This is a genomic window from Methylosinus sp. sav-2, assembly GCF_004366495.1.
GTDB lineage: Bacteria > Pseudomonadota > Alphaproteobacteria > Rhizobiales > Beijerinckiaceae > Methylosinus.
Map to the genome: position 1 here is coordinate 1 of NZ_SOEJ01000014.1, position 55918 is coordinate 55918.

The following is a 55918-nucleotide window of genomic DNA, read 5'->3' on the forward strand; positions in this document are numbered from 1 at the left end:
GTTCGTCGCCGGCGACATGCCCTGATCGAACTCTCTGAAGGCTGAAAATATCGCCGGCCGGGCCTCGCGCCCGGCCGGTTTCTTTTTGCGCATTGACGTTTTCTTCTTCGCGCAGCGTCTTGCAGCGCGTGCGATAGCGGATTAATTTCAATCTGAAGCTCTGCGCTCATCGGGGGAAAGCGCATGTCGCGTCGTCGTATCGCGCAATTGCTCTTGCCGGCCGCTCTCGTTGCGATGAGCGCCGCTCATTCGGCGCTGGCGCGCGGCGATCTCCTTCCCGACAAAGACAGCTGCGTGCTGAAGATCGGTCCCGAGCTCATCTATTTTGCGGGCTACCAGCCCGGCGCGGCGCAGCAGAAAAAATTCTGCGAGGATGCTCCCCAATCGGGAGAGACGATCTTCGTCTTCGACTATGCGGCCCCCGAGCTTCGCGAGATGAAGGCCGGCTTTCGCATTTTGCTGCAGAGCGACGACAGCGAGGATGCGTCGAGCATGGAGGCGGCGACCGTCGCCTCGCTGCCTCCGCAGATCTATCCAAAAGGGACATTTTCTTTCGCCCATGTCTTCACCCAGCCGGGCGATTTCATCGGCGTCGTCACCATCGACGGCGCGGCCGGCGAGCATTGGACAGCGCGCTTTCCCTTTTCCGTGGGCAAGCGGCGCTTCGACATCAGCCCCTATTATCTGATCGCCGCCGCCGGCTTGCTCGCCGCGTTTCTGTTCGTCTCCAGCCGGTCGAAGCCTGCGGGCTCCCGGCGCTGATCGACTCGGCGCGACGCGCTCATCTCCTGCTGAAAAAGTATGAATTCGGCGTTCTGCGCGTCGGAGACACGGTTTACAGCCTCATTAAAATATATTAGTCCATTACATGAGTGAATTTATAGACCATAGAAGGAGACCGGTATGAGGAGCGTTTCAATCTCGCGGCGCCGCTTTGGCGCGGTCGTCGCGCTCGCCGCGAGCCTGTCGACTTTCGTCGATGCGACGGCGCAGGCGGCGAGTTCGCTGCTCAATGTCTCCTATGATCCGACACGTGAGCTCTATAAGGCGATCAATCCCGCCTTCGCCGCCGATTGGAAGGCGAAGACCGGCGAGACGATCGAGCTTCAGGCCTCTCATGCCGGTTCGGGCGCGCAGGCGCGCGCGGTGATCGACGGCCTCGCGGCCGATGTCGTGACTCTCGCGCTCGCCGCCGACATAGACGCGATCGTGAACAAGAGCGGCAAAATCGCGCCGGATTGGCAGAAGAAGCTGCCGAACAACGCCTCGCCCTACACGTCGACGATCGTCTTTCTGGTGCGCAAGGGCAATCCGAAGAAGATCAAGAATTGGGACGATCTGGCCAAGCCCGGCGTCGCCGTCGTCACCCCCAATCCGAAGACCTCCGGCGGCGCGCGCTGGAACTATCTCGGCGCCTGGGGCTATGCGCTCAAAAAATTCGGCGGCGACGAGGCGAAGACCAAGGAATTCGTCAAGGCGATTTATAAGAACGCCCCGGTGCTCGACACGGGCGCGCGCGGCTCGACGATCACTTTCGCTCAGCGTGGTCTCGGCGATGTGCTGATCGCCTGGGAGAACGAGGCCTTCCTCGCCTTCGAGGAGTTCGGCAAGGATAAATTCGAGATCATCGTTCCCACCACATCGATCCTCGCCGAGCCCCCGGTCGCGGTCGTCGATGGCAATGTCGACGCGAAGGGCACGCGCAAGGCCGCCGAGGCCTATGTGAACTTCCTCTACACGCCGGCCGCGCAGGCGATCATCGCCAAGAATTACTATCGTCCCGCGCATCCCGAATTCGCGGCCAAGGATGATCTGAAGCGCCTTCCCAAGCTCGAGCTCTTCACCGTCGATCAAGTCTTCGGCGGTTGGACGAAAGCGCAGAAGACGCATTTCGCCGATGGCGGAGTCTTCGACGATATTCAGAAGCAGTAAAGGCCCGAGGAATTCTCATGAGCGCCGCTGCGCCCGTTGCGAACAAGAAGGCTCGGAGCTTCACGGCTCCGAGCGTCATCCCGGGATTCCGGGCGACCTTCGGCTTCACCATCTTCTATCTGAGCCTAGTCGTCCTGTTTCCTCTGTCGCTGCTGATTTTCCGCGCCTCCTCGCTCGGTCTTTCCGGCCTCTATGGAATAGCGGTGGAGCCGCGCGTCGCCGCGGCGCTGCGCACCAGCTTTTTCATCTCCTTCGCAGCGGCCGCGATCGATGTCGTTTTTGGCCTCATCACCGCCTGGGTGCTGACGCGCTATGAGTTTCCGGGCCGGCGTTTTCTCGACGCCATCGTCGATCTGCCCTTCGCTCTGCCCACAGCCGTCGCCGGCATCGCGCTCGCGGCGCTCTACGCGCCCAATGGCTGGCTCGGCGAGCCGCTCGCCGATTACGACATAAAGATCGCTTACACGCGTTGGGGCATTCTGGTCGCTCTGGTGTTCGTCGGCCTGCCCTTCGTCGTGCGCACGGTGCAGCCGCTGCTCGCCGAAATCGACGCGGAGCTCGAGGAGGCGTCGGCGACGCTCGGCGCGAGCCGCGCGCAGACGGTATGGCGCGTGCTGCTGCCGCCGATCCTGCCGGCGCTGCTCACAGGTTTCGCTCTGGCTTTTGCGCGGAGCGTCGGCGAATATGGCTCGGTGATCTTCATCGCCGGCAATCTCGCCTATATCTCGGAAATCGCGCCCTTGCTGATCATCGTCAAGCTCGAGCAGTTCGACTATGCCGGCGCGACGGGCATTGCGACCATCATGCTCGCCATCTCCTTTTCCGTGCTGCTGGCGATCAATCTGATCCAGGCCTGGAGCCAGAAGAGGTTCGGTCATGTCTGAGGCGATCCCATCTGCGGCGCTCGCGCCGGTCATTGCGGTCGCGGCGCCGCGCAGCGTGACGGAGGAGACGCCGCTCACGCGCAATGTGCTGATCGGCGTCGCCGTGGCCTTTCTCGGCCTCTTCCTTCTGCTTCCGCTCGCGGTCGTCTTCACCGAGGCTATGGCCAAGGGCGCCGGGGCGTTCTTCGCCACTTTCGAGGAGCCGGATGCGCGCGCAGCGATCCGCCTCACGCTCATCGTCGCGGCGATCGTCGTGCCGCTCAATGCGCTCTTCGGCGTTTGCGCGGCCTGGGCGATCTCCAAATTCTCCTTTCCGGGCAAGAGCGTGCTCATCACGCTCATCGATCTGCCCTTCTCCGTCTCCCCGGTGGTGTCCGGCCTCGTCTATGTGCTGGTCTTCGGCTCGCAGGGGCTGCTCGGCCCCACATTCGCGGCCTATGGAATTCAGGTCGTCTTCGCCATCCCCGGCATTGTTCTCGCGACGATCTTCGTCACCTTCCCCTTCGTCGCGCGGGAGCTGATCCCGCTGATGCAGGAGCAGGGAACGGTGGAGGAGGAGGCGGCGCTGACGCTCGGGGCGAGCGGCTTCCGCACTTTTCTCACGGTGACATTGCCCAACATCAAATGGGGCCTGCTCTATGGCGTGCTCCTCGCCAACGCCCGCGCCATGGGCGAGTTCGGCGCGGTCTCGGTCGTCTCCGGCCATATTCGTGGCCTGACCAACACGATACCTCTCCAGGTGGAGATCCTCTACAATGAGTATAACATCGTCTCGGCGTTCGCCCTCGCCTCCCTCCTGGCTGGGCTGGCTCTCGTCACTCTTGGATTCAAGACGCTCCTCGAATGGCGCTACGCCGGCCAAATCGCCGGTCGGCGCCGTCACTGAGGAGACGCCGCGCCCGCATGGCGTGGAGATCCGGATCGAGCGCGTCGAGAAGGATTTCGGCGACTATCCCGCTTTGCGCGACGTCAATCTGACGATCGCGCCGGGCGAGCTCGTCGCGCTGCTGGGACCCTCGGGCTCCGGCAAGACGACGCTGCTGCGCGCCATCGCCGGCCTCTCCAATCCCGATCGCGGCCGCATTCTCTTCGATTCCGAGGACGCCACCACTTTGTCGGTGCAGGAGCGGCGCGTCGGCTTCGTGTTCCAGAATTACGCGCTGTTCAAGCATCTGACCGTCGCCGATAATATCGCCTATGGGCTGAAGGTTCGCCCGCGCCGCTCGCGTCCCTCCCGCGCCGAGATCGCCGCGCGCGCAGCCGAGCTGCTCGAATTCGTGCAGCTCGACGGGCTCGGCGCGCGCTATCCGGCGCAGCTCTCCGGCGGCCAGCGGCAGCGTGTGGCGCTCGCGCGCGCCCTCGCCATCGAGCCGCGCGTTCTGCTGCTCGACGAGCCTTTCGGCGCTCTGGACGCGCGCGTGCGCAAGGATCTGCGCCGCTGGCTGCGCGAGGTGCATCGGCAGACCGGCCTCACCACGGTCTTTGTGACGCATGACCAGGACGAGGCGATGGAGCTCGCCGATCGCGTGGTCGTGCTGGACAAGGGCCGCATAGAGCAGATCGGCACGCCGGACGAACTCTATGATCGGCCGGCCTCGCCCTTCGTGCTCTCCTTCGTCGGCGAGGCGCTGGCGCTGCCGGTGCAGGTCGCCGACGGCAAGGTGATCTTCCAGGGCAAGGAGCTGCACGTCTCCTCGGAAAATCTGCGCAATGGACCGGCGCGCGTCTATTTCCGTCCCGCCGACATCGCTCTGCATGGCGGCCAGATCGGCGCGCTCGAGGGCCGGGTCGAGGCGGTGCGCCGCACGGCTGCGGGCTTGCGCGCGTCGATCTCCATCCCCGGCTATGACCAGACGGTCGAGGTCGACACGGTTGATCGGGCCGGAACGACTCTCGGCAGCAGCGTGCCGCTGTCGTTGAACAATGTGCGGATTTTCTCGACTGCGGCCGAGGAGACGCTCGGCGACGGCGCGGGGATATAGGGACGACCAAGCCGCGCGAATCCTTCTCCCGCGCGTGGGAGAAGGGGCGCGGCGGCGATGTTCGCCTTTTGGCGCATGGATTGCTTGTCTTTCTTGTCTGATCCGGTAGGCGACACGCGCCTTCATGCCCAGGCGAAGGAACTTCGACCTGGGAGACGGCGATGCGATCGCTCGGACGCAGCCGCAGCATGTGCGCTTGGGATGACTTCGCAGGCGACGCCAAAGCGCTCGACGATCTTCTCGCCGCCGACGGGTCTGGCGCGCTGCCGCCTTTTCTCTTTCTCTCGCAGCCGGGCGTCGACGCGGCAGATCAGCGGCGCTGCTCTGAGCTGTGGACGCGCGATCGGCGCGCCGCCGCGGTCGCGGCGCGGCTCGCGCTCGACTTCCGCTTCAGCGCCGCCGAGGGGCGGAAGATCAGGCTCGGCTATCTCTCCAATGATTTCCACGATCACGCGACCGCGCTGCTGCTGATCGAGACGTTGGAGGCGCATGATCGCGAGCGCTTTTGCGTGAACGCCTATTCCTATGGGGCCGATGACGGCAAGACCATGCGCCGACGGCTCATGGGCGCTTTCGACTCCTTCGTCGACATAGAGGCGCTCTCCGACGGCGACGCCGCCCGGGCGATCCATCACGACGAGGTGGACATTCTCATCGATCTCAAAGGCTTCACCGCCAATGCGCGCAGCGGCATTCTGATGCTGCGCCCGGCGCCCGTGCAGGTGAATTATCTCGGCTATCCGGGCACGCTCGGCGAGGATATCTGCGACTACATCGTCACCGACGATTATGTGACGCCGCTCGCCTCCGCCGGCGATTATTCCGAATCCTTCGCCTATATGCCGAATAGCTATCAGCCGCGCGGCCGCGCCGGGCCGATCGGGACAATACCGACGCGCGAGGCCGTGGGGCTGCCCGAGCAGGGCGTCGTCTTTTGCTGCTTCAACCAGGCCTATAAATTCACGCCGGAGATTTTCGACGTCTGGTGCCGTCTGCTCGACGCTGTGCCCGGCAGCGTCCTTTGGTTGCTCGCCGCGCCTATGGCGGAAGGCAATCTGCGCAATGAGGCGTGGAACCGCGGCGTGAACGGGGCGCGTCTCGTCTTCGCGCCGGATATGGCCCAAGGCGAGCATCTCGCGCGGATTCAGCTCGCCGATCTCGTGCTCGACACAGCGCCCTACAACGCCCACACCACGGCGAGCGATGCGCTCTGGGCCGGCGTGCCGATCGTCACTTGCAGCGGCTCCACCTTTCCTTCGCGCGTCGCCGGCAGCCTGCTGCGCGCGGTCGGGCTGACGGAGCTGATCGCTGCGGATCTCGACGATTATTTCGATCTCGCCTATCGGCTGGCCACCGATCCCGCCGGCCTCGCGAAGATCAAGGCGACGCTCTCGGATAATCGGGCGAGCGCCGCGCTCTTCGATGTTCCCGCCTATACGCGCGATCTCGAAGGCCTCTATCAATCCATGTGGAATCGTCGATCCGCAGGCCTGCCGCCGGCGCTCATACCGGCGGCTTGAAGGCGAGAGTGTTTTCGAGCGAATTGGGAACCGGTTCGCATGAAGAAAACACAAAAGCGCTCTGGTTCGATCTGAACCGGAACGACTCTAGTTGGAGATATTGCCGGGGCCTTCTGGCCGCGTGGGATCGGCGCCGAGGCCGAGCCGTCCGACCGTGCCCGAGAAGTTATATTTCTGGCGTTCGCGGTCCGGTCCCGAGCTGGTCTCGGTGGTCTGCGAGTCGCGGGGCCGTGGCGAATCTTCCGAGCGTTTCGTTTGGGCCTGCGCGATCGAGCACATCATCGCCATCGCCAGGACGAAGGCCGACTTCGACGTGAGCATTGCTGTCTCCCTTGTCTTTTTGGAGAGGCTGGACCCAGACGGCGCTGTCTCGAAGGACGTTCCTTCGACGCCGGCATGGGCTGCAGCATAGCAATGCGATTTGTATCAGAGACCAAAGCGCCGATTGCGTCGGCTCGGGGCGCTCACCAATGAAAATGCGCGCGCCTGTCGCGATTTTGCGACAGGCGCGCTGAAAAGCTTTCGGATTCGACGGGGAACGCCGATTACTTACCGAACCAGAATATTCTTGAACTGCCAGGGGTCGTTCTCGTCGATATCCTCCGGGAAGAGACCCGGGCGGCCGTCGAGCGGCGTCCAATCCGTGTAGACCCCCTCGACGGGGCCGAGATAGGGCGTCTGAACCTCGAGGCAGCGGCGGAAATCCACCTCATCCGCCTCGACAATGCCGGCGGTGGGGTTTTCCAGCGCCCACACCATGCCGGCGAGCGCGGCCGAGCTCACCTGCAGGCCGGTGGCGTTCTGATAGGGCGCGAGCTCGCGCGTCTCCTCGATGGAGAGGCGGGAGCCGTACCAATAGGCGTTCTTGGCGTGGCCGTAGAGCAGCACGCCGAGCTCGTCTATGCCGTCGACGATCTCGTTCTCGTCGAGAATCTTCCAGCTCGCCTGCATCTTGCCGGCGCGGCCGAACATCTCGTGCAGCGACAGAACGGCGTCGTCGGCGGGATGATAGGCGTAATGGCAGGTCGGCCGGTAAGCCACCTTGCCGGAATCGTCGCGCACGGTGAGAAAATCCGCGATCGAGATCGACTCGTTATGGGTGACGAGGAAGCCGAATTGCGGCCCGGGCGTCGGCGTCCAGCTGCGCACGCGCGTGTTGGCGCCCGGCGACTTCAGATAGATCGCCGCGCCACAGCCGGAGGAATGCGTCCCGGCGATGTCCGGCAGCGATTTCTCATGCGTGCCCCAGCCGAGCTCGGCCGGCTGCTGACCCTCGGAGACGAAGCCCTCCACCGACCATGTGTTGACGAAGACGTCGCGCGGCTTGGGGGTCGTGGCGCGCTGCGTGTCGCGCTCGGCGATGTGAATGCCCTTGACGCCGAGCTTCTGCGCCAGCGCGCCCCAATCGGCGCGGGTCTTGGGCTCCTCGATCTTCAGGCCCGTGTCGGCGGCGATGTTGAGAAGCGCCTGCTTCACGAACCAGGACACCATGCCCGGATTGGCGCCGCAGCAGGAGACGGCGGTAGGCCCGCCCGGATTGCGGCGACGCTCCTCCAGCACGGTCTCGCGCAGCGCGTAATTGGTGCGCGATTCATTGCCGAGGGTGGTGTCGAAATAAAAGCCGGTCCAAGGCTCGACGACGGTGTCGACATAGAGGCAGCCCAGCTCGCGGGCGAGCTTCATAATGTCGAGCGAGGAGGTGTCGACCGAGAGATTGACGACGAAGCCCTGTCCCTCGCCCTTGGTGAGCAGGGGGGTGAGCACCTCGCGATAATTATCCTTGGTCAGCGCCTTCTTCTGGAACGCGATGCCGCGAATATCCAGCATTTCGCGATGTGTATCGACAGGGTCGATGACGGTGAAACGGCTCTTGTCATAGTCGAAATGGCGTTCGATGAGCGGCAAGATGCCACGTCCGATGGAGCCGAAGCCGATCAGAACGATCGGGCCGGTAATCTTCGCATGGACGGGCCAGTCTGCCATTTCGCTCACCTCTTGGAGTTCGAGAATTTATTGTGCGGCGCGTTACAGCAAGAGCTGCCGACATAATCAAGGAAAAACGGGGGCGGGGCTGCAATCGGGCGGCGGGGCGCATTGCTTTTCCCGCTCTGCGGCAGAAGGTGGCGCGGCGTAGCCGGGTCGGATGTGGGCGCTATCCGCTCCGCAATCTCGAACTTTTTTCCGCCCAGAGCCGTTGCGGCCCTTATCCGTCGCGCATTCGCGCGACGACGGCGTCGACTCATTCGGAGGAAAAGCCCATTCGCGTCAGCGCCGCGGCTAGCGCCGGCTCGGGGCGCGCCCCGCTGGTGAAGATCGCGCGGGGCGCCGGCGCCGTGGCTTCGCGGTCGGGGCCGAAGCGCTCGACGAGCAGCCGATCGGCCTGGCGCGCGATGGCGGGGGCGGGGTCGATCCATTCGACCGGCCAGGGCGCGAGGCGCCGGAAAAAATCCAGCAGCAGCGGGTAATGCGTGCAGGCGAGCACGACGACATCCGTTCGCGCCTCCTCGCGCGTGACGAAGCAGGGCGCGATCTCGCGGGCGATTTCCGCGTCTGAAACAGCGGCGCCGCGCATAAAATCCTCGGCGAGCGGGGCGAGGCGCGTCGAGCCGATCAGCGTCACCGCGCAATCTTCCGCGAAGCTGGCGATGAGCGCGCGCGTGTAATCGCGCGCCACAGTGCCGGGCGTCGCCAGCACGGAGACGAGGCGCGAGCGCGAGCGCTCGGCGGCGGGCTTTATCGCCGGCACTGTGCCGACAAAGGGAAGCTGCGGCCAGCGCGCCCGCAAAGGGGGAAGCGCTCGCGTGGAGGCCGTGTTGCAGGCGATGACGACGAGATCGGGCGCCAGCTCGGCGATCAATCTTTCCATCACCTCCATGACGCGCGCGACCAGCGCCGTCTCGGAGAGCGGGCCATAGGGGAAGCCGGCGTCATCGGCGCAATAGAGCAGCGTCGCATGCGGGCGCAGCTTGGCGACCTCGGTGAAGACGGTGAGGCCGCCGAGTCCGGAGTCGAAGACGAGGATTTTGGGGACGGGGGGCATGAGGGGCGGTCGGCTCGCAGTGTCCTGACGTCCCCGAATCTGCCCCTCTCCCGCGAAGCGGGGGAGGGGTGGGGAGGGGGCTTCGCCACGAATAGAAACCCGTTCCCCCGCGAAGATCAACCTCGCGTCAGAACGGCAGGTTGAACACGCGCGAGGGCTCCAGCGCGCCTTCCACGACCTCTCCGAAGGCGACGGGAACGCCGCCGCAGGCCGCATAGACGATGCCGCCCGCAGGGGCGTCGCGGCCGCGCAGGATCAGCGAACCGCCCCGCCGCAGCCGCGCCGCAGCGTCGCGATCGACGACGACGCAGGGCAGCTCGGTGAGGCCCGCCTCGACCGAGAGAAGCGCATTGGCCGCTTCGCCGCCCTCGATCTCGTCCAGCGTGAAGCTGTCTTCCTCGAGGAAAGGCCCGACGCGCGTGCGGCGCAGCGCGGTCACATGGCCGAAGCAGCCGAGCAGCCGCCCGAGATCGCGCGCGATGGAGCGCACATAGGCGCCCTTGCCGCATTCCATGACGAGCTTGGTCTCCTCCTCCGTCGCATCGACGATGGAGAGGCGATGGATGGTGACGGGGCGCGGCTTCAGCTCTACCGTCTCGCCTTCGCGCGCGAGATCATAGGCGCGCTCGCCGGCGATCTTGATGGCGGAATATTGCGGCGGCACCTGCATGATGTCGCCGAGAAAGCGCGGCAGCAGCGCCTCGATCTCAGCGATCGTCGGCCGCTCCTCGCTCTCGCGCACGGATTTGCCGTCGGCGTCGTCCGTGTCGGTCTCGACGCCCCAGCGCACGGTGAAGCTATAGGCCTTCTCGCCATCCTGCACGAAAGGCACTGTCTTGGTCGCCTCGCCGAAAGCAACCGGCAATATGCCGGAGGCGAGCGGGTCCAGCGTGCCGGCGTGTCCGGCCTTCTTGCCATTATAGATGCGCTTCAAGCGCGAGACGGCGTGCGTCGAGGTCATGCCGACAGGCTTGTCGAGCACCACCCAGCCGTCGACGACGGCGCGGGTCGATTTTCTTCCGTTCATTGCTGGGCGCCGTTCTCTTCGTCGGTTTGAGGCTGATCGAGATCGCGGCGCACGCGCTCGGAGTTCAGCAGCGCGTCGATGCGCGCGACATTGTCGAAACTATCGTCGATGCGGAAACGCACCTCCGGGGCGAATTTGAGATTGACGCCCTTGGCGATCTCGCTGCGCAGATATTTTTTATGGCGGTCGAAAGCGCGCAACACCTCCGGCTCGTCCTTGCCGCCGAGCGGCATGACATAGACGGTGGCGAGCTTCAAATCCGGGCTCATCGTCACACGCGAGACGGTGACGACATGCTGCTCGAGCACGGGATCTGCGATATCCCCGCGCGAAAGCATCGAAGCGATCTGATGGCGGACGAGCTCGGCGACGCGCAACATGCGCTGCGACGGCTCCGCCCCATGGGCGTGATGGGCTCTGGACATGGATATTCGCGCTGTTCGCGCGCTCCCAACGTTGCGCGGCCGTCACTCGCTTTGCAGTCGAGGACGGCGGCGCGCCGAAGGCTTGGTTGAAAGTTCGGTGGAGATCAGCGAGACGCGATCACAGCGTCCGCTTGATCTCCTCGACGCGATAGCACTCGATGACGTCGCCGGCGCGCATGTCCTGATAGTTCTCGAAAGCCATGCCGCATTCCTGTCCGGACTGCACTTCCTTGACCTCGTCCTTGAAGCGCTTGAGCGTCGACAGCTTGCCCTCGTGGACGACGACATTGTCGCGGATGAGACGCACATTGGCGCCGCGCTCCACCGAGCCGTCGGTCACGCGGCAACCCGCCACCTTGCCGACCTTGGAAATGTCGAACACCTCGAGAATCTGCGCGTTGCCCAGCATCGTCTCGCGCAGAGTGGGCGCAAGCAGGCCGGACATCGCCGCCTTCACATCGTCCACGAGATTGTAGATGATGTTGTAATAGCGGATTTCAATGCCGCCGCGCTCCGACGCCTCGCGCGCTTCCTTATGGGCGCGCACGTTGAAGCCGATGACGACGGCGTTGGACGCTTCGCCGAGCGCAATGTCGGATTCGGAGATGCCGCCGACGCCCGCATGCACGATGCGCGCGCCGACCTCGTCTGTGCCGAGCTTGTCGAGCGCCGCGACGATCGCTTCCACCGAGCCCTGCACATCGCCCTTGATGACGAGCGGGAACTCCTTGCGGCCGGCGGTCTTCAGCTGGCTCATCATATCGGTGAGCGAGGTGCGGGCGCTGCCGCCGCGCGCGGCCAGCTTGTCGCGACGCTGACGCTCGCGATATTCGGTGATCTCTCTCGCGCGGGCTTCCGTCTCCACCACGGCGACGCGGTCGCCGGCTTCCGGCGTGCCGGAGAAGCCGAGGATCTCGACCGGGAAGGACGGGCCGGCGGTTTGCACCACGACGCCCTTGTCGTCGAGCAGCGCGCGCACGCGGCCCCATTGCGAGCCGGCGACGATGATGTCGCCGACCTCTAGCGTGCCGCGCTGCACCAGCACGGTGGCGACCGGGCCGCGGCCCTTGTCGAGCCGCGCCTCGATCACCGTGCCTTCGGCGGAGCGCTCGGGATTGGCCTTGAGGTCGAGCACTTCCGACTGAAGGGTGATGGCGTCGAGCAGCTTGTCGAGATTGAGCCTCTCCTTGGCGGAGACCTCCACCTCGAGCGTGTCGCCGCCGAAGGTCTCCGTCTGCACCTCGTGCTGCAGCAGCTCGGTGCGCACGCGCTCGGGCTTGGCGTCGGGCTTGTCGATCTTGTTGATCGCGACGATGATCGGAACCTCCGCCGCCTTGGCGTGGTGGATCGCCTCGATCGTCTGCGGCATCACGCCGTCATCCGCCGCGACGACCAGGATCACAATGTCCGTGACCTTGGCGCCGCGGGCGCGCATGGCGGTGAAGGCCGCGTGGCCGGGGGTGTCGATGAAGGTGATCGGCGCGCCATTGGGCGCCTTCACCTGATAGGCGCCGATATGCTGCGTGATGCCGCCCGCCTCTCCGGCCACGACATTGGCGTGGCGGATCGCGTCGAGCAGCGAGGTCTTGCCGTGGTCGACATGGCCCATGATGGTGACGACCGGCGGCCGCGACTCGAGCTCACCCTCGGCGTCGGGCTCGTCGAACAGGCCCTCCTCGACATCGGACTCGGCGACGCGCTTGACCGCATGGCCGAGCTCTTCGGCGACGAGCTGCGCCGTATCGGCGTCGATGACGTCGGTGATCTTGTGCAGCGCGCCCTGCTTCATCAGCAGGCGAATCACGTCGACGCCGCGCTCCGACATGCGGTTGGCGAGCTCCTGGATGGTGATCGTCTCCGGGAGGATGACCTCGCGGGTGATCTTCTCCTTCTGCTCGGCCTGGCCGAAGGATTTGAGGCGCTGCGTGCGGCGGCGGAAGGCGGCGACGGAGCGCGTGCGCTCTTCCTGCTCGGACGTCGCGGTGGAGACGGTGAGGCGGCCGCGGTCCTTCTGCGCGCCGCCGCGCGAGGGCGTCGGACGGGGCGGCGGCGGCGGGGCCTTGACGGCGATAACGCCGGCGGGACGACGCACGACGCGCTTTTCGGCGTCTTCCGTCGTGGCGGCGGCGGGGCGCGGCGCTTCTCCGCCGGCGGTCGGAGCCGGACGCGGCTGGGCCGGGCGTGCGGTGGCGGGCGTTAGAGCATGCGGCTCGGGAGCGCCGCCTCCGGCGAGGCGACGGCGCGCCTCTTCCTCGGAACGGCGCTTCGACTCGGCGTCGCGGGCGAGGCGCTCTTCTTCCTCGCGCTTGCGGGCTTCTGCGGCGGCGCGCTCCTCGCGCTCGCGCTCCTCGCGCTCGGCGCGCGCCTTGGCTTCCGCCACCGCGCGGCGACGGTCTTCCTCTTCGCGGGTGCGGGCGTCGACCAGGGCGCGGGCGCGGGCCTCGCGCTCATCGTCGGTCAGCGCGCGCAGCACCATGCCGGAGCCGCGCTTGGGCGCAGGCTGCGGGCGCGGGGTCTCGGCTCTCGGCGGAGGCGGCGGCGGCGCGGCGGCGACAGGAGCTGTCGGCGGCGGAGGCGGCGGCGGGGTCACGGGGGCCGCCGGCGCGGCGGGCGCTGCCGTCGCCGGAGCCGCCGGCTTGGTCTCGACATGTCCGGGCGCGCGACGCTTCACCTTCTCGACCACGACCACCTTGGAGCGGCCGTGGGAGAAGCTCTGGCGCACCATTCCGCCATGCTCGGTCGGACGCTGCTTCAAATGCAACGTCTTCGACGGCGTGACGGTCAGCGTCTTGTCGCCGCTGTTCTCGGTCTCGGTCTCACTCATCCAGTTTCCGATCCTCGGGCTGCGCCTGTTCGGTTACGTCTTTCAGCGGGCCGAGCTCGTCGGTCCGCTCGCTGTTCAGAGTCTGCGCGTCGCCAGATGCGCTCTCGCCTCTATAGGCGGCGAGGCGGCGGCAGCGCGCCAAAAAGGCTTGCGTCGGTCCGCCCGGCGCGAGGGCTGCATGTATCACATTTGTGCGGCCCAAAGCCAAATCCAATTGAAGAGAATCGAACAGAGAGATCGTCTCTGTGACCCTCTCGCCGCATCCGCGCGCCGTGGCCGCGCGCCGCGCCGCCTGGGCGAGCTTGCGCCGTCCATCCGCCGAGCCGTCGCGCGCCTCCAGCACAGCGGCGACGGCGCCTTTCTCCAGCGCCTCGCACACCTTGCCGAAGCCGGCGACCACCGCGCCCGCCTTATTGGCCATCGCCAGCGATTGCAGGCAATCGGCCTCCAGCAGCCGATCGACATCCGCAGGAAGCGACGGCGACGCCGAGACCTCGGCCTTCAATTGGCGCGCGAAGGCGCGCCTCTTCAACGCTTCGGCCACGACATCGGCGCGCGCCGTCACCCAGGCCCCGCGGCCGGGCAGGCGTGACCTTATGTCCGGCGTGAGAACGCCGTCCGGAGCGCGCACGAAACGGATCATCCCCTCCGGCGCGTCGCGCCGGCGGGTGACGATGCAGGTCCGTTCGCTCGCCTCGGCCTCTCTCATTCGCTCGCCGTCTCGTTTCGTCACTGCGCCTCGGTCTGCTGCGCCTCTGCCTGCTGCGATTCCGTCGGCTCAGCGGATTCGGTCTCCTCGGCTTCCGCCTCGGGCTCCGGCGCCTCGATCCAGCCGGCGCGCACGCGCGCATCCATGATCAGCGCCTCCGCCTCCTCGCGGGAAAGGTCGATCCCGTCGAGGAAGCCGGTCTGCTTGACCGTCTCGCCATCCTTCTTCTCGGTCCAGCCGACGAGATCGTCCGGCACGCAGCCAGCGAGATCCTCGATCGACTTCACGTCATTCTCGCCGAGCTTGACCAGCATCGCCGTGGTGACGCCGTCGAGCTCCTTCAGCTCGTCGAGCACGCCGAGCTCGAGGCGACGCGCCTCGTTCTCCGCCTCGACTCGCTCGAGATAATTGCGGGCGCGGTTTTGAATCTCCGCGGCGGTGTCCTCGTCGAAGCCTTCGATCGTCGCCAGCTCGCCGAGATCGACGAAGGCCAGCTCCTCGACCGATTGAAAGCCTTCCGAAGCGAGCAGGCGACCGACCACCTCATCGACGTCGATGGCGTTCATGAACACCTTGGTGCGCTCGACGAACTCGCGCTGACGGCGCTCCGATTCCTCGGCCTCGGTCAGAATGTCGATATCCCAGCCGGTGAGCTGCGAGGCGAGGCGCACATTCTGGCCGCGGCGGCCGATGGCCAGCGACAGCTGATCGTCCGGCACCACCACCTCGATGCGCGCGGAATCCTCGTCGAGAACGACCTTCACCACCTCGGCCGGCTGCAGCGCATTGACGATGAAGGTCGCCGCATCCGCCGACCAGGGGATGATGTCGATGCGCTCGCCCTGCAATTCGCCGACGACGGCCTGCACGCGCGAGCCGCGCATGCCGACGCAGGCGCCGACGGGATCGATGGAGGAATCGCGCGAGATGACGGCGATCTTGGCGCGCGAGCCCGGATCGCGGGCGACCGACTTCACCTCGATCACGCCGTCATAGATCTCCGGCACTTCCTGGCGGAACAGCTTGGCCATGAATTGCGGATGCGTGCGCGACAGGAAAATCTGCGGACCGCGCTGCTCGCGGCGCACGTCATAGACATAGGCGCGCACGCGATCGCCGGGTCGGAAGGTCTCGCGCGGGATCATCTCGTCGCGGCGGATGATCGCCTCGCCACGGCCGAGATCGATGATCACATTGCCATATTCGACGCGCTTGACGACGCCGTTGACGATCTCGCCGATGCGGTCCTTGAACTCTTCATATTGGCGGTCGCGCTCGGCTTCGCGCACCTTCTGCACGATGATCTGCTTGGCCGATTGCGCGGCGATGCGGCCGAAATCGAAGGGCGGCAGCGTCTCGGAAATCCAGTCGCCGACCTGCGCCGCCGGATTGCGCTTGCGCGCGTCCTCGATGGAAATCTGCGTCGCGTCATTGTCGATGAGATCGACGACCAGCAGCAGTCGCGAAAAGCGGACTTCGCCGCTCTTTGGATTGATCTCGGCGCGGACCTCGGTCTCCTGCCCATAGCGCGAGCGCGCGGCCTTTTGCAGCGCGTCCTCCATGGAGGCGATGACGATCGAGCGGTCGATCGATTTCTCGCGCGCGACCGCATCGGCGATCTGCAGGATTTCCAACCTGTTGGCGCTGACGGCCATATCTTGCTCCCAAAAACGTCGGCCCTACGCGTCGCCGCGACGGCCGGGTCCGCTGCCTTTTTTCTTGAATCCGGTCTGCACGCCGGCCGGAACCAGCGGCTTGGCCTTATTGCCGCGCGCCATGGCGAAACGGCCCGGCCCACGGCGGGGCCGCGAGTCCTCTTGCGGCGCGGCCTCTTCCTCGCTCGGGCCGTCGTCCTCGAGCTGCGCCTTGCCGGCGCGCAGCGCCTCGCGGATCAGCGCGTCGGTCAGCATCAGCTTGGCCTCGTCGAGATCGCGCAGCGGCATTTGCACGATCTTGTCTTCGTCCGGCGGGGCGTCGTCGCGCTCGAGCGTCACCACGGCGTCGCGGCCGTCTCCCTCGACGGAGACAATATTGCCCCGAAAACGCTTGCGGCCAGAGGCGAGCGGCTGCGTCAGCTCGATCTTCGCCTCATGGCCGATCGCGCGACGAAAATCCGAGACTCGCACCAGCGGGCGATCTATGCCGGGGGAGGACAGCTCCAGCCGATAGGCGTCCGAGATGACGTCCTCCACGTCCAGCTCCGGCGAGAGCGCCTGGCTCGCGGCCTCGCAATCGTCGATGGTCATGGTTCCGTCGGGCCGCTCGGCCATGATCTGCAGAACCATGCCGTTCTGCGAGAGAATGCGCGCACGCACGAGACGAAAGCCGAGCTGCGTCAGCACGGGCTCGGCGGTATGGGCGATGCGCGCCGCAACGCCCGTCTCGCCGCAAAGGCGCGGCTCATCGAGCAGGGAGGGCGCCTCCACGGCGCCGGCGGCGGGCGTTTCTGCCAAGCGGCTCATCCTGTCTTGCGAGAATTTCCGGCCGGTGCAAACAAAAAAGAGCGGGTCCCGGCCGGGCCCCACTCTCAAGCAGCGATCATCCGAGAATGACCGTTATGAGATAGAACGAGGCGCTTATACACCCGGATCGCGCGCCGGCGCAAGAAAAATGCTCGGCGGCGGCGCCTCGGCCCTTCGGCGGGAGCGCCGCCGCGCATCACGCCTCGCCGCCGGCTCGAGAAATTGTTTCGAGACCGCGGAAGAGGCGATAGGCTTTTCACGCCTTGGAGAGAGACGAAATAATGCAAATCCCTTTTTTCCGCGCGCTCGAGGACTCGCAGCGCATTCTCATCGCCGGCTGCGGCGGAGGCTTCGACATCGTCAGCGGCCTGCCGCTCCATGTCTTTCTGCGCAATGCGGGCAAGAATGTCTTTCTCGCCAATCTGTCTTTCGCGCGCGTCGATCTCGCCTCCCGCAAGAAGATCGGTCCCGCGGGGCGGCTCGTCGATCTCGACAGCCGCATGCAGGGCTATTTTCCCGAGCGCCATCTCGTCGACTGGCTCGCGGCGCGTGGCTGCGAGCCCAAGGTCTTCGCCTTCGAGAAGACCGGCGTGAGACCGCTGCGGCAATCCTATGAAGCGCTCGTCACGCTGTTGAAGGTCGACACGATCATCCTCGTCGACGGCGGGACAGACAGTCTGATGAAGGGCGACGAGGCGGCGCTCGGCACGATAGAGGAGGACGCTCTCTCGATCGCCGCTGTCCATCAGCTCGAGGGCGTCCGCAAATTTCTCGTCTGCCTCGGCTTCGGCGTCGATCATTATCACGGCGTCTGCCATCATTCTTTTCTCGAGAACACGGCCGAGCTGATCCGTTCCGGCGGATTCCTGGGCTGCGTCTCGGTGTCGCCGGGGACGCCCGAGGGCGACGCGCTGCTCGACGCCGTCGATTATCTCAACGAGCGCCAGCCCAATTCCAAGAGCATCGTGGCCAATTCGATCGCCTCGGCGATCCGCGGCGGCTTCGGGAATCGGCACGACACGGAGCGCACCAGGGGGACGGAGCTGTTCATCAATGCGCTGATGGCGCTCTATTGGTGCTATGACCTCGCCGCTGTCGCCCGCGGCATGGGCTTTTACGAGGCGATCGCCGGCAGCGAGAAATTTCACGAGGTGGAGAATGCGATCCGCATTCATCACGCCTACGCCGACAAGCGAGACTGGAAGAATTTGCCGCTCTGAGGCGTCGGCGAAGCCCGCTCACCCGAGCAACGCCGCCAGCGGGGCGATCAGCGGCGCATCGGCGGGCGGCATTTGCGCCGCATCGAGTTCGCTCGGCCGCATCCAGGCGAGCGTCTGGCCCTCGCGGGCGTGCGGCGCGCCGCGCCAGCGCCGGCAGAGGTAGAGCGGCATCAACAGATGAAAGGCCTCATAGGCGTGGCTGGCGAAGGTCAGCGGCGCGAGATCGGCTGTCTCCACCTCTATGCCCAGCTCCTCGGCCAGCTCGCGCACGAGCGCCTGCTCCGGCCGCTCGCCGGGGTCGAGCTTGCCGCCGGGGAACTCCCACAGGCCTGCGAGCTGCTTGCCCTGCGGACGCTGGGCGATCAGCACGCGGCCTTGCGGATCGACGAGCGCTGCGGCGACCACGAGAAGCAGAGACAAAGCGTTTCCCTCAATTGCCGGAGAGCACGACCTCGATCGGATCGGTCTCCTTGCCGGTGACGGTGATCTCGTCGTACATCGCGCCGCCCTCGCTCAGCAAGCCGCCCTTCGGAACCCAGGTGAGCTGCGTCGTCACGAAATAGCGGCCCGGCGCGACCTTGTCGAAGGTGAAGCGGCCGGTCGCGCCCGCCTTGGTCGTGCGCGTATAGGCGACGTATTCGGCCTCCTGCGTCGGCGTCGGCATGAAGAGGGCGGCGATGAACTTGCGCTTGCCGTAGAATTGCGAGATGCGCGCCTGCGCATAGGCGGTCGCCGGGATGAGCCGCACCACCTCGCCGGCGGCGTAGCGCACATTCATCTTGCCCTGCTGGTCGCGCAGAAAGGCCTGACCCTCGATCGTCGCCTTGCCCTCCTGCTTTATGAAGGCGGCCTCGGCGGCATCGAAGCGCATTTCGGGCGCGGCGCTGTTGCAGGCGGAAAGAGCGAGCGGCGCGAGGGCGACGCAGAGTACGGCGGAACGCATGCGGAATGGCCTCGTTGGGCGAAAGCGCGGCCAATGTCGCCGCTTCGTCCGGCCGAGGCAAGGCTCTAGAGTGTTTTCGAGCGAAGTGGGAACCGGTTCGCGTGAAGAAAACACGACAGAACAAGGCTCGAGAGTGTTTTAAGGTTTCTTCTCCGGCGGCGAGAGAAAGGCGGCGGCGCAGCTCATTTCCTTGCGCCAATCGACGACATTGCTCCGCTTGTCGTAGCAGTTGCGCTTGGTGACCGCTTCCTCGCAATCGGCTCCGCCCATGAACTGATAGGTGACGCAGGCACCGACGGCGGGCGGAGCCTTCGCGTCCTTCTCGACCGCCGCTTTCTCAGCGGGCTTCTTCTTGCCGGCGGTCTTTTTTCCGGTCTTTTTCGCTTTGGCTTTCTTAGTGGGAGCGTCCACGCTCTTCTCCACGACGACGCCGGAGGCGGCGGCGTAGTCGCGCGCCTCCTCATAGGCGCCGGCGCAGGCGGCGAGCGATAATGACAAGCCAAAAGGAGCGATGACCAAAAGCGGATGGCGCGGGGGCATGATCTTCGTCTCTTCGCGAGCGTGTCGCGTCGGCATGAAGTCTAAAAACCGAAACGAAGCGCGTCATCGCGCAATGGCGCCTAGGGGCCGCTGCGTGTCCGCATGCGCGCGCAGCATTTCGAGCACGTCGCGTAGGCTGGCGACGACGGCGAGGCAGAGGGCGCGCTCCTCGGCGGAGGGCTGCAGAACATCGGGCGCCATGATCGTCATTGCGCCGGAGGCGGCGGCCGAGCGCAGCCCGGTCGGCGAATCCTCGAGCGCGAGGCAGCGCCGCGGCTCCTTGCCGAGCGCGCGCGCGGCGCGCAGATAGGATTCGGGATGCGGCTTGCCGCGCAGAACATCGTCGCGCGTCACCAGAGCGGAGAAATGCGAGAGCAGTCCGCAACGGCTCAGGTGATGCTCGGCGGTCGGGCGCCGCGAGGAGGTGGCGATGGCGAGCGGAATATTCATCGCCGTGAGATAGTCGACCAGCTCGCGCGCGCCTTCCTTCAGCGGCACGCCGGAGCGCGAGGCGCGGGCGACGAAGGCGCCGCAGGCTTCGATGCAGGCGTCGAGCGGGAAATCGGCGCCGAAGCGCTCGATCATCATCGTCTCGCAATCCTGCATGGGCTTGCCGATCATGCGATGGCAAAACGCCTCGGTGATCTCATAGCCGACGGCGCGGCCGGCGGCGATCCAGGCGTCGACATAGAGCCGCTCCGTGTCGAGCAGCGTGCCGTCCATGTCGAAGAGAACCGCTTCTACAGCATGGGGGAAAACCATGGGTCCGCTTCCTCGCCGCCCGAGCCGAGGCGAGTAGAAGCCGATTCTCGAAACGCTGCGATGACGAACAGGTCACGAGCCCATGTCAGGCGCGCGCTTTCCTTCTCCCGCAGGCGGGAGAAGGAAAGGCTCGGGAGGGAAAACGATCAGCTGCGATAGTCGCCGTTGATGGCGACATATTCCTTGGTCAGATCGCAGGTCCACACGCGCGCGGCGCCGGAGCCGAGGCCGATGTCGACATGGATGGCGATCTCGTCGCGCTTCATGATCTGCGAGACTTCCGCCTCATCGTAATCGGGATCGCGCAGGCCCTTATGGGCGACGCGTATGTCGCCGAACCATATGGCCAGCTTGTCGCGATCCGCGGCCTCGCCGGATTTGCCGACCGCCATCACCACGCGGCCCCAATTGGCGTCCTCGCCGGCCACCGCCGTCTTCACCAGCGGCGAATTGGCGATGGAGAGGGCGATGCGCTTGGCCGCCTTGGGGCTCTCGGCGCCCATCACCGTCACCTCGACGAATTTGCGCGCGCCTTCGCCGTCCTTCACCACCTGATGCGCGAGATCGAGCAGAACCTCGTCCAGCGCGCGGCGGAAATCCTCGAGGCGGCGGTCGCTCGTCTTCTCGATGTGCGGCGCGCCGCGCTCCGCCGCCGCGCCTGTCGCGAAGAGCAGCAGCGTGTCCGAGGTCGAGGTGTCGCTGTCCACGGTGATGGCGTTGAACGAGGTCTGCACCGATTTCGACAAGAGGCTCTGCAGAACCTCGGCGTCGATCGGCGCGTCGGTGAAGACGAAGGAGAGCATGGTCGCCATATCGGGCGCGATCATGCCCGCGCCCTTGGCGACGCCCGCTAGGCGCACCTCGACGTCGCCGAGCTTGGCGACGCGCGTCGAGAGCTTGGGATAGGTGTCGGTGGTCATGATCGCCGAGGCGGCCTCGCGCCAGGCGTCGCCGCGCGCCTCGGCCACGAGCTTGCCCAGCACGGGCTCGAATTTCGTGGCGTCGAGCGGCTCGCCGATGACGCCTGTGGAGGCGAGGAAGATCTGCTTCTCGGGCACGCGGGCGGCGGCGGCGACGAGCTTGGCGGAGAGCTTGGCCGCCTCCTTGCCGGCTTTGCCGGTGAAGGCGTTGGCGTTGCCGGAATTGACGAGCAGCGCCCGCGCCTTGCCGCCCTCGAGCCGCGCCCGGCACCAGTCGACAGGGGCCGAGGGGCATTTGGAGCGCGTGAACACCCCGGCGACCTGCGTGCCCTCGTCGAAGAGGGCGAGCATGGCGTCGGTGCGTCCGGCATAGCGTATGCCGGCCTGCGCCACCGCGAAGCGGACGCCGGCGATCGGCGGAATGTCGGGATAGGTCTTGGGGGCGAGCGGCGAAATGGGGGCGGCCTTGGCCATGGGGCGGTATAGGTCCTGAAAAGCAAGGGGTGGGAGCAGGATGGTGAGCAGTGAGCGGGCGCGGCGAGCGAGCAGGGCGGGCGCGGCGAGCCGCGCTTCCCTACTCCCCGCTCACTACCGCCTCATGACTATTTCTTCTTCTCGGCAGGCTTGGCCTCGACGGGCTTGTCGCCCGGCTTGGCTTCGGCCGCCGGCGGCTCGGTGCGCTCGATCTTGGCGCCCTGGCGCAGCTCGACGATCAGGTCCGACTGCGCCTTCTGCGCCACATAGCGGGAGACCTGGTCGCGCACTTGGTCCAGCGGCGGGAACACCTTCGGGCGCTTCTCGTCCAGCTTGATGATATGCCAGCCGAACTGCGTCTTCACCGGATCGGAGATCTGCCCCGGCTCCATCTTGAAGGCGGCCTCGCCGAATTCCGGCACCATGCGGTCCTTGGTGAACCAGCCGAGATCGCCGCCCTGGGCGCCCGTGTCCTTGGACAGCTCGGTCGCGACCTTGCCGAAATCCTCGCCGCCCTTCACGCGCTTTTGCGCCGCCTTGGCCTCGTCCTCCGTCGTCACCAGAATATGGTGCGCGTGGATCTCGGTCTCGGGCTTTTGATTCTTGGCGGCCTCGTCATAGGTCTTCTTGACGGCGGCCTCGGTGGTGGCGTCCTTGGAGACCTTGCCGAGCAGCGCCTCCATCAGCGCCTTGTCGCGCAAATAGGCGAGCTTCTTGGCGAAATCCGGCGTCTCGCCCAGCTTGTCGCGCTGCGCCTTCTGCACCACGAGCTGCTCATCGATGAGGAAATCGAGAATATAATTCTCGCGCGCCTTGCCCTCCAGCTGCCGCGGCAGACCAGCCCCGAGATCGTCGAGCGCGATTTTCACGTCTTCGTCGGTGATGTCGACGCCATTGACCTTGGCGAGGACCTTGGCCTGCGCCGGGGCCGCGCCCATCGCCAGCAGAGCGAGGACGCCGATCGCGGCGAGGACGCCCCGGCTGCCGAGACGCGTGGTCTTGAGGTGAGGCATGATGGTCTCCAACAAAAGAGCGACAGGCGGGGAGGCCTGTCGCGAACAGCGTTCCACTAGAGCAAGACTCCGCAAAGGGGAACACGGAAATTTGGGCGCGACGCGCGGCGCCGGCGTCGTCTCGATGGAATTGGTCAAGATTATATTGCAAGGGTCGAGGGTCGCGCAACGCCGCTCGCGCTCGGGCCGGGAGGTTCTTCCGGTTCCGGTCGGGAAAGCTTTAACGATAGCGGTCGCCGCTTCGAGCCTTTGGGAAATATCGTCATGACTCTCGTTCCGCCGCTCCACGGCGAGGCTTCGTCGGCCGCTCTCGAGCAGCGCGTCTACGCCAAGGTCACGCGGCGCGTGCTGCCGCTGCTCTTTCTCTGCTACATCCTCGCCTATCTCGATCGCGTGAATGTCGGCTTCGCCAAGCTGCAGATGGTCGGCGATCTGAAATTCAGCGAGAGCGTCTATGGGCTCGGCGCCGGCGTCTTCTTCATCGGCTATTTCCTGTTCGAGATTCCCAGCAATCTGATCCTGCATCGCGTAGGCGCGCGGCGCTGGATCGCGCGCATACTCGTCACCTGGGGGCTGGCCTCGGCGGCGACCATGCTCGTCTCGACGCCGCTCATGTTCTACGTCATGCGCTTTCTGCTCGGCGTCGCCGAGGCCGGCTTCTTTCCCGGCGCGATCCTCTATCTCACCTATTGGTTTCCCGCCGCGCGCCGCGGCCGCATCACCGCGCTGCTGATGTTGGCGGTGCCGCTCGCCGGCGTCGTCGGCGGCCCGCTCTCGGGCTGGATATTGCAGAATCTCGACGGCGTTCACGGGCTTTCGGGGTGGCGCTGGATGTTCCTCATCGAAGGGCTGCCGTCCATTGTCGTCGGCGCGATCGTCTTTTTCGCGCTCGAGGACAATATCGAAAAAGCCGGCTGGCTGTCGGACCGCGAGAAGAGGCTGCTCGCCGATAATCTCGCCGCCGATCACGTCGCCCATGCGTCCCATTCCTTCCGCGATGCGATGCGCGACGCCAAGGTCTGGGTTTTATGTCTCGTCTATTTCGGAATTGTGATGGGGCTTTATGGCGTCGGTTTCTGGTTGCCGACTTTGGTTCAGGCGACGGGCGTCAGCCGGCCGCTCGACATCGGCCTCTTGTCGGCCGCGCCCTACGCCGTCGCCAGCGTCGCCATGCTCTTGGGCGGAATCAGCGCCGACAAATATCGCGAGCGCCGCTGGCATCTCGCTCTGCCTTGCGCATTGGGCGCCGTCGGCCTCGTCGCCAGCGGGCTCTTCGCCGCCGACACGGCGACGGCGCTGATCGCGCTCACTGTCGCGAGCGCCGGCACGATGACGGCGCTGCCATTGTTCTGGAGCTGCCCGACCGCCTTTCTGCGCGGCGTCGCCGCGGCGGGCGGCATAGCGCTCATCAATTCGGTGGGAAATCTCGCGGGCTTCGTCAGCCCCTATATGGTCGGCTTCATCAAGGATCAGACCCAGCGCGCCGATTACGGGCTCTATGCGCTGGCTCTGTTCATGGCCATGAGCGCGATGCTCGTCATCATCGCCATTCCGTCGCGGCTCGTCGATCGGTGAGGCCGAAAAAACTCCCCGCGTCGAGATTGGCCAAAATCCGCGAGCGATCTACTATCGAGAAGATATTCTCGTGATCAATTTCGACCGGCCAGGGGCTCCGTTTGACTGAAGAACGACAAGGGAAGGACTGGCGTCCGAGCGAGGACGAGATCGCCTCGATACGAGCGGCGAGGCCCGAGGATGTTCTGCGATATTCCGTGAGGAGAATCGCAGACAATGGCGGAGCTTGGTGCGCGTTGGAAGACGGCTGTTACATACTTTACGACTATCTCGACCGAAAGCTTTTGTCGTTATGGCCGTCGATAGCCTATGCGGAAAAAATTTATGAAGGAAGGCCGACCGACGTCCTGGTCTTCGCCGATTTCGACGAGCTCGAGAGGAGCAGCTTCGGCGGCGATTTGAACAATTATGCTTGCCTTTGTCCGGACGAGTCTGGGCGCGGGCCGATCGTGCCGATCCAGAATCTCCGGGAGCTTCTGGATTTCGAGCTTTCCTCTCGCGGCTTCGTCGTAGACGATGACGTGCATGTCGACGAAAACAATATAGGTCTGATCATGGGGCGATCGGCGATGGGGCAAAAGCCTTTTAAGCCTTAAGAGCCGGGAGATCCGGCATTACGGAAATCGAAAATGGATAGAGTCGATACGCGCAATGCGATCTTCGAAGATGAATTTGTGGGAAGCTTTATCGTCGACAGCAGAAAGCGTCGATGGCGCGACGCCTTGGCCGAGCCAAAGAATAGAAGAAAATTGCTCGGCGGACTCAACCATCCTCGATACGAGGTGTTTTGCTGCGCCAAATTACCTTTGAAGTCAATCGGCGACGCCATCGATCATATCGAAGAAAGGCTTTACATTATGGCCGACTCCGCGAAGGCGGACACGCTGATGGTCGATTTCCAGAGCTTCGGGTCATTGTTCGACGCCGGCGTTCTTTCGGGCTCTATCGCATTGATCGACAGCAATCGCGCCATTTTGATTTCCGAGGACGCCATTACGCTTCTCTACGGTTGACCTGATCGCCAGGACCATTCAGGAGACCACGCCGATGATGCGCGTGAAAATCGCCCGCGTCGCGCGCTGCGTCTCCACGATCTGCGCCTCGAGATGGGCGATATCCACCGCCTCGCCGCCGCGCAGCAGCAGCTCGACGAGGCCGCGCGGCGCATGCGCGGGATCGAAATCAGCGTCGATCGAGAGCCGCAGCAATTGCGTGAGGCTCTGATAGAGGCGCGAGGCTTCGATCAATGCCGCCGCATCGTTCGGGTCCAATAGGGAGAGATCGGAAAGACGCTCCAGCGCCGTCGATGTCATCGTCGAGAGGCACGCCGGATGCGCGCGCGCATGGCGAAGCTGCAAATATTGCGCGATGAACTCCACATCGATCAGCCCGCCCGGCGCCTGCTTCAAATCCCAAAGGCTCTTCGCCGGCTTGTCGCGCTCGAGACGGGCGCGCATGTCGGCGACATCCTGGCGCAGCTTTTCGATGTCGCGCGGACGCGTCAGCGCGGCGCTTATCGCCTCTTCCACGATCGTCGCGAAATCACTCGCTCCGGCGACGACGCGCGCGCGCGTCAGCGCCATATGCTCCCAGCTCCACGCCTCATGCGCGTGATAATCCTCGAAGGCCTTCAGGCTCACCGCCAGCGGCCCTTTGCTGCCGGAAGGCCGCAGGCGAAAATCGACCTCATAGAGCAGGCCCTGCGCCATTGGCGCGGATAGCGCGGAGATGAGCCGCTGCGTCAGCCGCGCATAATAGGCCGGCGCAGCGAGCGGCCGCTCGCCATCCGATTCCGCATGCGGATCGGCGTCATAGAGCAGCATGAGATCGAGATCGGAAGCGGCGGTCATCTCGCGTCCGCCGAGCTTGCCCAGCGCGACCACGCAAGCGCGGCCGCCTTCGATGCGTCCATGCGCACGCGCGAGCTCCGCCTCGACGCGCGGCAGCAGAGCGGCGATGAGGCGTTCGGCGAGCCGCGCATAGGCGAGGCCGGCCTCCGCCACAGAGAGCGCGCCGGTCAAGACGCGCACGCCGATGAGAAACTTCTGCTCCTGTCCGAAGACGCGCGCGGCGTCGAGCGCCTCCTCATAGGAGCGCGTCTCGGCGAGGCTGCGCGCGAGCGCGGCGGCGAGTTCCGATTCATCGGGCAGATGCTCGAAAAAGGCCGGCTCCAGCACGGCGTCGAGCACGCGCGGGCGCCGTGAGATGGTCGCGGCGAGCTTGGGCGCGGCGCCGGTGATCGCCGTCAGCAAAGACAGCAGCGTCGGATTGGCGAGGAGCACGGAAAACAATTGCACGCCGGCCGGAAGCCCGGCGAGCAATTTGTCGAAAGCGAGAAAGGCCCGATCGGCGTTCTCCGTCGCGGCGAGCGCCTCCAGCAGCGCCGGCGTCAGCTCGGTCAGGCGCTCGCGCGCCTTGGTGGAGCGCGTCGCGGCGTAGCGGCCGAAATGCCAGCCGCGTATCGTCTCCGTCACTGTCTTGGGATGCGCGAAGCCGAGACGCGACAATGTCTCCAGCGTGCCGGGATCGTCCTCGCCGCCGGTGAAGACGAGATTGCCCGTTTGTGAGGAAAGCTGCGGCGCGCTCTCGAAGAGTTGCGAATAATGGCCCTGCACCGTCTCGAGATGCGCGACCAGAGCCCGCGTGAAATCCTCGAGCGTGGCGAAGCCGGCCATGCGCGCGATGCGCAGCGCCTCTTTCTCGTCGCGCGGCAGAATATGCGTCTGCTTGTCGGCGACCATTTGAATGCGATGCTCGATATCGCGCAGAAAGACGTAAGCCTCGCGCAGCTCGTCGCGCACGCGCGGCTCGATCCAGCCATTGGCGAGGAGCGCGTCCAGCGTCTCCAATGTCGCGCGGCCGCGCAGCGCGGGATTGCGTCCGCCGGTGATGAGCTGCTGCGTCTGCGCGAAAAACTCGATCTCGCGAATGCCGCCGCGGCCGAGCTTGAGATCATGCCCCAGCGCGGCGATCTCGCCATGGCCTTTGAAAGCGTGAATCTGCCGTTTGATCGAATGCACGTCGGCGATGGCGGCGAAATCGAAATTCTTGCGCCAGACGAAGGGCGAAAGCTCTTTCAAGAAAGCCTCGCCGGCGGGAATGTCGCCGGCCGCCGCGCGCGCCTTGATGAAGGCGGCGCGCTCCCAATTCTGGCCCATGCTTTCGTAGTAAGAGAAGGCGGCCTCGAGCGGTATGGCGATGGGCGTGGCGCCGGGATCGGGGCGCAGCCGCAGATCGACGCGGAACACATAGCCGTCGGGCGTGATCTCCGAGAGAATGCGCACGATTCGCTTCGTCATTTTGACGAAGAGATCGACATCCTCGCTCGGCTGCGCGACGCGCGCGCGGGTGCGATCGAAGAGCACGATGATGTCTATGTCGGAAGAGTAGTTGAGCTCATAGGCGCCTTCCTTGCCCATGGCGAGGAATATCCAGCCGCAGCCGCGCTCCGGCATGCGTTGATCATAGAGCTCGAGCTTGCCGGCGGCGGCGGCCTCGCGCAGCGTGAAGGCGATGGAAGCGGAAAGCGCGGCGTCGGCGAGGCGCGTGAGCGCATCGGTCGCCTGCATCGTGTCCCAGACTTTGGAAAGATCGGCGAGCGCGACCAGCAGCGCGCCCTCCTGCTTGGCGCGCCGCAATGCGCGCATCAGCTCGGCTTCATCCGTGACGCCTTTGGCGGCGTTGCGCGTGGCCTCCACGAGCTGGGCGAGGCTGGCGTCTGGATCGTCGGTGAGCAGGCGCGCGAGCCGGGCGGGATCACGCGCGGAGAGATCGGCAAGATAGGGCGAAGCGCCGAGGACGCCTTCGAGCAGAGGGCGCGCATTTCCCGGCCCAGCGATAACTGCGGCGAGCGCGCCATCGGCGTCGCGCTCCATTACGCGCGCGAGCGCGGCCTCGGCTTGCGCATGGTCGATCGGCTCGATGACGCGGAGGGCGCGGGAGAGGAGCGAGCGGGAATTCGTCTGCGTCATTTTCGTCCGTTGCCTGCGCAGCGACGCCTCTCAGAATTGCGCGCTTCCTTCTCCCTCCTGCGGGAGAAGGAAGCGCGCGGCGAGATTCGGCCGAACGCGGCGACGCAAACGCGCGTCACGAAAATTCGATCAGCTCTCGCTCGGTCAGCAGAAAATCCAGCTTCTGATCGTGCGGCTCGGTCGGCACGGAATCGGTCTCCTGGCAGGCGTAGGCGACGCCGACGGCGACGATGCGCTTCTTGGCACGTAGCTGAGAGAGCGTCGCGTCATAAATGCCGCCGCCATAGCCCAGCCGATAGCCCTTGCGGTCGAAGGCGGCGAGCGGCGAGAAGACGATGTCGGGATCGAAGGAGGGCTGCGTCTCGGCCGGCTCGGAGAGGCCGAAGGGACCTTTCACCAGATCGTCGCCGGGCGCAAAGGCGCGGAAGATCAGCGGGCGCTTCACCGCCGTCATCACCGGCAGCGCCGTGGCGATTTTCTCCGCCGCCAGAATCTCCAGCAGAGGGCGCGTGTTCAGCTCGCTGCGGATCGGCCAATAGACGGAGACCACCTCGCCGGTCTCGGCCCCGCGTGGCGCGAATCGACGCACCAGCGCCAGCGCGCGCTCGGCGACTTCGAGCGAGGCGGCGTGCGCCTCCTCATGAGAGACGAGATCGCGGCGGGAGAGCGTCCGCCGGCGCAGTTCGGTCTTGGCGTCGACGGTCATTGGGGCGTTTAATCGTCCGAGATGCAATAGCGCGGGCCGCGTGAGCCGTGGGACATCGATCCCGGGAACCTACAACGTAGGTGGGCGCCGTAGTGACCGAGCCCACGGGCAAGGCCAGGGACAGCTCCCTTAGAGATCGATAAGGCCCCGGGGAATTAAAGTCCGTCACGCACCCCGCAGCGCCGCGAGAGCAATGTAATCCCACGCGGGCGAGAACGCCAGAGGCCGACGTGGCGATGCTTGTGGGCTGGTATCTTTTTTGATACATTGCCCTAATTCTATGACCGAGGCTCTCGAGGCCATTCCCCTCCGCTTCTGGCGGACTCTCGCGGGCCGAGAGCCAGTGCGGGAATGGCTGAATGAATTGCCGCTCGACGATCGTCGCGCCGTCGGGCGCGACATGATGAAGGTCCAGTTCGGCTGGCCGATGGGCCTGCCCTTGTGCCGAGCGTTGAGCGGCGGCTTGTGGGAGGTCCGGTCGTCCTTGCCGAGCAAGCGAGAGGCGCGCGTCTTCTTCGGCTTTCACGAGGGCGCGCTGATCGCGCTCCATGCATTCATCGAGAAGACGCAACGCACGCCGGCGGATGAGCTGACGCTCGCGCGCCAGAGGCTGAAAAAGGTCGCATCATGGTGACGAAAAAGCAAAACCCTGCGCCGGGCGTCGGAGAAAATCCTCACCTCGGCTCGACTTTCGACAGCTGGCTGGACGAGCAGGGCATTCGCGAGGAAGTCACGGCCGCAGCGATCAAGGAGGTGATCGCCGCGCAACTCGCCGCCGAAATGAAGAAGAAAGGAATCACCAAAGCGCGGATGGCCGAGATGATGGAGACGAGCCGCGCTCAGATCGATCGGCTGCTCGATCCGAAGAACGATAGCGCCACGCTCGATACTCTGGTGCGTGCGGCGAAGGTCGTCGGCCGGCGCTTGCGCTTCGAATTGGTGTGACCGCTCACGCGTGCTCGAACGGCCGACGATGCTCGTCATGGGGCCGGCGCGAGTGCTCGCCCCAGCGGGCGAGGCGTTCGATGCGCGTCAGCGTGAACAGGCCGAAGGGCGGCAGCACGCGGCGCTCGGTGAGGCGCATGTCGGTGCGGGAGTCGATCCAGTCGCCGATGATCGACCACGGAAATTGCGGGCGCCAGCCGAGTGTCACGGAAAAGCTCTCGCCGATGAACTCCTCCAGCGCCGACATCGGCCAATCCGGCGAGCTGACATGATTGACCAGCACGATCTCGCCGCCCGGCCGCAGCACGCGGGCGAACTCGTCCAGAGTCTCCTCCGGGTCGGGCACAACGGTCAGCAGATAGGGCGCCACCACGCAGGCGAAGCTGGCGTCGCAGAAGGCGAGGCGGCTCGCGTCCATGCGGGCGAGGCCGGCGATGTTCTTCAGCCCCTCGCGGGCGACGCGGGCGGAGGCGCGTTGCAGCATAGGCTCGGAGAGATCGACGCCGACGACCCGCGCCTTGTCGCGGAACATGGGCAGCTCGAGGCCGGTGCCGACCCCGACGTCCAATATGCGCCCATCGGCGCGCGAGGCGATCGTCGCCACGGCGCGCCGGCCGGGGCCGAGCATATGGGAGAAGACGAGATCATAGACGGGCGCCCAGCGGGCGTAGGCGGCCTCTATCGCCTGGCGATCGAGGCCGTGCTCGAAGAAATTGAAGCCGGAAACGCCACGCGCATCGCTCATCACGCACTCCGATCGAGCTCGAGCGCCGGCTCTGGCGCGGGGGGCTCCACTTCGGCGTGCGCGATGAAGCCGCCGCCGAGCACACGGCCGCGCGTGTCGTCGCGCTCATAGAAGACGCAAGCCTGGCCCGGCGAGACGCCGAACTCGCCGGTTTCGAACACGACCTCCGCCCCGCCGCCCGGCAGCGGCCGCAGCAGCGCCGGCGTCGGCGGACGGGTGGAGCGCACGCGCGCGGAAATCGGCAGGCCCTCGGCCGGCAGATCGGAAAGATCGCCCGGGCCGATCCAATTCACGTCGCGCAGGGCGACGCGGCGGGTCTCCAGCGCCTCGCGCGGGCCGACGACGACCTGCGCCTTGGCGGCGTCGAGCCGCACAACGAAGAGCGGCTCGGCCGCGCGGCCGGAGACGGCGGCGCCGAGGCCGAGGCCGCGCCGCTGGCCGATGGTGTAATGGATGACCCCGGCATGGCGCCCGAGCACGCGCCCGTCCACATGGACGATGTCGCCCGGCACGGCGGCGCCGGGCGACAGGCGCTCGACGAGATCGGTGTAATGGCCGCTGGGGACGAAGCAGATGTCCTGGCTGTCCGGCTTCTCGGCGATGTCGAGACCGAAACGGCGGGCCAGCTCGCGCACCTCGGATTTGGCGTATTCGCCGAGCGGAAAGCGCAGCATGTCGAGCTGCGCGCGCGTCGTGGCGAAGAGGAAATAGCTCTGATCGCGGGAGGCGTCGAAGGCGCGATAGAGCGCGCGGCCGCCGAAGCCGTCCTCGCGCGAGGCGATGTAATGGCCGGTGGCGAGAGCGTCGGCGCCGAGATCCTTGGCGGTCTCGAAGAGATCGACGAATTTCACGAATTGATTGCAGGCGACGCAGGGAACCGGCGTCTCGCCGCTGGCGTAGCTCTGCGCGAAAGTGTCGATGACGGTCTCGCGGAAGCGGCTCTCATAGTCGAGCACGTAATGCGGAATGCCGAGCCGCGCCGCCACCTGGCGGGCGTCTTGGATGTCCTGGCCGGCGCAGCAGGCGCCCTTGCGATGCGTGGCCTCGCCATGGTCGTAGAGTTGCAGCGTGACGCCCACGACGTCATAGCCTTCCTCGCGCAGCAGAGCGGCGACGACGCTGGAGTCGACGCCGCCGGACATGGCCACGACGACCCGCGTCTCGCCCGGCGGCTTGGGCAGATCGAGGCTGTTGAGTAGGCTGGCGCCGGCCGTCGTCATTGTTTAGACCGTCCGAAGAGCGTTGCGCGAGAACCGCCGGCGGAAGCTTCAAATCCGCGCCAACGTCTCGCAATTCATTGTAAACCATCATCCGTTCGGCGAGGCAATCCGTCCGAGCCGGGCTCGGTCGCGGCGCCGTCAGTCCCTATCTGCCGCGCGGGCCTGCCCGTTCAAGGCCGAAAGCGGCGTTTTCTGGCGGCCGAAGGCGTCGAAATTGCCGGGATCGAGGAATGCCTCGAAGGCGGCTCGGCGCGCCGGCCATTCGCTGTCCAGCATGGAAAACCAGGCGGTGTCGCGATTGCGGCCCTTGACGATCATATGCTGGCGGAAGAGCCCTTCCGAGGAAAAGCCGAGCCGCAGCGCCGCCGCCTTGGATTTCTCATTGGCGTTGTCGCATTTCCAGACATAGCGGCGGCAGCCGAGCGTCTCGAAGGCGTGGGCTGCGAATAAATATTGCGCCTCGGTCGCCCCGGCGCTGCGCTGCAGAGCCGGGGAATAGAGCACGCCGCCCACTTCGACGGCGCGATTGGCCGGCTCGATGTTCATATAGGACTGGAAGCCTACAGCGCGGCCGTCGCCGTCGAGCACGGCGAACCAGACCGCATCGGTCGCGGCCTCCATTTTCTCGACGGCGGCGCGGAAGGCGGCGCGGTCGGGGAAGGGGCCGATGAAGAGATAGCGCCACAGCGCCTCGCGATCCTCGGCGCGGGGCTGCTCGTGCGTCGCCGCATAGAGATCGTCGGCATGGGCCGCTGCGAGCGGGACGAGATTGGTGAGCCGGCCGGAGAGGCGCGTTCGCGTGGGAGCGACGAAAGGCGCCGAGAGCGGGGCCGGAGGCTGCGGTTGTGACATTTTTGTCTCAGGGTCGAAAGAAGGCGGCTCTGCCGCTTTTATCTCATCGCAGTGGCATGGAACATGCCCTAGCTTCGTCGTCAGAGAGGTTTCGACCGGCCCGAGGATTTGACCTCCAGCGGGGGAGAAAGCGCATGCTCTATTCCGTGATGATCCTCGTCTGCTCGCTACAGGTCTCGCCGAGCGACTGCCGCCCGGAGACGGCGATAGACGTCGTCCGGGGGCCGAGGGTGGCGAGCCAGGCGCAATGCGGCCTCCTCGGGCAGGCGACGATCGCCCGCACGACGCTCGCGCCGCGCGAGGGAGAGGAATATCTCAAGATCGTCTGCCGCCGCGGCGAGGCGTGACGAGAGCAGTGTCATATTGCTGCCGTATTGTCCGACGGCCGCATCGCTGCTAAGAGGCCGCCGTGTCACTGGTGAGGGTCGAGGCGTTTCGATGGCGGCGATGAAAATTCTCGCAGGCAACTCTAATCGCGCGCTCGCCGAGACGATCGCAGCCTATGTCGGCGTGCCTTTGTGTCGGGCGCAGGTGCGGCGCTTCGCCGATATGGAGGTCTTCGTCGAGATTCAGGAGAATGTGCGCGGGCAGGACACTTTCGTCGTCCAGTCGACCTCCGCGCCTTCGAACGATCATCTGATGGAGCTGCTCATCATGATCGACGCGCTGCGCCGCGCGTCGGCGCGCCGCATCACCGCGGTCATTCCCTATTTCGGCTATGCGCGGCAGGACCGCAAAGGCACGTCGCGCACGCCGATCTCGGCCAAGCTCGTGGCTAATCTCATCACCCGAGCGGGCGCCGACCGCGTGCTGACCGTCGATCTCCACGCCGGGCAGATTCAGGGCTTCTTCGACATTCCGACCGACAATCTCTTCGCGGCGCCGGTCATGGTGGCGGATATCAAATCGCACGCCAAGGTGCCCAATGCGATGGTGGTCTCGCCGGATACGGGCGGCGTGGTGCGCGCCCGCGCGCTCGCCAAGCGCATCGACGCGCCGCTGGCCATCGTCGACAAGCGCCGCGAGCGCGCCGGCGAATCGGAGGTGATGAACATCATCGGCGACGTCTCCGGCCGCAATTGCATTCTCGTCGACGATATCGTCGATTCGGGCGGCACTCTGTGCAACGCCGCCGAGGCGCTGCTGGCGCAGGGCGCGACCTCGGTCTCCGCCTATATCACCCATGGCGTGCTGTCCGGCGCGGCGGCCGAGCGCGTCGCCGCCTCCAAGCTGAAAGAGCTGGTGCTGACCGACACGATCGCGGCGACGCCCGCCGTGCAGGGAGCGCGCAACATCCGCTTCATCCCGATCGGTCCTCTGATCGGCGAGGCCATCGCCCGCACGGCGCGCGAGGAGAGCGTGTCGAGCCTGTTCGATTGATGGCGCGCGCCGCAGGGCGCGATCAAAGCGAAAGCCCTCGCTGACGCGAGGGCCGTCTGTTCCCGCGAGTGGACGAGAGAGCGCGCGCCGCGTCGAGAGTTTGTGAGCACATGATCGAGCCTGTTCCCGCACGCTTCAATCTCGCCCGCTATTGCATCGCCGATCACGCGCGCGTTCATCCCGACAAGACAGCGATCGTCATTGTCGGCGACGAGAGCGAGACGAGCTGGACCTATGGCGCGCTCGATCGTGACGTGCGCGCGCTCGCCGCCGGCTTTCGCGATCTCGGCCTTTCGCCCGGCGCGCGGGTGATGATCCGCATGGGCAATGAGGCCGGCGCGGTCCTCTCCTATTTTGCCGCCATCGCCGCCGGCTATGTCGCGCTGCTCGCCTCCTCGCAGCTCACTTTCGAGGAGGCCTCCTTCCTGCTGGAAGATTGCGGCGCGACCGCGCTGGTGCTCGGCCGCGATTTCGAGGGCGAGGCGCATTCGCGCGCCGGCGTCTTCGTCTTGCGCGGCGAGGATCTCGCGCGGTTGACGAAAGGCGCGCCGCTGGACGAATACGCCGACACGGCGGCCGACGATCCCGCCTATCTCGTCTACACGTCTGGCACGACGAGCCGGCCCAAGGGCGTGCTGCATGCGCATCGCGCCGCCTGGGCGCGGCGCCCCATGTATTCGCATTGGCAGGGCCTCACGGCCGCCGATGTGATGCTGCATGCCGGCGCGATGAATTGGACCTACACGCTCGGCGTCGGCGTGGTCGATCCGCTCGCCAATGGCGCCGCGGCGGTGCTCTACAATGGCCGCCCCGATCCGCAAGTCTGGCCGCGGCTCATTGCGCGCCATCGCGCGACCATCTTCGCCGCCGTGCCTGGCGTCTATCGCCAGATTCTCAAATATGCGGCGCTGGAGACGCATGATCTCTCGAGCCTGCGGCATGGCCTCACCGCCGGCGCCGCTCTGTCGCCGAGCCTGCTAGAGGAATGGCGCGCGCGCGCCAAGACCGAGCTCTACGAGGCCTTCGGCATGAGCGAGATTTCGACCTTCATTTCCAGCGCGCCGAGCGTTCCGGTGCGGCCGGGCTCGCCGGGCCGCCCGCAGCCGGGGCGCTTCGTCGCCGCTCTGCCGCGCGAGGAGGGAACAGAGCCGCTCGGCCTCGGCGAGACCGGCGTGCTCGCCGTGCGTCGCGACGAGCCGGGCCTGATGTTGCGCTATTGGAACCGGCCCGATGAAGAAAGGGAAGCCTTTCGCGGCGACTGGTTCGTCTCCGGCGATCTCGTCGAGTTCGACGCCGATGGCTATATGTGGCACCACGGCCGCGCCGATGAGGTGATGAACGCCCTCGGCTATCGCGTCTCGCCGGCCGAAGTGGAGAAATGCCTGCTGGCGCATCCGCTCGTCGCCGACGCCGCTGTCGCGGAGCGTCCGGGCCGCGACGATCAGACGATCATCAAAGCCTATGTGATTTTGCGCGATGGCGCGACGCTGGGCGAGGAGGATATCCTCGCCCATTGCGCGGATCATCTCGCGGCCTATAAGCGGCCGCGACAGATCGTTTTTCTGGAGGCGCTGCCGCGCAATCGCAATGGCAAGCTCTTGCGCGCAGCTCTGCCCTGAGCCTTTCTGTCCCGAGCCTCGCGGCTCGGAACGTCAGGCCTTGCGGCGATCGCGCAGCGCGCGGGACGAGATGCTGGTGACGGGCGCGGCTTCGGCGTCGGCGTCATTGGAGGCGACCAGCGCGGGCTTCTCGAAGCTCTTGAAGGAGGCCTTTTCTTCCTTCGCGTTCACGGGCTTGCGCTCGGAACGGATCTCGGTCGATTCCGCCGTGCCGAACAGCACGCCGCCCTTCTCGACCTCGATCTCGCCATAGATCCACTTGCCTTCGACGCGGCCGGTGGAGCGCACGATCAGCAGCTGCTTGATGGTGATATCCGTGCCGATGCGGCCATAGATGTCCGCGTCGGAGACGGAGATCGCGCCATTGACGACGCCCGACGGGCCGACGATCAGCTGGCTGCAAGAGATCTCGCCATCGACGGCGCCGTCGACGACGATCGTGTCCTGCGCTTTGACGGAACCCGTCAGCGTCACGCCTTCTCCGATATAGACGACATTCTTTTCTTCAGGTCGGAAGTCTTTCATCACGGTGGTCTCCTTTGTTGCGCCGTTTACCGGCTTCTTGGAATTAGATTTTCTCGGAAACGGGAGCGACATAGCTGCGCAGCCCCGCGGCCTCGAAATTGGTCCATGAACGTTCGAGCCATGTGCGCACATAGCCGCGCAGGACGAAGGAGCGCGGACGATTTTCGGCGTTGCGCGCAGGCTCGTCGAACACGAAAGAGGAAAATGGCAGCCCGGTAAGCTCCACCGCCTCATAGGCGAGCGGATCGAGACGCGGCACGATGATCTCGCGGCTCGTATCGCTCTCGCCGAGATAGCGTTCGGAGAAGTGGGCGTTCTCTTGAAAAAAGTTGGAGGCGTTGATGAAGTTCTTGACGATGCGATACTCGCATTTGGTCTTGAAGGGTTCGACCTCCTCGAGCTCGGAGAGCGAGGCGACCGAGGCGCCGATGAGATGCAGCACCATCACACGCGCCTCGCCGCGCGACGCGGCGTCGAGCAGGCCGACATCCTCCATGAAGCGCAGCGTGCGCGTGAGCTGCCCCGCCTTTATGTCGACGATGGTGACAGCGCTGTGCTCGGTGAGGCTCTCGACGAGACGCGCCTGATGGCGCACGTCGCGAATGTCGATGATCTGCGCGATATCGGGATAGAAGCGCTTCAGCGCGCCGGTCGGCGATTGCGTGTCGTAGACTCGCACCGCGCGGTTCGCCAGCTGCAGGAAATCGATCAGCAGCCGCGTCACCGTCGTCTTGCCGACTCCGCCCTTGTCGGCTCCGACCAGAACGAGCGGCGATGCGAGCATTATGCTGATTCCTCGGAATGATAAACGCTACGCGTCTCGTGCGGACTCGTGACGGCACGCGACGCTGTGAGACGAAAGCTGTGAGAATCGCCTAGGCGATAGTACTTATTTCATATTGAGACAATTCGAGGTTACGGTCGCTTTGTCAATGCCGGCCCAGGGCCGAACGAAATTGAGCCGGGGATAAGAAACATATCCGAAATAACACACGCGATGGCGACGAGTCGATGCGTCGCATGCATCGCGTGGAGGCATTTTTTGGTTGGTCGATCGGTGCGCGCCCTACACAGCGACAGAGTGCCGCGCGACCTTCGCTTCGAGATAGGCGTCGAAGGCGGCGGCGGCGAGACGCGCGAAAGGACGACCGCGCGGCGCGATGGCGAGGCGGCGACCATCGAGCGCGACGAGGCCTTCGTCGATTAGCGTCGAAAGGCGCGGCACTGCGTCGTCGAAAGCGTCCTCGCGAAAATCATGCGCCGCGGCGACCGCGCCGAAATCCACTGAGAAATCACACATCAGTCGTTCGATCACGGCGCCGCGCGCTTTGTCTTCCGCGGTGAAGGCGAGACCGCGCGAGATGGGCAGGCGCTCCGCCTCGACGGAGCGGCGCCAATTGCCGGTGTCGCCGATATTGCCCACATAGCCCTGCGGCAGCCGGCCGATGGAGGACACGCCGAGGCCGATGAGCGCATCGGCCGCGTCGGTCGTGTAGCCTTGGAAATTGCGGTGCAATCGGCCTTCGCGCGCGGCCTGCGCCATCGTGTCCTGCGGCCGCGCGAAATGATCGAGGCCGATGGTCTCGAAGCCTTCGGCCTCCAGCGTCGCGCGCACCGCCTCCGCCTGCGCGAGGCGCTCGTTGGCGCCGGCGAGCGCGGCCTGATCGATCAGCTTTTGATGCACGGCGAACCAAGGCACATGCGCATAGCCGAAAACGGCGAGGCGGCTCGGCGAGAGGCCCACGGCGAGCTTGGCGGTGCGGATCACATCATCGACGCTCTGCTCCGGCAGGCCGTACATCAGATCGAAATTGATCGCCTCGATGCCGGCGGCGCGCAGCAGCGTGACGCAGCGCTCCACCACCTCATAGGGCTGCTCGCGGCCGGCGGCTTTCTGCACATGGCTGTTGAAATCCTGCACGCCGAGCGAGACGCGATTGACGCCCGACGCGACCAGCGCGTCGGCGAGCGCGGCGTCCACGAGACGTGGATCGAGCTCGATCGCATGCTCGACGTCGCGGGCGATGTCGAACTGCTCGCCGAGCACATGCGCCACCTCGCGAAAGCGCGAGGGACCGAGCATGCTCGGCGTGCCGCCGCCCCAATGGATCGAGCGCACATGGCGCGCCGGCGTCGAGGCCGCGACCAGCTCGATCTCGCGCAGCAGCGTCTCCTTATAGGAGGTGAGCGGCGCGTCCTGACGCAGCGCCTTGGTATGGCAGCCGCAATAGGTGCAGATCGCCGGGCAGAAGGGCACATGCAGATAGAGCGACAGATTGGTCGAAGGCGAGAGTTCGGCGAGCCAGCGCGCAGCCTGATCCGGCCCGATGTCCGCCGAGAAATGCGGGGCGGTGGGATAGCTCGTGTAACGCGGCGCCGAACGTTCGGCGAGAGCGAGAGAGGCGCTGGTCATCTTGCCGGCTCCAGTGTGGAGGAAGGCCGCGAACCCCGGCCTTTTGCTCGAGATTAGTCCTTTGGGGCGCGAGGCGCAAAAGCGCAAGACCGTCGGGCGGCGGAGTGGCCCGATTGTCGCGCCGCGACGGCCGGGTCAATGGCCGAGATAGAGCAATTCGTTAACGCGCCTTTTGCAAATATCGGATGTGGCGGAGCTTTAGGGACTGCGCATGAAAATCCTCGACAGATCGACCGCCGGCGCTTCGGCGGGCTCCGCCTCGCGACCGGCGCGCGGGCCGCGGCGCGGAGCAGAGGCGGAAGAAAGTGGGGAGGCGTTTTAATAAAACGCGCTGGTTCCGACGACGCCGTGCGTTTTTTTTGCCTCGAGGCTTGGTCGAGAGGCGTGCGCAGGGCAATATTCTTCCTCGATTCTCAATGCTCCTTGGAGCCTTCAATGTCGCTTTTTTATCGTTCTGCGAAGCTTCTCGCCTTCGTCGGCCTGACGTTCGCCGCCATAGAGGCCGCGCCCGCCCTAGCGGCGCCGCCCAGCGTCGCCGGCCGCTATGCGATCCTTCGCGCCGGCGACAAGGACACGGGCTGCATGCTGACGCTCGACGATCGCGCCCATGGGCCGGGCGGCTTCCGCGCCCAGCTGGCGCCGGCCTGCCGCGACCAAGGCGTGGTCATCTTCGATCCGGTGGGCTGGTCCATGGAGCGCGGCCGCCTCGCGCTCACCGCCCGCAAGGGCCATAAGGCGCATTTCGACCTCGAGGCTGATGGGCTCTGGCGACGCGACGCCAAGGAAGGCAAGGCGCTGTCGCTGCGCCGGCTCTGACGAAAAAAAGGCCCCCCGGAGGGGAGTCCGGGAGGCCTATACTCGCCGTCGCGCGAGAGGGGGCGGGGAGGCGGCGGCGGGCATCGGCGCCCCTGGCTGACCGGGCGCCGAATTCTGTTAATTCGCCGAATCTCTATTCGATCGCGTCAGTTGCAGACTTGCACGCGGCGATAGGCGACGACATTGCCCCAGTCGTCGAGGACGGGCTGATTGGCCGGATAGCAGCCGCCATAGCCATAGCCGCTGTAGCCGTAATAGGGCTGCGAGGCGGCGCCCGCGATCGCGCCGACCGCCAGAGCGCCGAGCACGCCGGCTGCGACCGGAGCGCCCCAGCCGTAGCCGCGATGGCCGCCGCGCCAGCCATAGCCGGCGTATCCGGGACGGCCCCAGCCGCCGCCATGGCCCCAGCCTCCGCCGTGGCCCCAACCGCCGTGATGGCCCCAGCCGTCGGCGAGAGCCGGAGTGGCGGCGCCGATGGTCGTCGCAGCAACGACGCCGGCGACCGCGAGTGCGGCGATTTTTGTGATCCTCGCGCCCATGGACGCTCTCCTTCGCTTCATTCGGCCGCGCCGAGCGCCGGCCGGAAATTCCTGATGACGAAGCAAAGGTTAATGCGGCGAAGCTGAACGGCGTATGGCCGCTTCGTTCATCTGGCCTTCAGGAAAGCGTCGAGAAAACGAATCAGTCGACGCGCTTCCAGCCGTCCATGCCCAGCCGCTCCTGCGGCAGGAAGCGGGCCTTATAGGCCATTTTGCGGGAACCATCGACCCAATAGCCGAGATAGAGATGCGGCAGCGCGGCGCGGCGCACCCGCTCCACATGGTCGAGAATCATGAAGGCGCCGAGCGAGCGCTCGTCCATCGAAGGATCGTAGAAGGAATAGACCATCGACAGGCCGTCGGCGAGATAATCGGTGAGGCAGCAGGCGACCAGCCGGCCCGGTCCGCCATTCTCGGCCGGCATGCGATATTCGATCAGCCGCGTCTCGACGTGGCTGTCCTCGACCATCATCTGATAGTCGACCATGCTCATATCGGCCATGCCGCCGTCATTGTGCCGCGCGCCCACATAGGCGCGGAACAGCGCATATTGCTCGCTCGCCGCATGGGGGCGGCGGGCCTCGGCGAAGAGATCCGCGTTGCGCCGCGCCACCCGGCGCAAACCTTTGGATTGCTGGAACTCTTCGACCTTCACGCGCACCGAGACACAGGATCGGCAGGTCTCGCAGGCCGGCCGATAGGCGATGGTCTGCGAGCGGCGGAAGCCCGATTGCGTCAAAGTGTCGTTGAGCGCCGGCGCGCGCCGGCCGATCAAATGGGTAAACACCTTGCGCTCGTCGCGCCCCGGGAGATAGGGGCACGGCGCCGGCGAGGTGAGATAGAATTGCGGCGCGTCGCGGGGCTCTCTCGTCACGCTGTCTGGTCCTGTCGCCGAATTCGATATACCGCACGCTCCGACGCCTTCCAGCGCGGACAGACCGCGATATTAGAATCGACGCCCGCGGCGCGCCAAGAATTTTTGCCCGCGGCGCGCCAAGAATTTTTCGCGTCCCGGCCTCAATCCGCCCGCCGCAAGACGATGACATCGGCCAGAATGTCGTGCAGGCAACGCTTGTCCGAGGTGATGAAGGTGACGAGCAGCAGCGGCGGGAACAGCCAGCTCACATAAAAGAGCACGCCCTGGACGGCCGCGTTGAGGAAGGGCGCCGGAGCGCCATCGGCGAGCCGCACCTCGAGGTCCATGGCGCGCATTCCCGGCGTCGCCCGCCGCCAGCCGGAGACGGTGAGGCCGTTGTAGAAGAAGGCGACCACCGGAAACAGCGGCGGCAGCAGAAAGGCCGAGAGGCCGAAGCTCAGCACCAGCAATCCGAGCCACAGACCCGCCGACAGCAGCGCCACGACAAAAAAATCGAGGCAGAGGGCGAGAATGCGGCGCGTGCGCACGCCGGCGAGCGCTTCCCGCGGCGGCAGGCCCGGCGAGACCGGATAGAGGCGGCCGTCGCCGCCGGCGTCGTACATTTGCGTATCCTCTCCCCTTTTGCGGGTTTTGCGGGCTTGATGTCGGGGACGAGGGGGCGGGCGTCAAGCTCGGACGGGAGGAAAGCGGGGATTATTTCCGAGCGCGCTTGACGGCGAGGTCTGCGGCTTGGCATGCCTCGCCTTCGTCCTGGACATGGACGCCTGGATTGGACGCCGCGCGGCTCCCCCCAGAGCGCCGAAGTTCCCCCGAGCCCTTTAGGAGAAGATCATGGCCAGCAACAGGGTCGCCGCCCGAGAGATGGAGGCCAGCGCCGGGATCGATCCGACCGGCGAAGTGAATGGGGGGCATTTGCGCTCCTTCATCGAGCGCATAGAGCGGCTCGAGGAGGAGAAGCGCGCCATCTCCGACGATATCAAGGACGTCTATGGCGAGGCCAAAAGCACCGGCTTCGATCCCAAAATCATGCGCAAGATCGTCTCGCTGCGCCGCCAGGACAAGCATAAGCGGGCGGAAGAGGAAGAGATTCTCGAGCTCTATATGGCCGCGCTGGGCGATTGAGCCCTCAGTCTCGAGCTTCGCTGGTAAGCCTCCGTTAACCATAACTCCTTAACGCTCGTTTCCATCGCGCCCGCTTCGACCGGGCGTCCGCGCGAGGGAACGAGTGGCTTCCGCCAAGTTTCAGAGCCGCGCCGCGGCAACGACGCTGATCGCCCTGTCGCTGGCTGCGCCGGCGGCGGTGGCCCCGTCGCGTCCGGCCGCCGGCCAGACGCTCTCGCCCTCCTCGCTCGATATCACCCCGCTGCGCGATCTGCCGACGGTCCCCTCCATTCCGGGGCTGGGCGCCGCGCCGCCCTCGGTCTCACAGCCGATGACGCAGGAGCGCCGGGCCGCGCCGGAACTCTCCTCCGGCGCGCCGAACTACGGTCTGCCGCGCGTGCGCGCCCGCCTGCCCAGGCCCAATCCGCCGCCGGCCCCCTTGAAGCCGCCGCCGCTCTCCCCGGCGCATCCGCTGCCGCCGCTCGAGGCCTATAAGACCTCGGTCCAGGCCAAGGCCAAGATCAAGCGCCAGGCCAAGCTGCGCATGCGCGGCTTCCGCGGCGCGCTGGACCTGCCGGCCGAGCGGCCGCCGCCGCCCAATGTCGCGCTTCCGGCGCAGATTCCGGCGAAGCCGAAGCTGCGCATCGACGCCAATCCTTATGCGCCGCTCGGCCTCGGCGTCGGCTCGCTGCGCCTCTACCCCTATGCCGAGCCGACCTATGGCTATGACACCAACCCGAATCGCCTGACCTCCGGCTACCAGGGCTCGAAATTTTTCCGCGTCGACGCCGGCCTGCGCTTGCGCTCGGAATGGAGCCGCGACGAGATTCAGGGGAATCTGCGGCTCGGCTATGTGGATTATTTCAGCGTCGACAACGCCGATCGGCCCGATGGCGTCGGCGATGCCTTCTATCGTTGGGACGTCGCGCGCGACACCAAGGTGAAATTCGAGGGCAAGTTCACGCTCGATTCGCAGCGCCCGGGCGCGCCGGGCCTCGTCACCAGCCTGCCCAATGTCACGGTCGTCAATCGGCCGCTCATCGTCTCGCTGGGCACGGCGGCCGGCGTGACGCAGAGCTTCGGCCGGCTGGATGTGACGATGCGCGGAACCTTCGACCGCTGGATATTCCAGAACGCCTATTACAATGACGGCTCGACGCTCAATCTGATGAGCACGAGCTATAATGATCCGGGCATCAATCCGCGCATCTCCTATGAGCTCACCCCGTCGATGAAGCCCTATGTCGAGGCGACGCTCGACAAGCGCGTCCATGACAGCTGGCTCGACCCTTATGGCTATGCGCGCGACAGCACCGGCGTCTCCGGCCGCGCCGGCAGCACGTTCAAGATCACCGATCTCGTCACCGGCGAGGCCTCGGGCGGCTATGCGCAGCGCGACTATGCCGATCCGCGCCTGCCGCGCTTGCGCGGGCCGATCATCGACGCCGCCATCATCTATACGGCGACGCCGCTCACCACGATCACGCTGCGCGCCGGAACGACGCTCTCCGAGACGACGCTGCAAGGGGCGGCGGGCGTGCTCTCGCGCAATGTCACCTTCGATGTGACGCATGCGATGTTCCGCAATTTCACCATCACCGCCACCGGCAGCTATCAGACCAATAATTACCAGGGCGCGGATACGTTCGAGCAGGTCGGCACGGCGGGCGTGAAGCTCGAATACAAGCTCACCCGCTCCATCTCTATCAAAGGCAGCTATTTCTGGCAGCGCCTCGTCAGCTCGACAGCCAATTCCAATTTCACCGCCAATGTCATCATGGGCGGGCTTCGCTTCGAGCCGTAGAGCGCTTTCCGATCGAACGGAATCGTTCGATCGATCAGAATTCGCTCCCAATAGAGAAATGAGAGCGTTATCCGATCCGATTGGATCGGATAACGCTCTCGCGGCGCTCTTGCTCGGCCCATTTCACGCGGCCGACCTCGAGGCCCCAGACGGCGCCGAGATAGATGAAGAAATAGCGCCAATGGTCGATGTCGATCTGCAGCGCCTGCAGAAAGAACACGAACATCGCCGACCAGATGAGCTGCCCGTGCCGCAGATAGGGCGAGCGCGTCAGCGACAGGCGGAAGCCGACGAAGGTCGTCGTCAGCACGAGGCCGAGAAAGGCGAAGCCGCCGAGCCAGCCATTGGAGGCGAAAGCGTTGATGTAGCTATTGTGCGGCTCCAGCCCGAAGATGAGGCGAAAGCGCAGCGGCCCCATGCCGTTGGGCCGCTCTACCAGCATGGGCAGCGAGCGTTTCTGATTGCCGAAGCGGCCCGTCGGGCCTTCGTCATAATCCTGCGTCGCCGAGGCGCGCTTGAAGAAGAACTCGCGCACCGAGGGCTCGGTGAGCGCCGCGCCGACGCCCACCACGACCACGCCGACGACGGCGAGCGCCATGAAGCCGATGCGCATGCGCATCTTGCGCGAATCGGCGGTCATCACCGACATGATCGTCATCAGCGCGATGGACACCACCGCCGCGCCCCAGGAGCCGCGCGAGAAGGAGGTGAACAGCGCCGCGCCCGAGAGCGCAAGGCCGGCGAGCGTCACCGGCCAATAGGCCCAGCGGCCGAGCAGCAGGCGCTGCACGAAATAGAGCACGCCCGGCACCATATAGGAGCCGAGCACGTTGGGATCCTTGAAGGGCGCCATGGCGCGGCCGTCGAGCGTCATCGTCAACGGATTGCCGAACAGGCCGGCCCAGGAGCCGACAGCGATGACGGCCGCGAGCATGCAGCTCGCCGCATAGCCGCTCATGCAGAGATCGAAGCGCTTCGACGTGTTCTCCGAGAAGAACAGCATATAGAAGACGCCGGTCGTCGAGATGAACAGCGTATGCGTCATGAACTCGACGGGATCGGGCTCGTTCCAATAGGGAATGAGCGAGATGTAGCCGCCGAGCGCCCATAGCACGAGCAGGGCGACGCCCGGCAGAACGGCGCGATGAACGCGCACGCCGCCCAGCACCCAGACGATGAGCGTCAGCAGAATGAGCCCGTCATAGGGCGAGGGCTCGATGAACACCACCGAGCCGGAAAAGGCGGTGATCCAGAACAGCGCGTTGAGCAGCCGCGGATAGTTCAGAGTCCAGCGAGGCTGTGGCGCGGCCGCCGCGGCCTCGGTCATCGCTTGTCCCATATCGGAACGATCCAGGATGTCGCGCGCCTTGGGGCGCGACGCGCGCGAGGTGAGGACGGCGCCTTGTGAATTTGCTAGCCTCGTCATGGTTAAGAAAGCGTGACCTGAACTTGATAGCGAAGCGACATCATGCGCCCTTGCCGGCCCGCGATGAAACAGCTTCGCTTCTTCCGCTCCCCGCCCGAATCGGGAATTTGCAAGAGATGAACCAGCGATTTTCGGCGACGCGCCTCCTGCATGAGAAGCAGCTCGACGGCGCGCTGCTACGCGCCGCGGAGGCCGAGGGCGAGGCGGTTCTCGTTTCCCTGCACAGCTCGCGCGCGGGGTTGAACGTGCGCGAGGCGGCGCATCGGCTGCGGCGCGTCGGGCTCAACCGCATCGCGCATGAGCGGCGCCCGAGCGTGATGCGCGAGATCGCCGGCAGGGCGAAGAATCCGCTCAACGCGCTGCTGCTCGCCCTCGCCGTCGCCTCTTACGCGCTCGGCGATCTGCGCGCTTCGGTCGTCATCGCCGCAATGGTGGTGCTGAGCGTCGGCCTCGCCTTCTTCCAGGAGCATCGCTCCAACGAGGCCGCCGCGCGCTTGCAGGCGATGGTGCGCACGCATGCTTCCGTGCGAAGGCCGGGCGCGCATACGGCGGATAATTTCGTCGAGGAGCCGATCGAACGGCTCGCGCCCGGCGACATCGTGCGCCTCTCCGCCGGCGACATGATTCCCGCCGATCTGCGCCTGCTGGAGGCCAAGGACCTTTTCGTCAATCAATCGGCGCTGACCGGCGAATCCATGCCGGTGGAGAAATTCGCGCATGCCGCGCCGGCGAGCGATCCTTTCGCCGCGCAAAATCTCGCGCTGATGGGCGCGAATGTTGTCAGCGGCTATGCGACGGCAATCGTCATCGAGACGGGACGGCGCACATGCCTCGGCGCGCTCGCCGACAAAATGGCCGGCGCGCGCGTCGAGACGAGCTTCGACAAGGGGCTGACGCGCTTCACTCTGCTGATGGTCTTCTTCATGGCGGTGATGGCGCCGGCGGTGTTCGTCATCAATGGCGTCACCAAGGGCGACTGGCTGGAGGCGCTGCTCTTCGCCGTCTCCGTCGCCGTGGGCCTCACGCCCGAAATGCTGCCGATGATCGTGACGGTCAATCTCGCCAAGGGCGCGATCGCCATTGCCAGCAAGAAAGTGATCGTGAAGCGGCTCAACTCCATCCAGAATTTCGGCGCGATGGATGTGCTCTGCACCGACAAGACCGGAACGCTGACGCAGGACCGCATCATATTGAAGCGACATCTCGACATATTCGGCGAGGAGTCGGATCGCGTTCTCGAATTCGCCTTTCTCAACAGCCATTTTCAATCGGGCTTGAAGAATTTGCTCGATCGCGCCGTGCTCGACCATCACGAATTGGCGACCGCGCTGCGACCCGATCATCAATTCGAGAAGATCGACGAAATTCCCTTCGATTTCGAGCGGCGCCGCCTTTCCGTCGTCGTGCGCCGCGATGACGGACCGCATTTGCTCATCTGCAAAGGCGCGGTGGAGGAGCTGTTCGCCATTTCGGCGCGCTATGAGACGGAGAAAGACTGCGGCGCGCTCGATCCGTCGCATCTCGAGGCGGCGCAGCGCGAGACGGAGGAGCTGAACGCCGACGGTTTCCGCGTCGTCGCCGTCGCCTATAAGGAGCTGCCGCCGGAGCAGACGAGCTTTTCGGTCGCCGACGAGACCGCGCTGACGTTGCTCGGCTATATCGCTTTTCTCGATCCGCCCAAGGAGAGCGCGGCGCCGGCCATAGCGGCGCTCGCCAAAGCCGGCGTCGCGGTGAAGATCTTGACCGGCGATAATGACATTGTGACGCGCAAGATCTGCAAGGATGTGGGGCTCGAGGTCGGACGCATCGCGCTCGGGTCCGAGATAGAGTCGATGAGTGATGAAGACTTGTCGACGCTGGCGGCGGAGGCAAGCGTTTTAGCCAAGCTGTCGCCGCCGCAAAAGGCGCGGGTCATTGATGCGTTGCATCGCAAGGGCCATGTCGTCGGCTATCTCGGCGACGGCATCAATGACGGGCCGGCGCTGAAGGCGGCCGATGTCGGCATTTCCGTCGACACGGCGGTCGACGTCGCCAAGGAGACGGCCGATATCATTTTGCTCGAGAAGAGCCTCGCCGTGCTCGGCGATGGCGTGCTCGAGGGCCGCAAAGTGTTCGCCAACATCAACAAATATATCAAGATGGGCGCGAGCTCGAACTTCGGCAATATGTTCAGCGTGCTCGGCGCGAGCGTGTTCCTGCCCTTTTTGCCGATGACGCCGATTCAGGTGCTCACCAATAATCTGCTCTATGATTTTTCGCAGACGGCGATCCCGACCGATAATGTCGACGCCGAATATCTCGAGCGGCCGCGCCGCTGGGACATAGACAATATCGCCAAATTCGTGCTCTGCGTCGGGCCGATCAGCTCGATCTTCGATTATGCGACTTTCGCGCTGATGATCTACGGCTTCGGCGCCTTGGCCGATCCGGCGCTGTTCCAGAGCGGCTGGTTCGTCGAATCGCTGCTGACGCAGACGCTCATCATCCACATCATCCGCACAGCGCGGATTCCCTTCATCGAGAGCCGCGCGAGCAATGCGCTGCTGCTGACGACGCTCGTCGTCTGCCTCATCGGCGCGGCGCTTCCCTTTTCGCCGATCGCCGGCGTCTTCGGCTTCACGCCGCTGCCGCCGCTCTATTGGCCGGCGATTTTCTCATTCCTGATCTGCTATTCGGTGCTGGCGCATTTGGTGAAGAGCTGGTTCGTGAAGAAATGGGGAATGTGATGAGCGCGAAGTCATTTGCGAAATCTCGGTGCGCGACTCCTTCTCCCGCTCGCGGGAGAAGGCGGCCCGACGTAGTCGGGTCGGATGAGGGCTCGCTGCGAATGACAGCGAAAATGACGAGTAATCCGAATGCGGTCGTGAGCCCTCATCCGACCCTCGCTGACGCGAGGGCCACCTTCTCCCACAAGTGGGAGAAGGGGCGCGCGTTCTGCGAGATTTCGGGAGCCCTCGGATCATGACATTCGGCGCGCAGGAAGAGACCGTCCGCTTTCTCATGGCGCAGGGCGAGGACGCGCGGACGATCGTAACGCACATCTCGATCGTCGTGCTGACGAAGGAGCGCGTCTATAAGCTCAAGCGCGACGTCGTCTTCCCCTATCTCGATTTTCATACGCCGCAGATTCGCTCGGCGATGTGCGAGCGCGAATACGCGCTCAACCGCCGCACGGCGCCGCAGCTCTATCTCGCCGTGCGCCGCATCACGCGCGGGGGCGATGGCGCGCTGTGTTTCGACGGCGACGGCGCGCTCGTCGACGCCGTCGTCGAGATGCGGCGCTTCGAGGAGGCGAACCTCCTCGACAATCTCGCCGTCGCCGGCCGTCTCTCTGCGCCGCTCGTCGAGCGTCTCGCCGAGCGCATCGCGCAATTTCACGATGGCGCGGAAGTGATCGAGGGGCGCGGCGGCGCGGCGGTCATGGCCTCGCTGCTCGATCTCGGCGAGGCGTGCTCGCTCGCCAAATCGCCTGTCGTCTCGGCGCAGGAACGGCGCGCGCTCGCCGATGAGCTGCGCGCGGCGGCGCAAACGCATGGCGCGCTGCTCGATCGCAGGCGCGATATGGGTAAGGTGCGCCGCTGTCACGGCGATCTCACTTTGCGCAACATCTGCCTCGTCGACGGCGAGCCGACGCCTTTCGATTGCATCGAATTTTCCGACGCGCTGGCGACGATCGATGTCCTCTACGATCTCGCCTTTCTGCTGATGGATCTACGCCGGCGCGGGCTGGATGCGCTCGCGGCTTTCGCGCTCAATCGTTATCTCGATCATCGCGACGAGGCGGAGGGGCTGCCGCTGCTGCCCTTCTTCATGGCTCTGCGCGCCGCGATCCGCGCCGATGTCGCCGCCGCGCGCGCTCTCGACGCGGACGCCGATCATGCTGCCCTGAACGAGGAGACGCGCGATTATTTCGATCTCTCGCGCGCGCTGCTACGTCCCGCGACGCCGCGCATCGTCGCGATCGGCGGGCTCAGCGGCTCGGGCAAGTCCAGCGTCGCGGCGGCGCTGGCTCCGCTCGTCGGCGCCGCGCCCGGCGCGCGAACGCTCAACAGCGATCGATTGCGAAAAAAGCTGTTCGGCGTCGCGCCCACATCGCCGCTGCCGCAGGAGGCTTATACAGCGGCCGTTTCCGCGCAGGTCTATGAGGCGATGCAGAATGAGGCGTCGCGCGTCGCCTCTTTCGGCTGGTGCGTCATCGTCGACGCCGTTTATGCGCGCGAGAGCGAGCGCGATGCGCTCGAGGAGGCGGCGAAGCGCGTGGGCGTTCCTTTCGCGGGCTTTTGGCTCGAGGCGGATGGGCCGCTTCGCGTGTCCCGCGTCGGCGCGCGGCAGGGCGATGTGTCGGATGCGACGCAGGAGATAGCGGCGCGGCAGCGCAATTATGATCTCGGCGAGATGCGATGGACGCGAGTCGATGCTACGCACGAGGTGGGTGTGATCGCGCAGGAGATCGCCGCGCGACAGCCCTCTCTGCAGCCCTCTCCCGCTTTGCAGGAGAAGGAGTAGGCCTCACGGAATCAGCACCGCCGCGCCTTGCAGACGCCCCTCGCGCAAATCCGCGAGCGCTTCATTGGCCGCAGTCAGCGGATAGCGCACGACATGCGTGTCGATTCCAATCTGCGGCGCGAGCGCCAGAAATTCGCGCGCGTCCTCGCGCGTGAGATTGGCGACGGAGACCAGCCGGCGCTCCTCCCACAGCAGCGAATAGGGAAAAGCGGGAATGTCGCTCATGTGAATGCCGCCGCAGACGACGATTCCGCCTTTGCGCACCGCTGCGAGCGCGCGCGGAACCAGCGCGCCGACGGGCGCGAAGATGATCGCGGCGTCGAGCTTTTCCGGCGGCGTGTCGTCGGAGCCGCCGGCCCAGACGGCGCCGAGCGAGAGCGCGAAATCGCGCGCCGCCACATCGCCGGGGCGCACGAAGGCGAAGATGCGCCGCCCCTGCGCGATCGCGACTTGCGCGACGATATGCGCCGCGGCGCCGAAGCCGTAAATGCCGATATCGCGCGCGTCGCCGGTCATCTTCAGCGAGCGCCAGCCGATGAGCCCGGCGCAGAGCAGCGGCGCCAGAGCCGCCGCATCGCCATCGGACGGCATCGGGAAGCAATAGGAAGCGTCGGCGACCGTATGCGTGGCGTAGCCGCCGTCGCGCGTGTAGCCGGTGAAGAGCGGATCGTCGCAGAGATTCTCGCGGCCGCTGGAGCAATAGGGGCAGCAGCCGCAAGTGCGGCCGAGCCAGGGGACGCCGACTCGCTCTCCAACAGCGAAGCCCGTGACGCCGGCGCCGATCGCCGCCACGCGGCCGACGATCTCATGGCCAGGAACGATCGGCAGTTTCGGATGCTCGAGCTCGCCGTCGACGACATGGAGATCGGTGCGGCAGACGCCGCAGGCCTCGACCTCGAGCAGCAATTCGCCGGGGCCGGGGCGGGGCAGGGGGCGGCGCTCGGCTTCCAGCGGCGTTCCCGGCCGCCGCAGGACCATGGCGGTTGTTTCCGTCATGCGCCGGCGATCCTCTTGGAGAAGAACATGCGGCTATGGCCGGGCGGAAAATCGGCGATCTCGCCGAAGCGGGTGAAGCCGAAGCGCTCATAGAGCGCCGCCGCGCGCGGATCGAAGCTGTCGATATAGAGGCCGAGGCAGGCGCGCGCACGGGCTTCCGCCTCCGCGCGGCGCAGCAGGGCGGTCCCGAGACCTATGCCGCGACGCTCCGGCGCGACCCATAAGTGCCTTATATAGAGCCAGCGCCAGTGCGAGACGCCGTTGAGCCCGCCGATCAGCGCGCCCTTCTCGTCATGGGCGACGATGGAGAAGGGCGCCTCGTCGCGGGGGCGGAAGCTCGCGGCGATCTCGCCGCCGAGCGCCGCCGCGACGGCCGGGCTCTCGCGGGCGAGATCGTGGAAGACGACGGAAAGCGTCTCCGCGGCGGCCGAATTGTTTTGGAGAGGAGTTTTGTCGGTCATGGGCCATCCCCCGCGAAGGAACGCGGCGCTTTTATTCTGGGCGCTCGCCGCTCTCGCCGCAATCGCGCCGCGCGCCGAGGCGCGCGAGACGGCGCGCCGTCTCGCGGATTATCGGCCTGTCTTTCTCGAATGCCATGGGCCGGCGGGCGAGAAGCGCCTCGCCATTCGCCGCATGCGGCTCGACGGCGAGGCGGTCGCGCTGACGGTCGATCCGGCGACGCTGGAGACGAGTCTTGAGGTGGAGAGCGTTTGGCGCTGCCGGGAGACGACCGAGGCGGAGCAGAAGGACACGCGCTTTTTGCGCGCCTTGCGGCCGCGGACGGGCGATCCCGACGAGCCGCGCCTCGCCGCCGCCGGCCGCAGCCTGTCGATCAGCGCCGGGCTCGGCCATGGGGCGGGGGCGGGCTCTTTTCTCACCGGCGATCTCTGCCCGAGCCGGCGGCCGCTCGACCGTGACTTTCTACGCCGCCTGGCCGAGCTCGCCCCCGGCGCGCCGGTCGCGCTGTCCGTGTCGGGGCTCTGGATCGAGCGCCATGGGGCGGATTTCGACTGGCTGATGGCCGAGGCGGCGAGCGGGACGCTGCGAATCGACTGGGTCGGCCATTCCTACAGCCACCCTTATGTTCCCCGCCTCGCGGATGGACAGAATTATCTGCTGCGGCCGGGCCTCGATCTCGACGCCGAGATTTTCCGGGTGGAGCGGCTGCTGATCGAGCGCGGCGCGACGCCCTCGGCGTTTTTCCGCTTCCCCGGCCTCGTCGCCGACGCGCGGCTGATGGAGGAGCTGCGCCGCCGCCATCTGATCGCGCTCGGCGCGGACGCCTGGCTGGTGCTGTCGCCGCCGCCGCGGGACGGCTCCATCGTGCTGGTGCATCCCAATGGCAATGAGCCGGCCGGGCTGCGGCTGTTCTCGAGACTGTTGGAGCAGGGCCGGCTGCCGCAGCCGTTCCGGCGGATCGAGGAGGCGCCGGAGTGAGCGCGTTTTGCAAAGCCTCTCACGCTTTGTCATAATCGTCGGCAAGGAGACATGCGATGCCTAGCAACCTTTCGCTCGAGCGGGACCTGGAGAGCGCGATCGACCTTCTGGTGTCGAGCGGCCGCTATCGCTCCAAGAGCGAGGTGATCCGCGAAGGAGTCCGGCTGCTCCAAGAGCGCGAAGACCGAATGGCGAAGCTGGACGCCGCGTTGCAGCGCGGCCTCGCCGACGCTCGAGCCGGTCGCACGCGTCCCGCCGACGAGGTGTTCGCCGAGCTTCGCTCGCGCTATGGCGGCCGAGCGGGTCCTCGCCAGGAATGAAGCTCGTCTTCTCGGCCGAGGCGCGCGCCGATCTTCTCCAGATCGGCGATTTTATCGCGCATGACAGCCCCTCGCGGGCGTTCACCTTCGTCGAAGAGCTCGAAGCGCGCTGCCGCGCATTGCCGGCGACGCCTCTGGCCTATCCTCTGCTCGCAGGTCGAGAAGCGAGCGGCATTCGCCGACTGGTCCACGGCAATTATTTGATTTTCTATCAAGTCTTGGACGAGGCGGTGGTTGTCCTGCATGTCCTCTGGGGCGCCAGGGACTATGAGCCGCTGCTGTTTCCAAAGCGCTGATCTCGTCCTCTCGGGTAAGCTTCCCCTTACATTGACAAGGGTTCGGCCGCCTCTTATCTCTCGCCCGTCGTCGCGCCACAGCCGTGAGCGCGAGCGCGCGGCCGCGCCCGCCGACCTTTCGAAAAGAAATTGGCAAATCGAAAGGAACATGTGCGAAAAGGCGGCCTCCGCCGGCTCATCGCCGGAGGCTCATCTAGAAAGGTTTGCGCATGCTCGGCGCTCTCGCCAAGAAGATTTTCGGCTCGGCCAACGACCGCCGGCTCAAGACCTATCAGCCGAAGGTCAAGGCGATCAACGCTTTGGAGCCCGAGCTCGCGGCTTTGTCCGATGAGGCGCTGCGTGGGCGCACCGAAGAGTTCCGCGAACGGCTCGCGAACGGCGCGCGACTCGACGATTTGCTCGTTCCGGCCTTCGCCACCGTCCGCGAGGCGGCCAAGCGCGTGCTCGGCCAGAGGCATTTCGACGTCCAGCTGATCGGCGGCATGGTCCTGCACGAGGGCGCCATCGCCGAGATGCGCACCGGCGAGGGCAAGACGCTGGTGGCGACGCTCGCGGTTTATCTCAACGCGCTGCCCAGCCGCGGCGTCCATGTCGTCACCGTCAACGACTATCTCGCCCGCCGCGACGCCGAATGGATGGGCCGGGTCTATCGCTTCCTCGGCCTCAGCGTCGGCGTCATCGTCCATGATATTTCCGACGAGGACCGCGCCGAAGCCTACGCCAGCGACATCACCTACGGCACCAATAACGAGTTCGGCTTCGACTATCTGCGCGACAATATGAAATATGAGCTGGCGCAAATGGTGCAGCGCCCGCATGTCTACGCCATCGTCGACGAGGTGGATTCGATCCTCATCGACGAGGCGCGCACGCCGCTCATCATCTCTGGCCATTCGGACGACAAATCCGATCTCTACAACGCCATCGACAAGCTGATCCCCAAGCTCGACAAGGAAGATTACGAGCTCGACGAGAAGCAGCGCACCGTCAATCTGACGGAGGCCGGCAATGAGCATATGGAGGAGCTGCTGGCCGAGGCCGGCGTGCTCGCCGACGGCGCGCTCTACGAGGCGCAGAACGTCACGCTCGTTCACCATGTCAATCAAGGCTTGCGCGCGCACAAGCTGTTTCAGCGCGACAAGGATTACATCGTCCGCAAGGGCGAGGTCGTCATCATCGACGAGTTCACCGGCCGCATGATGCCGGGCCGGCGCTATTCGGAAGGGCTGCATCAGGCGCTCGAGGCCAAGGAGCGTCAGGCCGTCCAGCCGGAGAACGTCACCCTCGCCTCCATCACCTTCCAGAATTATTTCCGCCTCTATGAGAAGCTCGCCGGCATGACCGGCACGGCCTCGACGGAGGCCGACGAGTTCGCCGAGATCTACAAGCTCGACGTCATCGAGATTCCGACCAATCGCCCGGTGCAGCGCATCGACGAGGACGACGAGGTCTATCGCACCGGCCGCGAGAAGCTCGACGCCATCGCGCACGAGATCGAGGAGGCGAACGCCAAGATGCAGCCGCTGCTCGTCGGCACGACGTCGATCGAGAAGTCCGAGCAGCTCGCCGAATTCCTGCTCTCCAAGGGCTATAAGCAGATCGACTTCTCCGAGCCGACCAAGGCGCTCGCCAAGCTCTATGAGGCGGCGCGCAGCGGCCAGCCGTCGCGGCAATTCGCCGTGCTCAACGCGCGCTTCCACGAGCAGGAGGCCTATATCGTCGCCGAGGCCGGCGTGCCGGGCGCGATCACCATCGCCACCAACATGGCCGGCCGCGGCACCGACATTCAGCTCGGCGGCAACATAGAGATGCGCGTCTCGCAGGAATGCGCCGGGCTCGAGGGCGCCGCGCTCGAGGCGAAGGAGACGGAAATTCGCGCCGAGGTCTCCGATTTCAAGGAGAAGGCGCTGGCCGCCGGCGGCCTCTACATCATCGGCACGGAGCGCCACGAGAGCCGCCGCATCGACAATCAGCTGCGCGGCCGCTCGGGCCGTCAGGGCGATCCCGGCCGCTCGAAATTCTTCCTGTCGCTGCAAGACGATCTCATGCGCATCTTCGGCTCCGAGCGCATGGAGTCGATGCTGGTGAAGCTCGGCCTGCAGGAGGGCGAGGCGATCGTCCATCCCTGGATCAACAAGGCGTTGGAGAAGGCGCAGCACAAGGTCGAGGCGCGCAACTTCGACATTCGCAAGAACATCCTCAAGTTCGACAATGTCATGAACGACCAGCGCAAGGTGATCTTCGAGCGCCGGCGCGAGATCATGGCGGAGGAGAGCGTCGAGGAGACGGTGAACGAGATGCGCGAGGATGTCGTCGCCGAGCTCGTCACGAAGCACATTCCGCCGAATGCCTATGCCGAGGCCTGGGACGTCGAAGGGCTCGCCGAGGCGGCGCGCGCGCAGCTCAATCTCGATCTGCCGATCGAGGATTGGGCGAAGGAAGAAGGCATCGCCGACGAGGAGATCAAGGAGCGCCTGCTCACCGCGGCGAACCGGTCCTATGCCGAGCGCGTCGAGCGCAACACCGAGCAGCTCTCGCGCATGATCGAGAAGCAGGTGGTGCTGCAGGCGCTCGATCATCTGTGGCGCGATCATCTCGTCGTGCTCGATCATCTCCGTCAGGTGATCGGCTGGCGCGGCCTGGCGCAGCGCGATCCGCTCAACGAATATAAGTCCGAGGCGCTCGAGCTGTTCCGCAGCCTGATGACGCATTGGGACGAGACCGTAGTCTCGCAGCTGATGCGCGTCGAGGTTTCATTCGAGGCGCCGCCGGCCCCGGCCGAATTGCCGCCCATGGAATATGTGCATCCCGATCCGAACGCCGCCGGCGGCGGAGAGAGCGCGCTCGCCGAGCTCAACGCCCGCCTTGCCGCCGCCGATTTTTCGTCGCAGGCGACGAGCGGCGGCGTGGCGGAGGCCGAGGCCGCGCGCGATCCCGCGAACCCCGCGACCTGGGGCAAGGTCGGCCGCAACGAGCCCTGCCCCTGCGGCTCGGGCAAGAAGTTCAAGCACTGCCACGGCGCATTGGTGTGAGAAACGCAATGAGCAGCGGGTGGTGAGCGGCGTAACTCACGCTCGCTCGCCGCTGCTCGTCACTCACGACTGACTACTCTCTCGGAGCATTCCTCGTGTCGAAGATCGATTTCTCCAAGGTCCTCATCGCGCAAGGCGGC

Annotated in this window: 54 protein-coding genes and 1 other RNA gene (1 of these 55 cut by a window edge); 25 read left to right on the forward strand and 30 right to left on the reverse strand. The window is 65.7% G+C overall.

Features of this window, described 5'->3' with window-relative positions; genetic code table 11:
• The first annotated feature begins 183 nt into the window (after nt 1-183).
• The 6 genes from EDE12_RS17750 to EDE12_RS17775 all read left to right on the forward strand — a co-directional run bounded on the left by EDE12_RS17750 (nt 184) and on the right by EDE12_RS17775 (nt 6318).
• Nucleotides 184-762, forward strand: coding sequence for a hypothetical protein (locus tag EDE12_RS17750; protein ID WP_024880988.1), 579 nt, complete (start codon nt 184-186; stop codon nt 760-762).
• Nucleotides 763-903: 141 nt separating this feature from the next.
• A complete protein-coding gene (locus EDE12_RS17755) occupies nt 904-1932 on the forward strand; it encodes a sulfate ABC transporter substrate-binding protein (protein WP_024880987.1) in 1029 nt (342 codons plus the stop codon).
• 17 nt (nt 1933-1949) lie between these two features.
• A complete protein-coding gene (gene cysT, locus EDE12_RS17760) occupies nt 1950-2816 on the forward strand; it encodes a sulfate ABC transporter permease subunit CysT (protein WP_024880986.1) in 867 nt (288 codons plus the stop codon).
• Nucleotides 2809-3702 carry a sulfate ABC transporter permease subunit CysW gene (cysW, locus tag EDE12_RS17765; RefSeq protein ID WP_026599361.1) on the forward strand — a complete coding sequence of 298 codons (894 nt, stop codon included), beginning with the start codon at nt 2809-2811 and terminating at the stop codon, nt 3700-3702. The genes cysT and cysW overlap by 8 nt, the downstream gene beginning before the upstream one ends.
• 22 nt (nt 3703-3724) lie before the next feature.
• Nucleotides 3725-4798: a sulfate/molybdate ABC transporter ATP-binding protein gene (locus tag EDE12_RS17770; RefSeq protein ID WP_024880984.1), complete on the forward strand. Its 1074-nt coding sequence runs from the start codon at nt 3725-3727 to the stop codon at nt 4796-4798.
• Nucleotides 4799-4959: 161 nt separating this feature from the next.
• The gene (locus tag EDE12_RS17775; protein WP_026599360.1) at nt 4960-6318 is read left to right on the forward strand and encodes a hypothetical protein; all 1359 of its coding nucleotides are present in this window, start codon (nt 4960-4962) and stop codon (nt 6316-6318) included.
• Between the two features lie 87 nt (nt 6319-6405).
• On the opposite strand, the gene EDE12_RS17780 is transcribed toward EDE12_RS17775, so the two are convergent.
• From EDE12_RS17780 to rimP, 9 genes are all read right to left on the reverse strand, one after another.
• On the reverse strand, nt 6406-6639 hold the full coding sequence (locus EDE12_RS17780) for a hypothetical protein (RefSeq protein ID WP_134188204.1): 234 nt from the start codon (nt 6637-6639) through the stop codon (nt 6406-6408).
• A 228-nt stretch (nt 6640-6867) separates the two neighbouring features.
• Complete coding sequence (locus EDE12_RS17785; protein WP_026599358.1) at nt 6868-8301, reverse strand: homospermidine synthase; 1434 nt, start codon at nt 8299-8301, stop codon at nt 6868-6870.
• Nucleotides 8302-8557: 256 nt separating this feature from the next.
• Nucleotides 8558-9358 (reverse strand): glutamate racemase, encoded by an 801-nt coding sequence (gene murI / locus EDE12_RS17790; protein ID WP_026599357.1) that lies wholly within the window; start codon nt 9356-9358, stop codon nt 8558-8560.
• A gap of 127 nt (nt 9359-9485) precedes the next feature.
• Nucleotides 9486-10385: a tRNA pseudouridine(55) synthase TruB gene (gene truB / locus EDE12_RS17795; RefSeq protein WP_026599356.1), complete on the reverse strand. Its 900-nt coding sequence runs from the start codon at nt 10383-10385 to the stop codon at nt 9486-9488.
• The gene (rbfA, locus tag EDE12_RS17800) at nt 10382-10810 is read right to left on the reverse strand and encodes a 30S ribosome-binding factor RbfA (RefSeq protein WP_024880978.1); all 429 of its coding nucleotides are present in this window, start codon (nt 10808-10810) and stop codon (nt 10382-10384) included. The genes truB and rbfA overlap by 4 nt, the downstream gene beginning before the upstream one ends.
• 118 nt (nt 10811-10928) lie before the next feature.
• Complete coding sequence (gene infB / locus EDE12_RS17805) at nt 10929-13634, reverse strand: translation initiation factor IF-2 (RefSeq protein WP_024880977.1); 2706 nt, start codon at nt 13632-13634, stop codon at nt 10929-10931.
• Entirely contained in the window at nt 13627-14367 is a 741-nt protein-coding gene (locus EDE12_RS17810) for an RNA-binding protein (protein WP_245275807.1), read from the reverse strand. The genes infB and EDE12_RS17810 overlap by 8 nt, the downstream gene beginning before the upstream one ends.
• Nucleotides 14364-15998: a transcription termination factor NusA gene (gene nusA, locus EDE12_RS17815; protein ID WP_024880975.1), complete on the reverse strand. Its 1635-nt coding sequence runs from the start codon at nt 15996-15998 to the stop codon at nt 14364-14366. The genes EDE12_RS17810 and nusA overlap by 4 nt, the downstream gene beginning before the upstream one ends.
• Before the next feature lie 24 nt (nt 15999-16022).
• A complete protein-coding gene (gene rimP, locus EDE12_RS17820) occupies nt 16023-16805 on the reverse strand; it encodes a ribosome maturation factor RimP (RefSeq protein ID WP_036291165.1) in 783 nt (260 codons plus the stop codon).
• 281 nt (nt 16806-17086) lie between these two features.
• Between rimP and EDE12_RS17825 the strand changes: the two genes are divergently transcribed.
• The gene (locus EDE12_RS17825; protein ID WP_051592677.1) at nt 17087-18025 is read left to right on the forward strand and encodes a DUF1152 domain-containing protein; all 939 of its coding nucleotides are present in this window, start codon (nt 17087-17089) and stop codon (nt 18023-18025) included.
• A gap of 18 nt (nt 18026-18043) precedes the next feature.
• Here the strand turns inward: EDE12_RS17825 and mutT are convergent, their stop codons facing one another.
• From mutT to EDE12_RS17855, 6 genes are all read right to left on the reverse strand, one after another.
• A complete protein-coding gene (mutT, locus tag EDE12_RS17830) occupies nt 18044-18445 on the reverse strand; it encodes an 8-oxo-dGTP diphosphatase MutT (protein ID WP_024880972.1) in 402 nt (133 codons plus the stop codon).
• A 10-nt stretch (nt 18446-18455) separates the two neighbouring features.
• The gene (locus tag EDE12_RS17835; protein WP_024880971.1) at nt 18456-18968 is read right to left on the reverse strand and encodes a lipoprotein; all 513 of its coding nucleotides are present in this window, start codon (nt 18966-18968) and stop codon (nt 18456-18458) included.
• A gap of 138 nt (nt 18969-19106) precedes the next feature.
• Complete coding sequence (locus EDE12_RS17840) at nt 19107-19508, reverse strand: hypothetical protein (protein WP_166671887.1); 402 nt, start codon at nt 19506-19508, stop codon at nt 19107-19109.
• Between the two features lie 63 nt (nt 19509-19571).
• On the reverse strand, nt 19572-20270 hold the full coding sequence (locus EDE12_RS17845) for an HAD family phosphatase (protein ID WP_036291163.1): 699 nt from the start codon (nt 20268-20270) through the stop codon (nt 19572-19574).
• 146 nt (nt 20271-20416) lie between these two features.
• The gene (argJ, locus tag EDE12_RS17850; RefSeq protein WP_024880968.1) at nt 20417-21664 is read right to left on the reverse strand and encodes a bifunctional glutamate N-acetyltransferase/amino-acid acetyltransferase ArgJ; all 1248 of its coding nucleotides are present in this window, start codon (nt 21662-21664) and stop codon (nt 20417-20419) included.
• 128 nt (nt 21665-21792) lie between these two features.
• Nucleotides 21793-22677, reverse strand: coding sequence for a peptidylprolyl isomerase (locus tag EDE12_RS17855; RefSeq protein ID WP_036291841.1), 885 nt, complete (start codon nt 22675-22677; stop codon nt 21793-21795).
• A 264-nt stretch (nt 22678-22941) separates the two neighbouring features.
• Here EDE12_RS17855 and EDE12_RS17860 point away from each other — a divergent pair, with 264 nt between their 5' ends.
• From EDE12_RS17860 to EDE12_RS17870, 3 genes are all read left to right on the forward strand, one after another.
• A complete protein-coding gene (locus tag EDE12_RS17860) occupies nt 22942-24252 on the forward strand; it encodes an MFS transporter (protein ID WP_026599351.1) in 1311 nt (436 codons plus the stop codon).
• Nucleotides 24253-24353: 101 nt separating this feature from the next.
• Nucleotides 24354-24848, forward strand: coding sequence for a hypothetical protein (locus EDE12_RS17865; RefSeq protein ID WP_134188206.1), 495 nt, complete (start codon nt 24354-24356; stop codon nt 24846-24848).
• A gap of 33 nt (nt 24849-24881) precedes the next feature.
• A complete protein-coding gene (locus tag EDE12_RS17870) occupies nt 24882-25265 on the forward strand; it encodes a hypothetical protein (RefSeq protein ID WP_026599349.1) in 384 nt (127 codons plus the stop codon).
• An 18-nt stretch (nt 25266-25283) separates the two neighbouring features.
• Here the strand turns inward: EDE12_RS17870 and EDE12_RS17875 are convergent, their stop codons facing one another.
• The 3 genes from EDE12_RS17875 to ssrS all read right to left on the reverse strand — a co-directional run bounded on the left by EDE12_RS17875 (nt 25284) and on the right by ssrS (nt 29115).
• Nucleotides 25284-28223 carry a bifunctional [glutamine synthetase] adenylyltransferase/[glutamine synthetase]-adenylyl-L-tyrosine phosphorylase gene (locus EDE12_RS17875; protein ID WP_026599348.1) on the reverse strand — a complete coding sequence of 980 codons (2940 nt, stop codon included), beginning with the start codon at nt 28221-28223 and terminating at the stop codon, nt 25284-25286.
• Between the two features lie 115 nt (nt 28224-28338).
• Nucleotides 28339-28929, reverse strand: a complete 591-nt coding sequence (locus EDE12_RS17880; protein WP_026599347.1) for a 5-formyltetrahydrofolate cyclo-ligase — start codon at nt 28927-28929, stop codon at nt 28339-28341.
• Nucleotides 28930-28959: 30 nt separating this feature from the next.
• A non-coding RNA gene (ssrS, locus tag EDE12_RS17885) (6S RNA) lies at nt 28960-29115 on the reverse strand.
• 157 nt (nt 29116-29272) lie between these two features.
• Here ssrS and EDE12_RS17890 point away from each other — a divergent pair.
• On the forward strand, nt 29273-29563 hold the full coding sequence (locus tag EDE12_RS17890) for a type II toxin-antitoxin system RelE/ParE family toxin (protein ID WP_083967405.1): 291 nt from the start codon (nt 29273-29275) through the stop codon (nt 29561-29563).
• Complete coding sequence (locus EDE12_RS17895; protein ID WP_024880962.1) at nt 29557-29874, forward strand: helix-turn-helix transcriptional regulator; 318 nt, start codon at nt 29557-29559, stop codon at nt 29872-29874. The genes EDE12_RS17890 and EDE12_RS17895 overlap by 7 nt, the downstream gene beginning before the upstream one ends.
• A 4-nt stretch (nt 29875-29878) precedes the next feature.
• Here EDE12_RS17895 and EDE12_RS17900 read toward each other — a convergent pair whose 3' ends face one another.
• The 3 genes from EDE12_RS17900 to EDE12_RS17910 all read right to left on the reverse strand — a co-directional run bounded on the left by EDE12_RS17900 (nt 29879) and on the right by EDE12_RS17910 (nt 32691).
• The gene (locus EDE12_RS17900; RefSeq protein WP_026599346.1) at nt 29879-30619 is read right to left on the reverse strand and encodes a class I SAM-dependent methyltransferase; all 741 of its coding nucleotides are present in this window, start codon (nt 30617-30619) and stop codon (nt 29879-29881) included.
• A complete protein-coding gene (gene mnmA / locus EDE12_RS17905; RefSeq protein ID WP_036291160.1) occupies nt 30619-31839 on the reverse strand; it encodes a tRNA 2-thiouridine(34) synthase MnmA in 1221 nt (406 codons plus the stop codon). Before mnmA ends, EDE12_RS17900 begins: the two co-directional genes overlap by 1 nt.
• A 138-nt stretch (nt 31840-31977) precedes the next feature.
• On the reverse strand, nt 31978-32691 hold the full coding sequence (locus EDE12_RS17910) for a GNAT family protein (RefSeq protein WP_026599345.1): 714 nt from the start codon (nt 32689-32691) through the stop codon (nt 31978-31980).
• Nucleotides 32692-32825: 134 nt separating this feature from the next.
• Between EDE12_RS17910 and EDE12_RS17915 the strand changes: the two genes are divergently transcribed.
• From EDE12_RS17915 to EDE12_RS17925, 3 genes are all read left to right on the forward strand, one after another.
• On the forward strand, nt 32826-33038 hold the full coding sequence (locus EDE12_RS17915) for a hypothetical protein (protein ID WP_024880958.1): 213 nt from the start codon (nt 32826-32828) through the stop codon (nt 33036-33038).
• Between the two features lie 91 nt (nt 33039-33129).
• Nucleotides 33130-34071, forward strand: coding sequence for a ribose-phosphate pyrophosphokinase (locus EDE12_RS17920; RefSeq protein ID WP_083967402.1), 942 nt, complete (start codon nt 33130-33132; stop codon nt 34069-34071).
• Between the two features lie 110 nt (nt 34072-34181).
• Nucleotides 34182-35690 (forward strand): acyl-CoA synthetase, encoded by a 1509-nt coding sequence (locus tag EDE12_RS17925; RefSeq protein WP_026599344.1) that lies wholly within the window; start codon nt 34182-34184, stop codon nt 35688-35690.
• 33 nt (nt 35691-35723) lie between these two features.
• Here EDE12_RS17925 and EDE12_RS17930 read toward each other — a convergent pair whose 3' ends face one another.
• The 3 genes from EDE12_RS17930 to hemN form a co-directional block, all read right to left on the reverse strand.
• A complete protein-coding gene (locus EDE12_RS17930) occupies nt 35724-36215 on the reverse strand; it encodes a polymer-forming cytoskeletal protein (RefSeq protein WP_024880955.1) in 492 nt (163 codons plus the stop codon).
• 43 nt (nt 36216-36258) lie between these two features.
• Nucleotides 36259-36999 (reverse strand): ATP-binding protein, encoded by a 741-nt coding sequence (locus EDE12_RS17935; RefSeq protein WP_024880954.1) that lies wholly within the window; start codon nt 36997-36999, stop codon nt 36259-36261.
• Between the two features lie 282 nt (nt 37000-37281).
• Nucleotides 37282-38628 carry an oxygen-independent coproporphyrinogen III oxidase gene (gene hemN, locus EDE12_RS17940; RefSeq protein WP_026599342.1) on the reverse strand — a complete coding sequence of 449 codons (1347 nt, stop codon included), beginning with the start codon at nt 38626-38628 and terminating at the stop codon, nt 37282-37284.
• 435 nt (nt 38629-39063) lie between these two features.
• Between hemN and EDE12_RS17945 the strand changes: the two genes are divergently transcribed.
• Nucleotides 39064-39444, forward strand: coding sequence for an AprI/Inh family metalloprotease inhibitor (locus tag EDE12_RS17945; RefSeq protein WP_026599341.1), 381 nt, complete (start codon nt 39064-39066; stop codon nt 39442-39444).
• 146 nt (nt 39445-39590) lie between these two features.
• Here EDE12_RS17945 and EDE12_RS17950 read toward each other — a convergent pair whose 3' ends face one another.
• From EDE12_RS17950 to EDE12_RS17960, 3 genes are all read right to left on the reverse strand, one after another.
• Complete coding sequence (locus EDE12_RS17950; RefSeq protein ID WP_024880951.1) at nt 39591-39983, reverse strand: hypothetical protein; 393 nt, start codon at nt 39981-39983, stop codon at nt 39591-39593.
• Nucleotides 39984-40125: 142 nt separating this feature from the next.
• Nucleotides 40126-40857, reverse strand: a complete 732-nt coding sequence (locus EDE12_RS17955; RefSeq protein WP_024880950.1) for an arginyltransferase — start codon at nt 40855-40857, stop codon at nt 40126-40128.
• Between the two features lie 143 nt (nt 40858-41000).
• Nucleotides 41001-41462 carry an RDD family protein gene (locus EDE12_RS17960; RefSeq protein ID WP_024880949.1) on the reverse strand — a complete coding sequence of 154 codons (462 nt, stop codon included), beginning with the start codon at nt 41460-41462 and terminating at the stop codon, nt 41001-41003.
• A gap of 259 nt (nt 41463-41721) precedes the next feature.
• Here EDE12_RS17960 and EDE12_RS17965 point away from each other — a divergent pair, with 259 nt between their 5' ends.
• On the forward strand, nt 41722-41982 hold the full coding sequence (locus tag EDE12_RS17965) for a DUF2312 domain-containing protein (protein ID WP_024880948.1): 261 nt from the start codon (nt 41722-41724) through the stop codon (nt 41980-41982).
• 103 nt (nt 41983-42085) lie between these two features.
• A complete protein-coding gene (locus EDE12_RS17970; protein WP_134188207.1) occupies nt 42086-43765 on the forward strand; it encodes an outer membrane beta-barrel protein in 1680 nt (559 codons plus the stop codon).
• Nucleotides 43766-43832: 67 nt separating this feature from the next.
• Here the strand turns inward: EDE12_RS17970 and EDE12_RS17975 are convergent, their stop codons facing one another.
• Nucleotides 43833-45104, reverse strand: a complete 1272-nt coding sequence (locus EDE12_RS17975) for an O-antigen ligase family protein (RefSeq protein ID WP_245275806.1) — start codon at nt 45102-45104, stop codon at nt 43833-43835.
• Nucleotides 45105-45307: 203 nt separating this feature from the next.
• Between EDE12_RS17975 and mgtA the strand changes: the two genes are divergently transcribed.
• Nucleotides 45308-47917 (forward strand): magnesium-translocating P-type ATPase, encoded by a 2610-nt coding sequence (mgtA, locus tag EDE12_RS17980; RefSeq protein WP_245275805.1) that lies wholly within the window; start codon nt 45308-45310, stop codon nt 47915-47917.
• Nucleotides 47918-48152: 235 nt separating this feature from the next.
• Complete coding sequence (locus EDE12_RS17985; RefSeq protein ID WP_026599336.1) at nt 48153-49697, forward strand: AAA family ATPase; 1545 nt, start codon at nt 48153-48155, stop codon at nt 49695-49697.
• Nucleotides 49698-49700: 3 nt separating this feature from the next.
• On the opposite strand, the gene EDE12_RS17990 is transcribed toward EDE12_RS17985, so the two are convergent.
• Both EDE12_RS17990 and EDE12_RS17995 read right to left on the reverse strand, forming a co-directional pair.
• Nucleotides 49701-50693, reverse strand: a complete 993-nt coding sequence (locus EDE12_RS17990) for a zinc-dependent alcohol dehydrogenase family protein (protein ID WP_024880943.1) — start codon at nt 50691-50693, stop codon at nt 49701-49703.
• A complete protein-coding gene (locus tag EDE12_RS17995; RefSeq protein ID WP_026599335.1) occupies nt 50690-51154 on the reverse strand; it encodes a GNAT family N-acetyltransferase in 465 nt (154 codons plus the stop codon). The genes EDE12_RS17990 and EDE12_RS17995 overlap by 4 nt, the downstream gene beginning before the upstream one ends.
• Here EDE12_RS17995 and EDE12_RS18000 point away from each other — a divergent pair.
• From EDE12_RS18000 to EDE12_RS18020, 5 genes are all read left to right on the forward strand, one after another.
• On the forward strand, nt 51153-52130 hold the full coding sequence (locus EDE12_RS18000; RefSeq protein WP_026599334.1) for a polysaccharide deacetylase: 978 nt from the start codon (nt 51153-51155) through the stop codon (nt 52128-52130). The genes EDE12_RS17995 and EDE12_RS18000 overlap by 2 nt on opposite strands.
• Before the next feature lie 56 nt (nt 52131-52186).
• Nucleotides 52187-52450, forward strand: coding sequence for a type II toxin-antitoxin system ParD family antitoxin (locus EDE12_RS18005; protein ID WP_024880940.1), 264 nt, complete (start codon nt 52187-52189; stop codon nt 52448-52450).
• The gene (locus tag EDE12_RS18010) at nt 52447-52746 is read left to right on the forward strand and encodes a type II toxin-antitoxin system RelE/ParE family toxin (RefSeq protein WP_026599333.1); all 300 of its coding nucleotides are present in this window, start codon (nt 52447-52449) and stop codon (nt 52744-52746) included. Before EDE12_RS18005 ends, EDE12_RS18010 begins: the two co-directional genes overlap by 4 nt.
• Before the next feature lie 209 nt (nt 52747-52955).
• Entirely contained in the window at nt 52956-55778 is a 2823-nt protein-coding gene (gene secA / locus EDE12_RS18015; RefSeq protein WP_026599332.1) for a preprotein translocase subunit SecA, read from the forward strand.
• A gap of 95 nt (nt 55779-55873) precedes the next feature.
• Nucleotides 55874-55918 carry the 5' end (the start) of a 6-phosphofructokinase gene (locus EDE12_RS18020; protein WP_024880937.1) on the forward strand. The gene runs 1176 nt beyond the window's last position, so the window shows 45 of its 1221 coding nt (coding positions 1-45); the start codon lies at nt 55874-55876; its stop codon lies off the right edge, out of view.

Coding starts and splice junctions, on each gene's coding strand:
- EDE12_RS17750 (WP_024880988.1), top strand. CDS start 184: ATGTCGCGTCGTCGTATCGCGCAATTGCTCTTGCCGGCCGCTCTCGTT.
- EDE12_RS17755 (WP_024880987.1), top strand. CDS start 904: ATGAGGAGCGTTTCAATCTCGCGGCGCCGCTTTGGCGCGGTCGTCGCG.
- cysT (WP_024880986.1), top strand. CDS start 1,950: ATGAGCGCCGCTGCGCCCGTTGCGAACAAGAAGGCTCGGAGCTTCACG.
- cysW (WP_026599361.1), top strand. CDS start 2,809: ATGTCTGAGGCGATCCCATCTGCGGCGCTCGCGCCGGTCATTGCGGTC.
- EDE12_RS17775 (WP_026599360.1), top strand. CDS start 4,960: ATGCGATCGCTCGGACGCAGCCGCAGCATGTGCGCTTGGGATGACTTC.
- EDE12_RS17780 (WP_134188204.1), bottom strand. CDS start 6,639: ATGCTCACGTCGAAGTCGGCCTTCGTCCTGGCGATGGCGATGATGTGC.
- EDE12_RS17785 (WP_026599358.1), bottom strand. CDS start 8,301: ATGGCAGACTGGCCCGTCCATGCGAAGATTACCGGCCCGATCGTTCTG.
- murI (WP_026599357.1), bottom strand. CDS start 9,358: ATGCCCCCCGTCCCCAAAATCCTCGTCTTCGACTCCGGACTCGGCGGC.
- truB (WP_026599356.1), bottom strand. CDS start 10,385: ATGAACGGAAGAAAATCGACCCGCGCCGTCGTCGACGGCTGGGTGGTG.
- rbfA (WP_024880978.1), bottom strand. CDS start 10,810: ATGTCCAGAGCCCATCACGCCCATGGGGCGGAGCCGTCGCAGCGCATG.
- infB (WP_024880977.1), bottom strand. CDS start 13,634: ATGAGTGAGACCGAGACCGAGAACAGCGGCGACAAGACGCTGACCGTC.
- nusA (WP_024880975.1), bottom strand. CDS start 15,998: ATGGCCGTCAGCGCCAACAGGTTGGAAATCCTGCAGATCGCCGATGCG.
- rimP (WP_036291165.1), bottom strand. CDS start 16,805: ATGAGCCGCTTGGCAGAAACGCCCGCCGCCGGCGCCGTGGAGGCGCCC.
- EDE12_RS17825 (WP_051592677.1), top strand. CDS start 17,087: ATGCAAATCCCTTTTTTCCGCGCGCTCGAGGACTCGCAGCGCATTCTC.
- EDE12_RS17835 (WP_024880971.1), bottom strand. CDS start 18,968: ATGCGTTCCGCCGTACTCTGCGTCGCCCTCGCGCCGCTCGCTCTTTCC.
- EDE12_RS17840 (WP_166671887.1), bottom strand. CDS start 19,508: ATGCCCCCGCGCCATCCGCTTTTGGTCATCGCTCCTTTTGGCTTGTCA.
- EDE12_RS17845 (WP_036291163.1), bottom strand. CDS start 20,270: ATGGTTTTCCCCCATGCTGTAGAAGCGGTTCTCTTCGACATGGACGGC.
- argJ (WP_024880968.1), bottom strand. CDS start 21,664: ATGGCCAAGGCCGCCCCCATTTCGCCGCTCGCCCCCAAGACCTATCCC.
- EDE12_RS17855 (WP_036291841.1), bottom strand. CDS start 22,677: ATGCCTCACCTCAAGACCACGCGTCTCGGCAGCCGGGGCGTCCTCGCC.
- EDE12_RS17860 (WP_026599351.1), top strand. CDS start 22,942: ATGACTCTCGTTCCGCCGCTCCACGGCGAGGCTTCGTCGGCCGCTCTC.
- EDE12_RS17870 (WP_026599349.1), top strand. CDS start 24,882: ATGGATAGAGTCGATACGCGCAATGCGATCTTCGAAGATGAATTTGTG.
- EDE12_RS17875 (WP_026599348.1), bottom strand. CDS start 28,223: ATGACGCAGACGAATTCCCGCTCGCTCCTCTCCCGCGCCCTCCGCGTC.
- EDE12_RS17880 (WP_026599347.1), bottom strand. CDS start 28,929: ATGACCGTCGACGCCAAGACCGAACTGCGCCGGCGGACGCTCTCCCGC.
- EDE12_RS17895 (WP_024880962.1), top strand. CDS start 29,557: ATGGTGACGAAAAAGCAAAACCCTGCGCCGGGCGTCGGAGAAAATCCT.
- EDE12_RS17900 (WP_026599346.1), bottom strand. CDS start 30,619: ATGAGCGATGCGCGTGGCGTTTCCGGCTTCAATTTCTTCGAGCACGGC.
- mnmA (WP_036291160.1), bottom strand. CDS start 31,839: ATGACGACGGCCGGCGCCAGCCTACTCAACAGCCTCGATCTGCCCAAG.
- EDE12_RS17910 (WP_026599345.1), bottom strand. CDS start 32,691: ATGTCACAACCGCAGCCTCCGGCCCCGCTCTCGGCGCCTTTCGTCGCT.
- EDE12_RS17915 (WP_024880958.1), top strand. CDS start 32,826: ATGCTCTATTCCGTGATGATCCTCGTCTGCTCGCTACAGGTCTCGCCG.
- EDE12_RS17920 (WP_083967402.1), top strand. CDS start 33,130: ATGGCGGCGATGAAAATTCTCGCAGGCAACTCTAATCGCGCGCTCGCC.
- EDE12_RS17925 (WP_026599344.1), top strand. CDS start 34,182: ATGATCGAGCCTGTTCCCGCACGCTTCAATCTCGCCCGCTATTGCATC.
- EDE12_RS17930 (WP_024880955.1), bottom strand. CDS start 36,215: ATGAAAGACTTCCGACCTGAAGAAAAGAATGTCGTCTATATCGGAGAA.
- EDE12_RS17935 (WP_024880954.1), bottom strand. CDS start 36,999: ATGCTCGCATCGCCGCTCGTTCTGGTCGGAGCCGACAAGGGCGGAGTC.
- hemN (WP_026599342.1), bottom strand. CDS start 38,628: ATGACCAGCGCCTCTCTCGCTCTCGCCGAACGTTCGGCGCCGCGTTAC.
- EDE12_RS17945 (WP_026599341.1), top strand. CDS start 39,064: ATGTCGCTTTTTTATCGTTCTGCGAAGCTTCTCGCCTTCGTCGGCCTG.
- EDE12_RS17950 (WP_024880951.1), bottom strand. CDS start 39,983: ATGGGCGCGAGGATCACAAAAATCGCCGCACTCGCGGTCGCCGGCGTC.
- EDE12_RS17960 (WP_024880949.1), bottom strand. CDS start 41,462: ATGTACGACGCCGGCGGCGACGGCCGCCTCTATCCGGTCTCGCCGGGC.
- EDE12_RS17965 (WP_024880948.1), top strand. CDS start 41,722: ATGGAGGCCAGCGCCGGGATCGATCCGACCGGCGAAGTGAATGGGGGG.
- EDE12_RS17975 (WP_245275806.1), bottom strand. CDS start 45,104: ATGGGACAAGCGATGACCGAGGCCGCGGCGGCCGCGCCACAGCCTCGC.
- mgtA (WP_245275805.1), top strand. CDS start 45,308: ATGAACCAGCGATTTTCGGCGACGCGCCTCCTGCATGAGAAGCAGCTC.
- EDE12_RS17985 (WP_026599336.1), top strand. CDS start 48,153: ATGACATTCGGCGCGCAGGAAGAGACCGTCCGCTTTCTCATGGCGCAG.
- EDE12_RS17990 (WP_024880943.1), bottom strand. CDS start 50,693: ATGACGGAAACAACCGCCATGGTCCTGCGGCGGCCGGGAACGCCGCTG.
- EDE12_RS18000 (WP_026599334.1), top strand. CDS start 51,153: ATGGGCCATCCCCCGCGAAGGAACGCGGCGCTTTTATTCTGGGCGCTC.
- EDE12_RS17995 (WP_026599335.1), bottom strand. CDS start 51,154: ATGACCGACAAAACTCCTCTCCAAAACAATTCGGCCGCCGCGGAGACG.
- EDE12_RS18005 (WP_024880940.1), top strand. CDS start 52,187: ATGCCTAGCAACCTTTCGCTCGAGCGGGACCTGGAGAGCGCGATCGAC.
- EDE12_RS18010 (WP_026599333.1), top strand. CDS start 52,447: ATGAAGCTCGTCTTCTCGGCCGAGGCGCGCGCCGATCTTCTCCAGATC.
- secA (WP_026599332.1), top strand. CDS start 52,956: ATGCTCGGCGCTCTCGCCAAGAAGATTTTCGGCTCGGCCAACGACCGC.